Annotated in this window: 49 protein-coding genes (2 of these 49 only partly in view); 18 read left to right on the plus strand and 31 right to left on the minus strand. The window is 45.7% G+C overall.

Annotation, left to right across the window (positions count from 1 at the left end; all coding sequences use genetic code 11):
• The 4 genes from JV36_RS0106590 to JV36_RS0106605 form a co-directional block, all read right to left on the minus strand.
• On the minus strand, window positions 1–345 hold the 5' portion of the coding sequence (locus JV36_RS0106590) for a nucleotidyltransferase family protein (protein ID WP_032095696.1). Its footprint begins 300 nt before the window's first position; 345 of the gene's 645 nt are visible here — the first part of the coding sequence; its start codon is at window positions 343–345; its stop codon lies off the left edge, out of view.
• Window positions 346–350: 5 nt separating this feature from the next.
• Window positions 351–1049: a phosphatase PAP2 family protein gene (locus tag JV36_RS0106595; RefSeq protein WP_032095695.1), complete on the minus strand. Its 699-nt coding sequence runs from the start codon at window positions 1047–1049 to the stop codon at window positions 351–353.
• Window positions 1050–1114: 65 nt separating this feature from the next.
• The gene (locus JV36_RS0106600) at window positions 1115–1432 is read right to left on the minus strand and encodes a BolA family protein (RefSeq protein WP_032095753.1); all 318 of its coding nucleotides are present in this window, start codon (window positions 1430–1432) and stop codon (window positions 1115–1117) included.
• Window positions 1433–1500: 68 nt separating this feature from the next.
• A complete protein-coding gene (locus tag JV36_RS0106605; protein ID WP_032095694.1) occupies window positions 1501–2130 on the minus strand; it encodes an alpha-ketoglutarate-dependent dioxygenase AlkB family protein in 630 nt (209 codons plus the stop codon).
• Between the two features lie 195 nt (window positions 2131–2325).
• Between JV36_RS0106605 and JV36_RS0106610 the strand changes: the two genes are divergently transcribed.
• Complete coding sequence (locus JV36_RS0106610) at window positions 2326–3537, plus strand: methyltransferase (RefSeq protein WP_032095693.1); 1212 nt, start codon at window positions 2326–2328, stop codon at window positions 3535–3537.
• 59 nt (window positions 3538–3596) lie between these two features.
• Window positions 3597–4178, plus strand: coding sequence for a peptidylprolyl isomerase (locus JV36_RS0106615; RefSeq protein WP_052010138.1), 582 nt, complete (start codon window positions 3597–3599; stop codon window positions 4176–4178).
• A gap of 152 nt (window positions 4179–4330) precedes the next feature.
• Here the strand turns inward: JV36_RS0106615 and JV36_RS19695 are convergent, their stop codons facing one another.
• Window positions 4331–4468 (minus strand): hypothetical protein, encoded by a 138-nt coding sequence (locus tag JV36_RS19695; protein WP_160173351.1) that lies wholly within the window; start codon window positions 4466–4468, stop codon window positions 4331–4333.
• 472 nt (window positions 4469–4940) lie between these two features.
• Here JV36_RS19695 and JV36_RS0106620 point away from each other — a divergent pair, with 472 nt between their 5' ends.
• Window positions 4941–5648: a rhomboid family intramembrane serine protease gene (locus JV36_RS0106620; RefSeq protein ID WP_032095692.1), complete on the plus strand. Its 708-nt coding sequence runs from the start codon at window positions 4941–4943 to the stop codon at window positions 5646–5648.
• The gene (locus JV36_RS0106625; protein ID WP_032095691.1) at window positions 5635–6093 is read left to right on the plus strand and encodes an acyl-CoA thioesterase; all 459 of its coding nucleotides are present in this window, start codon (window positions 5635–5637) and stop codon (window positions 6091–6093) included. The genes JV36_RS0106620 and JV36_RS0106625 overlap by 14 nt, the downstream gene beginning before the upstream one ends.
• 143 nt (window positions 6094–6236) lie before the next feature.
• Here JV36_RS0106625 and JV36_RS0106630 read toward each other — a convergent pair whose 3' ends face one another.
• The 6 genes from JV36_RS0106630 to efp all read right to left on the minus strand — a co-directional run bounded on the left by JV36_RS0106630 (window position 6237) and on the right by efp (window position 13818).
• Complete coding sequence (locus tag JV36_RS0106630) at window positions 6237–7541, minus strand: hypothetical protein (protein ID WP_032095690.1); 1305 nt, start codon at window positions 7539–7541, stop codon at window positions 6237–6239.
• A gap of 210 nt (window positions 7542–7751) precedes the next feature.
• The gene (locus tag JV36_RS0106635) at window positions 7752–8255 is read right to left on the minus strand and encodes a GNAT family N-acetyltransferase (protein ID WP_032095689.1); all 504 of its coding nucleotides are present in this window, start codon (window positions 8253–8255) and stop codon (window positions 7752–7754) included.
• Between the two features lie 37 nt (window positions 8256–8292).
• Window positions 8293–8952, minus strand: a complete 660-nt coding sequence (locus JV36_RS0106640) for a hypothetical protein (protein WP_032095688.1) — start codon at window positions 8950–8952, stop codon at window positions 8293–8295.
• Between the two features lie 246 nt (window positions 8953–9198).
• Entirely contained in the window at window positions 9199–11715 is a 2517-nt protein-coding gene (locus JV36_RS0106645) for a TonB-dependent receptor (RefSeq protein ID WP_032095687.1), read from the minus strand.
• Between the two features lie 395 nt (window positions 11716–12110).
• Window positions 12111–13091 (minus strand): elongation factor P--(R)-beta-lysine ligase, encoded by a 981-nt coding sequence (epmA, locus tag JV36_RS0106650; RefSeq protein WP_032095686.1) that lies wholly within the window; start codon window positions 13089–13091, stop codon window positions 12111–12113.
• Window positions 13092–13248: 157 nt separating this feature from the next.
• Window positions 13249–13818: an elongation factor P gene (gene efp / locus JV36_RS0106655; RefSeq protein ID WP_032095685.1), complete on the minus strand. Its 570-nt coding sequence runs from the start codon at window positions 13816–13818 to the stop codon at window positions 13249–13251.
• A gap of 36 nt (window positions 13819–13854) precedes the next feature.
• Between efp and epmB the strand changes: the two genes are divergently transcribed.
• Window positions 13855–14880: an EF-P beta-lysylation protein EpmB gene (gene epmB, locus JV36_RS0106660; RefSeq protein ID WP_032095684.1), complete on the plus strand. Its 1026-nt coding sequence runs from the start codon at window positions 13855–13857 to the stop codon at window positions 14878–14880.
• Window position 14881: 1 nt separating this feature from the next.
• Here the strand turns inward: epmB and JV36_RS0106665 are convergent, their stop codons facing one another.
• A complete protein-coding gene (locus JV36_RS0106665; protein WP_032095683.1) occupies window positions 14882–15073 on the minus strand; it encodes a hypothetical protein in 192 nt (63 codons plus the stop codon).
• Between the two features lie 156 nt (window positions 15074–15229).
• On the opposite strand from JV36_RS0106665, the gene JV36_RS0106670 reads away from it, so the two are divergent.
• The gene (locus tag JV36_RS0106670) at window positions 15230–15553 is read left to right on the plus strand and encodes a hypothetical protein (RefSeq protein ID WP_032095751.1); all 324 of its coding nucleotides are present in this window, start codon (window positions 15230–15232) and stop codon (window positions 15551–15553) included.
• Window positions 15554–15649: 96 nt separating this feature from the next.
• Here JV36_RS0106670 and JV36_RS0106675 read toward each other — a convergent pair whose 3' ends face one another.
• The 7 genes from JV36_RS0106675 to nudF form a co-directional block, all read right to left on the minus strand.
• A complete protein-coding gene (locus tag JV36_RS0106675; protein WP_032095682.1) occupies window positions 15650–16945 on the minus strand; it encodes a hypothetical protein in 1296 nt (431 codons plus the stop codon).
• A gap of 544 nt (window positions 16946–17489) precedes the next feature.
• Entirely contained in the window at window positions 17490–19556 is a 2067-nt protein-coding gene (locus JV36_RS0106680; protein ID WP_032095681.1) for a YncE family protein, read from the minus strand.
• A 230-nt stretch (window positions 19557–19786) separates the two neighbouring features.
• Complete coding sequence (gene parE, locus JV36_RS0106685; RefSeq protein WP_032095680.1) at window positions 19787–21682, minus strand: DNA topoisomerase IV subunit B; 1896 nt, start codon at window positions 21680–21682, stop codon at window positions 19787–19789.
• A 144-nt stretch (window positions 21683–21826) separates the two neighbouring features.
• Window positions 21827–22408: a YqiA/YcfP family alpha/beta fold hydrolase gene (locus JV36_RS0106690; RefSeq protein ID WP_032095679.1), complete on the minus strand. Its 582-nt coding sequence runs from the start codon at window positions 22406–22408 to the stop codon at window positions 21827–21829.
• Window positions 22409–22514: 106 nt separating this feature from the next.
• A complete protein-coding gene (locus JV36_RS0106695) occupies window positions 22515–23297 on the minus strand; it encodes a metallophosphoesterase (RefSeq protein WP_032095678.1) in 783 nt (260 codons plus the stop codon).
• A complete protein-coding gene (locus tag JV36_RS0106700; protein WP_152561526.1) occupies window positions 23294–23689 on the minus strand; it encodes a DUF1249 domain-containing protein in 396 nt (131 codons plus the stop codon). The genes JV36_RS0106695 and JV36_RS0106700 overlap by 4 nt, the downstream gene beginning before the upstream one ends.
• Window positions 23690–23730: 41 nt before the next feature.
• Complete coding sequence (nudF, locus tag JV36_RS0106705) at window positions 23731–24357, minus strand: ADP-ribose diphosphatase (RefSeq protein WP_032095676.1); 627 nt, start codon at window positions 24355–24357, stop codon at window positions 23731–23733.
• A gap of 309 nt (window positions 24358–24666) precedes the next feature.
• Here nudF and tolC point away from each other — a divergent pair, with 309 nt between their 5' ends.
• On the plus strand, window positions 24667–26040 hold the full coding sequence (tolC, locus tag JV36_RS0106710; RefSeq protein ID WP_032095675.1) for an outer membrane channel protein TolC: 1374 nt from the start codon (window positions 24667–24669) through the stop codon (window positions 26038–26040).
• A gap of 398 nt (window positions 26041–26438) precedes the next feature.
• On the plus strand, window positions 26439–27272 hold the full coding sequence (locus JV36_RS0106715) for an ion transporter (RefSeq protein ID WP_032095674.1): 834 nt from the start codon (window positions 26439–26441) through the stop codon (window positions 27270–27272).
• A gap of 111 nt (window positions 27273–27383) precedes the next feature.
• Here JV36_RS0106715 and prsT read toward each other — a convergent pair whose 3' ends face one another.
• Window positions 27384–30170, minus strand: coding sequence for an XrtA/PEP-CTERM system TPR-repeat protein PrsT (gene prsT / locus JV36_RS0106720; protein ID WP_032095673.1), 2787 nt, complete (start codon window positions 30168–30170; stop codon window positions 27384–27386).
• A 226-nt stretch (window positions 30171–30396) separates the two neighbouring features.
• Between prsT and JV36_RS0106725 the strand changes: the two genes are divergently transcribed.
• The 3 genes from JV36_RS0106725 to JV36_RS0106735 all read left to right on the plus strand — a co-directional run bounded on the left by JV36_RS0106725 (window position 30397) and on the right by JV36_RS0106735 (window position 34779).
• Complete coding sequence (locus JV36_RS0106725; protein ID WP_032095672.1) at window positions 30397–32154, plus strand: DEAD/DEAH box helicase; 1758 nt, start codon at window positions 30397–30399, stop codon at window positions 32152–32154.
• Between the two features lie 125 nt (window positions 32155–32279).
• On the plus strand, window positions 32280–33665 hold the full coding sequence (gene cysG / locus JV36_RS0106730; protein ID WP_032095671.1) for a siroheme synthase CysG: 1386 nt from the start codon (window positions 32280–32282) through the stop codon (window positions 33663–33665).
• 112 nt (window positions 33666–33777) lie between these two features.
• Entirely contained in the window at window positions 33778–34779 is a 1002-nt protein-coding gene (locus tag JV36_RS0106735; RefSeq protein ID WP_152561525.1) for a hypothetical protein, read from the plus strand.
• 108 nt (window positions 34780–34887) lie between these two features.
• Here JV36_RS0106735 and JV36_RS0106740 read toward each other — a convergent pair whose 3' ends face one another.
• The gene (locus tag JV36_RS0106740) at window positions 34888–36285 is read right to left on the minus strand and encodes a PhoH family protein (RefSeq protein WP_032095670.1); all 1398 of its coding nucleotides are present in this window, start codon (window positions 36283–36285) and stop codon (window positions 34888–34890) included.
• Between the two features lie 429 nt (window positions 36286–36714).
• Here JV36_RS0106740 and rapA point away from each other — a divergent pair, with 429 nt between their 5' ends.
• The 5 genes from rapA (at window position 36715) to JV36_RS0106765 (ending at window position 43424) form a co-directional block, all read left to right on the plus strand.
• Window positions 36715–39540 carry an RNA polymerase-associated protein RapA gene (gene rapA / locus JV36_RS0106745; protein WP_032095669.1) on the plus strand — a complete coding sequence of 942 codons (2826 nt, stop codon included), beginning with the start codon at window positions 36715–36717 and terminating at the stop codon, window positions 39538–39540.
• Complete coding sequence (locus JV36_RS0106750; RefSeq protein WP_032095668.1) at window positions 39540–40271, plus strand: pseudouridine synthase; 732 nt, start codon at window positions 39540–39542, stop codon at window positions 40269–40271. Before rapA ends, JV36_RS0106750 begins: the two co-directional genes overlap by 1 nt.
• 189 nt (window positions 40272–40460) lie before the next feature.
• On the plus strand, window positions 40461–41384 hold the full coding sequence (locus JV36_RS0106755; RefSeq protein ID WP_032095667.1) for a DUF3530 family protein: 924 nt from the start codon (window positions 40461–40463) through the stop codon (window positions 41382–41384).
• 142 nt (window positions 41385–41526) lie between these two features.
• Window positions 41527–41850 (plus strand): hypothetical protein, encoded by a 324-nt coding sequence (locus JV36_RS0106760; RefSeq protein ID WP_032095666.1) that lies wholly within the window; start codon window positions 41527–41529, stop codon window positions 41848–41850.
• Window positions 41851–42074: 224 nt separating this feature from the next.
• Window positions 42075–43424, plus strand: a complete 1350-nt coding sequence (locus JV36_RS0106765; RefSeq protein ID WP_032139768.1) for an AmpG family muropeptide MFS transporter — start codon at window positions 42075–42077, stop codon at window positions 43422–43424.
• A 155-nt stretch (window positions 43425–43579) separates the two neighbouring features.
• Here the strand turns inward: JV36_RS0106765 and JV36_RS0106770 are convergent, their stop codons facing one another.
• From JV36_RS0106770 to rppH, 7 genes are all read right to left on the minus strand, one after another.
• Window positions 43580–44545 carry a sensor domain-containing diguanylate cyclase gene (locus JV36_RS0106770; RefSeq protein ID WP_052010129.1) on the minus strand — a complete coding sequence of 322 codons (966 nt, stop codon included), beginning with the start codon at window positions 44543–44545 and terminating at the stop codon, window positions 43580–43582.
• Window positions 44546–44547: 2 nt separating this feature from the next.
• The gene (locus JV36_RS0106775; RefSeq protein ID WP_032095663.1) at window positions 44548–45600 is read right to left on the minus strand and encodes a response regulator; all 1053 of its coding nucleotides are present in this window, start codon (window positions 45598–45600) and stop codon (window positions 44548–44550) included.
• 9 nt (window positions 45601–45609) lie between these two features.
• Window positions 45610–46443, minus strand: a complete 834-nt coding sequence (locus JV36_RS0106780; protein WP_032095662.1) for a thymidylate synthase — start codon at window positions 46441–46443, stop codon at window positions 45610–45612.
• Window positions 46444–46449: 6 nt separating this feature from the next.
• A complete protein-coding gene (gene lgt / locus JV36_RS0106785; RefSeq protein ID WP_032095661.1) occupies window positions 46450–47262 on the minus strand; it encodes a prolipoprotein diacylglyceryl transferase in 813 nt (270 codons plus the stop codon).
• Window positions 47263–47266: 4 nt separating this feature from the next.
• Window positions 47267–48073, minus strand: coding sequence for a sulfite exporter TauE/SafE family protein (locus JV36_RS0106790; protein WP_032095660.1), 807 nt, complete (start codon window positions 48071–48073; stop codon window positions 47267–47269).
• A 258-nt stretch (window positions 48074–48331) separates the two neighbouring features.
• Complete coding sequence (gene ptsP / locus JV36_RS0106795) at window positions 48332–50623, minus strand: phosphoenolpyruvate--protein phosphotransferase (protein WP_032095749.1); 2292 nt, start codon at window positions 50621–50623, stop codon at window positions 48332–48334.
• 60 nt (window positions 50624–50683) lie between these two features.
• Window positions 50684–51226, minus strand: coding sequence for an RNA pyrophosphohydrolase (rppH, locus tag JV36_RS0106800; RefSeq protein WP_032095659.1), 543 nt, complete (start codon window positions 51224–51226; stop codon window positions 50684–50686).
• A 114-nt stretch (window positions 51227–51340) separates the two neighbouring features.
• On the opposite strand from rppH, the gene mutH reads away from it, so the two are divergent.
• A complete protein-coding gene (mutH, locus tag JV36_RS0106805; protein WP_032095658.1) occupies window positions 51341–52018 on the plus strand; it encodes a DNA mismatch repair endonuclease MutH in 678 nt (225 codons plus the stop codon).
• A gap of 44 nt (window positions 52019–52062) precedes the next feature.
• Here the strand turns inward: mutH and JV36_RS0106810 are convergent, their stop codons facing one another.
• The gene (locus JV36_RS0106810) at window positions 52063–53145 is read right to left on the minus strand and encodes a helix-turn-helix domain-containing protein (protein ID WP_032095657.1); all 1083 of its coding nucleotides are present in this window, start codon (window positions 53143–53145) and stop codon (window positions 52063–52065) included.
• 75 nt (window positions 53146–53220) lie between these two features.
• Entirely contained in the window at window positions 53221–54726 is a 1506-nt protein-coding gene (locus tag JV36_RS0106815; RefSeq protein ID WP_032095656.1) for a CYTH domain-containing protein, read from the minus strand.
• 293 nt (window positions 54727–55019) lie between these two features.
• On the opposite strand from JV36_RS0106815, the gene JV36_RS0106820 reads away from it, so the two are divergent.
• Window positions 55020–55622: a TIGR04211 family SH3 domain-containing protein gene (locus JV36_RS0106820; protein ID WP_032095655.1), complete on the plus strand. Its 603-nt coding sequence runs from the start codon at window positions 55020–55022 to the stop codon at window positions 55620–55622.
• 114 nt (window positions 55623–55736) lie between these two features.
• On the opposite strand, the gene putA is transcribed toward JV36_RS0106820, so the two are convergent.
• Window positions 55737–57671, minus strand: the 3' portion of a protein-coding gene (gene putA / locus JV36_RS0106825; protein WP_032095654.1) for a bifunctional proline dehydrogenase/L-glutamate gamma-semialdehyde dehydrogenase PutA. It continues 1863 nt past the right edge of the window; 1935 of the gene's 3798 nt are visible here — the last part of the coding sequence; its start codon lies off the right edge, out of view; it ends in the stop codon at window positions 55737–55739.

Raw genomic sequence — 57671 nt, forward strand, 5'->3', positions numbered from 1 at the left:
CGCATGTCCGTGCAGTACATGCATACGCGCCTGATTTTTTACCTGCCACTTAACCTGCGGTAATACCTCATTTAACTGCATTTCATAAAAGGTGTCTTTGGCGCGCTGTGTGTCGTTTGCATCAAAATAGATAACGTCAACGTCTTTTAACGGCGTAGGTGTGCTCTTTTGGTGTAAAAAATCCCAAATAGCGTTACGAAGAAAGCCTGCACCTAGGTAACCTTGTGGCAACGCGAGTTGTTGAAGCGCATGTAAGCACGACATGCGCTGAGAGTCTGCCTGTATAATTTCGCAAACGCGCTGATCAAGTTTAAGGCGTTCGACATTGCGCAAAGGATCTTGCATTGACCTTACTGGCGTTTTGATTGCTGTGGCTCACTATTGTGAATATGCAGCTTTTGCTTCCATTTAATAGTGTAAAGGCAAAGCGCCACAACACTGCCACCAGCAAACCAACCTCCAATCACGTCGCTTGGCCAATGAACCCCTAGCAACACTCGAGATAACCCTATGCAAAACACCAATAATGCCGCAGTTGAGTATATCCATGTGCTGACCGCCCTTTGGCCAGAGAAATGGCAAATAAGGTAAGCGAGGTAGAAGTACACCAAGGTAGACAGGGTTGCATGAGCAGACGGGAAACTGTGGGTATACACATCCACATCGTGCTGACTAACCGGTGGACGAGGTCTCGCGATCCCCGCTTTAAGGGCAAAGGCAACAAATAGCCCCAACGCTACTGCCAACACAAAAGTATACGCCTTATTGCGCTGGTTGTGCATGGCGAGGCCGACCGTAACGGTAATAGCCACAAAAAGCAGCACAATATTACTGCCAAGCGCGGTAACATCTCTTAATGCATCTGATACCCATTTAGGCGTGGAATCATCGAGTTTGAGGGCTTGAAATAATGCTTCGTCCATCGGCTGCGCAACACCTAAATGCACAAATAGCATAACCAATACAAAGCAAGTGCCAAGAAGCAGAACCTGAACTGAAGGGGGTTTAAGCATATTAATATAGTGACCAACTTCACTGTTTTGTTTCATGACTAACATCCATTTGTTGCATTTTATTTCACTAGCTGTGTTTTATATCACAAGGAAGTGTCGACCTAGTCGTGCTTACTTCCGCCAAGGCACTTAGGTGATGACAAAGGCTCCCCTCCCCTTTTTACCCACTCTTCAGGGGTATAAGTGTGAAGCGCCAGCGCGTGAACAGGCCCCTCTAAGGCCGGTGCTGCCAATGCGTTTATTTGTCTATGTCTGCCAATTAAACGCTGACCTTCAAAGGCTTCACTCACTACCGTTACTTTGAAATGACTTTGCGCTCCGTCGGGCACATTATGCATAAAGCTTTCGTCCACGACCTCTAAATAGATTGGCGCAATAGCATCTGTGATGGCTGTTTCTAGGAAATCTTTTACTTGCATATCGTCTACCTGCATATCTTTTACCTCAATCTCTTTTATTCGCGTGACTGGCGAACCCATTGAAATTTTTAAGGTGAATTCGCGACTATTAATCGTCTGAAAGTGAGGTTTATTCTACCACCTATCGGTTTAACCGTCTTCGAAATGCCGTGTAAATAATGGCTTTGTGTAGCGCCAGCCATAACCAGTAGACTGCCGTGTTCTAGCAAGTGCGTATAGCGCGCCTTCGTCTCTTTATGCTTAAACACAAAAGGACGCGCCTCTCCCAACGTTACAGAACCAATAACGGGGTTTGGCCCAAGCTCGGGTTCATCATCAGCGTGCAGGCTCATGCTGTCTTGACCGTGTCGGTACCAATTGGCAAGGACACTATTAAAGCGGCTGCCGCATGCTGCGCCACAACAATCCCGTATTTCAGCTAAGGTTGATGTCCACGAGTTAGGCACCATGGTCAGCCCTGAATAGGTATAGGTGCACGTTGGGTCGCCATGCCAGCTCTGTAACCGTGGAATGGGAATAGATTTACCAAACATGCGCAATGAGTCTTGTCTCCACGGCAGTTCGCTTTGCAGGCTGTCGAAATACGTATCGGCGGTAGATTGATTGAAAAAGCGAGGATAATACACAACATCCCCCTCAGGCAGCGGCAGGCGCTGAGGCTTTGGCTTATCAGGTTGATTAAAAAGTGAATATTGCATGTCTTCGCCTAAGTCGCTCTTTTATCCAGTTCGATTGAATATGATTTTTCTCTACCGCCAAGGTTATTTACGGGCATTGTACCAATCTGATCATGCTCTTTTTGCTCGCGAAATGTTACCCTACGCCCATTGCTAACTCCAAAGCACGCCAAGGCATGACACACGTCATCGCTGTTGCCGTCAGAATTTTCGCTAATGAATACAGAATTTATCTTTGCAGACCGAAACTTGTCTCTAATTCGCTATCCTGAAAAGCATCAACATGTGAGCTTACAGGCATGGGACAGCGCCGATGAGTTGCTCATCGACCATGTAGAATCACTGCTCAACGACAATGTGGTCTCTACAGATACTGCCCAGTCTCAGCTTATGATTTTTAATGATGACTTTGGTGCATTGGGGTGCTGGTTTGAGCATTTGAATCCACTTTGGGTATCAGACTCTTACATATCTCGACGCTCTTTGCTGGAAAACTTAGGGCGTAATGCAATAAGCGCAGAGGCGTCGGTAACAGAAACGGCTCCCGTCAATACTATGACCAGCGTTGACAGCTTAACGTTTTCTCCGCAATCAGCCCCGGCTATTGTGGTACTTAAGGTACCAAGAGCACTTGCGCTTTTAGAGCAGCAGCTTATTGATTTGAAGCGTTATATATCTGCTGACACACAAGTGATTGCCGGCGGTAAAGCAAAAGCCATTACCAAATCGGTACTGGCATTGTTTGAAAAGTACATTGGCCCCACCACCACCTCTCTGGCAAAGAAAAAGTCGCGACTGGTATTTTCTCGTCCCGACCTTACCCTTCCATCATATCCGTCGCCCTACCCAACTCGATGGGAATGCAAGGGAACCACAGGCGCGAAAATGACGTTAGACAACGAAGCTAATGTGTTTTCACGTCAGTCCTTAGATATCGGTGCGCGTATTATGATGAAACACATGACGGTGAGCAGCAATGATACGGTTGTCGATGTGGGGTGTGGTAACGGCGTTTTAGGTATTAACGCGCTAACACTTGCCCCAGACTGCAAGGTCATTTTTACCGATGAGTCTTACATGGCATTGGAAAGCGCACGTTTAAACGTGTTGACTAACCACCCAGATAAAATAGACCAATGCACCTTTATTGCTACCAACTGCTTGGAAGGCCTTCTTAACGAGCCGAACACGCCTGCGGTCACTAAGGTGTTGTGTAATCCTCCTTTTCATCAACAAAATGTGATCACCGACCACATTGCATGGCAAATGTTTACCGACTCTCGCGATTTATTAGTACGAGGCGGACATCTTGTTGTGGTAGGGAATCGTCACTTGGATTACCACATAAAATTGAAAAAACTGTTTGGTGGTGTTGATATACTGTCAAACGATAAAAAGTTCGTTATTTTTAGCGTCGCTAAACAGTAAGATTATTTAAAGGATTTACTATGCTAAAGAAGATAAACAACATTCTTTCTAGCCTATTAATGGTGTGTGTTTTTTTGAGTGTAAGCCCCCTTGCGGCTGCGAAAAAAGACGATGGCTCTCAAATACAGCCTGACAACTATTACCCTCGCGTAAAAATGGAAACCACCATGGGTGATATTGTGGTGGAGTTAGATAGAAGACGCGCTCCTATTACCGCGAATAACTTTTTGCGTTATGTAGATAAACAGGCTTACAACGACACTATTTTTCACCGCATTGTACCGGGGTTTGTAGTGCAAGGTGGCGGATACACTTCTGATTTCAACGGTAAGTCGAACTTTCCCGATATTTTTAACGAATCGGGCAATGGGCTCACTAACGACTTACATACCATTGCACTGGCACGTCAAAACGGTCCTCATACCGCTAACCGTCAGTTCTTTTTTAACGTCAATGACAATGAAAGCCTGAACCCTGGACGAGACTGGGGCTATGCGGTATTTGGCTTAATCGTAGAAGGGTCAGATGCCGTTGATGCAATGTCTGAAGTGGAAACCGAGTATTCAATTCGCTTAAACGCGAACAACGTTCCCATTGAGCCCATCGTAATCAAAAAAGTGACCGTGCTTCCGCCGCTATAGTCACACTTTTGCATTAAATGCCCTGCATCAAACGCTGCTTTAACCGTGTCTATAATCGGTTTGCGGTAGCCTATAAAAAACATATGCCACCGCCTTGATGATTCAACTTTCAAAGGCTAGTGGCGTATGAAGCGTTCATTATCAACGTCCGGTCAAATTCCCGTAAAGACGGTATTCATTAGATACATGCCAATTGATAGACACACCAAGCCTAACGTGACCATGGGTATCATCATTGTCGCAACCACTTTTGCCGTTTCTTTACTCGTATCGTTTTTCTGCTTAGTCATGTCTTAGCCCTCAAGAATTAAGCCTTAATTATACGTGATCACCACCTGTAGCCTTAAGCGCTAAACCGCTGATTTTGAGACAATAATTTTTAACTTTTGTTTATGAAATGTTAAAGGTAATCAGCTTGTTTTTCTGACAAGCGCTCATTACTGCCATTAAGCCTACAGGAAAGTTTCTATTTTATTAGGGCGTGTTGATCTTTGCTGTACATTTTTGCAGCGGTCTGTGAGCTATTTAGACAAGGCGAATGGTTGAAGGTCTAGTGGGCTAAATCGAAACCATTTAACGTAGAATAAATAGCTCACAGGTGCTGCCCGAAGGGGGCTAAATGGAAGCATTTTACTCTTTGTCACAGCCCTTTGACTTAGCCCACTAGGCCTACAGGACTTTTTCGCGATTAAAATGCTTCCATTTAGCCCAAAACTCGTACAACAAAGATCAACACGCCCTAATTGCCCATAAATCTGACAGATGAAAACGACGTCACTCAAAAACAGCATATTAATCACCGCATTCGCCGTGGGGTTTATTTGGTGCTTTAAAGCTTTTGAACTCAACTTCAACGTCGACCTAAGTTGGCTCGGAGTTTATCCTTTAGCGCTGCACGGTTTGGTTGGAATTATAACAGCGCCCCTCATACACGGCTCATTAGAGCACATTTTCAACAATACATTGCCCATGTTAGTTCTTGGCTCATTTCTTATCTACGGTTACCCCAAAACACGGTGGCGTGTGTTAATAGCAGTGTGGTTACTATCTGGTATTGGTGTATGGTTGTTTGGACGCGAAAGCTATCATATTGGCGCTAGCGGTTTAACTCATGGTGTATTTTTTTATTTATTCGTGGTGAGTATATTCCGTAGAGATAAACGTTCAGTCGTGCTTATGATGGTTGCTTTTTTCATGTACGGTGGAATGACGATGAGCATATTTCCCCGCCAAGAAGGGATTTCGTTCGAATACCATTTATTCGGTGCTTTGGCTGGTGTTCTTTGTGCCTGTTTATGGCATTCGCTAGATCCAAAACCGACAGTTAAGGCATATTCTTGGGAAGTAGAACCTAAATCGGAAGACCCTATTATCGGTGATCAGTGGCGTCTTGATGGACAAACTGAAGAAAATGAGGGGAATATAAAAACTGTGCCGAATGAAAAGGAAAACATCAATGACCAACGTTAAGCCTAATGCATTTGAATTACTGCTAAGAGTTCGATATGCCGAATGCGACACTCAAAATGTTGTATTTAACGCACGATATGCTGACTACGCAGACTTAGCCGCCACTGAGTTTATGCGAGCGCTAATAGGTGGGTATCAAGCATTAACAAACCAAGGCTTAGATAATCAAGTCGTCAATCTCAATATATCATGGCAAAACTCAGCGAAATTCGACGACATTTTGTGCTTGTCGGTGCATGTAAGCAAAGTTGGCAATACATCTTTTACGATGCAAATTGATATGCTGAATTGGCAAACTAACCACGCTGTAGCATCGGCTGAAATTGTCTATGTGATGGTCGATTCACTGACATTTGAAAAGAAACCCGTACCCCATGAATTTAAAGCAACGTTATTGAAAGGGGCCCCAGGAAAAACGATGAACCTAGCAGGCATTGAGCTTTAGTTTTGACGCTTCAACAGTAACCAATCTCACAACGTGTTAAAAGCTCTAGTGAGCGAGTTACAATAAAACGCCAAAATATTCTTTATCAATTTATTAGTGCGCGAAATGTCTGAGTGCTTGAAAAGAACCCATGCTATGTTTATTTACAGTGATTCTAATTGTTCAATATAACTCGCTGGCGAGGTTATTTTATCCGTCGTTAACCTTTTAAGCTTTTTTAGCATGTCAGATGGGATATACGGCTCCGCAGCTGACCAAAACCCTTCTGCGCCATTAGTACCCGTTCGCAGACTTTGCTGTTTAAAATTGTTCCAGACGTGAAATATGGAATATTTACCCTGTGATAGCTCGCGAGCTTTTAAATCCATCAATGAGTGAATGAACATTCCGCACTGATAGTAAGCTCGATATTGCCCATGCTTGGCAGCATCTATTAATGGGTAACTGACTAAAGCTTTAGCGCAGCCTTTTTTAGCTTCATTCATCTTGTTCTCAATAAATGGCTCGATAGTTTCTGGGTAAAACTCTCGCAACGCTAAGGCTGCCAACCACTCAGCATTACCTTCGTGTAGCCAGCTAGCAGATTTATTAATTACGAGAGATTTACTGTCTTGAAAAAAGTGAGCAGCCTCGTGAGCAAACATCCATAAAGTGGTGGGAATAAAATTTTTACTTTGTAACCGCTCATCAAGATTGTCCATATCCCAGTGTATGAAAACTTGATTGGGAAGCACTCCTCCTTGAATGTCCGTTCCTGGTGCATTCAAATATGAAGTAAACAGCATGGGTTTGACGTCATTATTGTGCTGCCCCAACTTAGATTCAAAAAATGCCATTAGCTTTGGGAGTGTGTGGTTAAGTTCAACCTTAATGACGTGAGGTAGTTCCGTGTCAATCAAGGCCATAAATGCTGGCTCATCAATAGGCATTTGTTCTCCTATATAGACATACTGACCGTCGTTATATCCCAGCCAACTTGCTGCCTGATAATTAATTTTCCCGTTGGCGATAAAGTGACTGTTCTCTTCCACTTCTACGGTGATTTTCCAACCATTGGCATCATCAGAACAAAAATCGAGACACGCAAATAATCGCCCGGTGTGGATAAGCGCACCGCCATCTGAAAATGGTGCAAATGGCGCGTAAGCTTTTGGTAAATGCGTGTAAGTCGGGGTAAGACTAAGTTGAACATAATCAAAGGCCAGTCCATCTTTGCGTCGAATCAATTCTTGATGATCTTCAAAGACAACTTCGAATGCCGTGTTTACGGGCCGCCACCTTGTGGTACGTGCTTCAATTGGTGTGCTTAAAAAAGCTATTTTTTGTGTGGGAGTATTTGCAGAATATGCAATCAACCATTCATCTGAGGTCTTGTTGAGATGAATATTGACCCCAGCTTTAGCAAATGCATTTGTTGAAATGTATAAATAAAGGGCAACAATAAACACTGATAGACATGCTGTTCTCACTATATTTAATTCCTTTTATATAACTCTTCGGTTGAGAGTACATCGTCTTGAATACCTAAGCGATGCAATGCGCTTATGAAACGAATAACAATAAGACCACTCAAATACTCTTTGCCATTTTATTAATAAGCAAAGAGCGAATGCTTTGCAAGCCTAGGTTTGTAAGCCCAGGTTTTTAAGCCCAACTGCCTAAAGCGACAGCCAGTAAAGCGCCTGGACAGGGAATGACTTATCAAAATACCATCCTTGTTTTTCATACCCTAATTTCGTCAGCAGCGCCTGAGAGCGCGTATTATCTGGGTGAGTCATTCCCGTGAGAAAGCGATAACCTTGATTTCTCGCCCAGTGAATCACGAGTTCACAAGCTTCTTGGCAAATGCCTCGTCCTCGCGCTTCTGGCAACAGGGCAAAACCTAAATCCGGGCAGGTGAATGCAAAGCGATTAAACAGCCCGCAGACCCCTAATGGAAGCCCAGTCTCGCTGTGCTCAATAGCAAGCAGTCCGTAGCCCCATTCTTTGCATTGGGCATTAGTACGGGCAATATAGTCGCAGGCATCTTCAAGTGAATCGACTCCGCGACTTCCAATGAACTTTACCCACTGAGGGTCTTGCTGCAGTGCTAACACCCATTCTTTGTCTTCAAAGCTGAGCGCCCGCAGCCGAACTCGTGTTCCCTGAAACCCTATATTCATCTTAATGACACCCTAACCGTTTATTATAGGAAAGAAGTTAAGATAGTAGATTATTCGATAAGATGGTGTCTATTTTGTCTTGTATGGTCTTATCTACGTTGGCAGCCCGTGGATATTTAGGCAACACTCTGTCGTTGACTCGTGGGTGATCCCACAGTGAGGTATGCGTCACAAAATCCGTGGCGGCCTTTTTGCCTGCGTGCTCTAAGCATCCGGCTAAACAAGTATCAACATAAGTTTGGCTTACCGGGAACTGATCATTCGCAGGGCTACAGTGCAATGTCTCACATACCCATAATGTCCGACCGCTGAGGGCTTCATAAAGGGCTGTTTCGCTATGTATGTCCATTGTAGCGTCGAAGGCAATTTGCTCTGGCGACACTTGCGTAAATCGATAGTCTTTTTCTCGTTCTTGCAGCGCAGGATTGAGCTGAGCGGGGATCAGTTGCGCATTCAGCTTTTTAGCGGCGTTTTTGATTGCCCCAACGTAGGTTTGCTGCTCTTGAATACTTCTTGTTACCCAGGCACGCTCGAACCCATCTACCATTACAGGAATGCCGTAGGTTTTTATACCCGAAAAGCGCTCTCTGCTGTCGCGGCTTAACAAACTTCCATAGCCAAGAACGATATGAGACTCATCGAGCCCGTTTAAATAATTAACAATATCATGTGCAGAGGGTGCATCAGCGTTGTTCACACTATCTCCTGTATGGTTTTATGATGTGACTATTAATAACAGAACTTACTCCTTCGCAATTTAAGTTTACAGCCTCATAGCCCAACATGCTTGCTCAGATTCATTAAAACGAGGTCATAAAAAAAGGCGGTACCTTTTGAGTTTACCTTAATGCGATAACCTCAAAAAGTACCGCCTTTACAGCGTCTACCTTATGGCATGTTGCTGTTATTTAGCGATAAACTAAAAACAGCCCATCATTAATGATTAGAACAAGGCTCTTACACCCACGCTGATATTTCTACCTGGTAGCGGCGCTTGGTCTTTAAGGAAAGACGTGTGCACTCGCGCTTCTTCATCAGTCAAGTTATCACCTCGAGCAAACACAACCCAATCGATGCCTTGACTCGCAAACTCATACTGAACGCTGGCGTTTAACAGGGTGTATCCGTCTGTAGCCGTTTCAAAAGACGCGGTATCAGTTTGGTCGTCAACCCAAGTAAAACCAGCATCTGCGCTAAGCCCGCCGTTAACGTAACTTAGCTCACCACCAATTCGCATTGGCGGAGTACGTGGCAAATTGTCGTCTTCTATTTCCGCGCGAATATAATCGGTAAACACGGTCAAACGGAACGCATCATTAAGGTCGAAGTACGCTTGCGCTTCAAGCCCCCAAATGTCCGCATCGGCTTGCTGGAAGTAGTAAACAGGCAAGCCTTCATCGCTGTGCGACTCATGGCCTTCTTCATGTTCACCTTCGTGCTCACCTTCAAGTTCTCCCTCGTGCTCTTCGTCGTGTTCATCACCATGTTCTTCATGCTCAGATAACGCGATTAGGCCCGTGTTAGTTTGGAAAACATAGTTGTCGGCTTGGTTATAAAACAAAGAAACGCTATAGCCCCAATCGCCAGTAAACTTACGGAAGGTCACGTCTAAATTAGTGCTAACTTCTTCAGTCACCCCTTTTAAGTTTTCTTCAATATGGCCTTCTTCGTCTAGGTCGAATACAAGCCCAACTTCATAACTTTCTGTTGCCAAATGCTGACCGGCAGAAAATAGCTCCTGCTGACTCGGAGCACGTTCGCTTCTAGAAAGCGTAATCGCTACTGACTGGCCGTCGGTGTACTCCCAGTTCGCACCTGCAGAAAGGGATACTGCTGTGAAGTCATATTCTGGGAACGTAAACTCTGTGCCGTGAGCTTCATGCTCTTCGCCTTCATGTTCCTCACCTTCGTGCTCTTCACCCTCGTGATCTTCGTCATGATACACATCAAGCTCTACTTCACTGTCTGCAACATCAATAGAGGTTGATTCTAAACGACCACCAATTTCAAACGTTACATCACCCACTTTCTTTTGCTCGATGAGGTACAGCGAGAAGCTGTCTGTCACGTTAGCTGGCGTAAACGCCTCTTCACCCACAGCGGTGTAATCGCTTGATGTAAACTGCAGACCAAACACACCGTGCCAGCCTGCCACTTCTTCATGATAAGCCGATAGGCGAATATCAGTAGATTCGTTGGTAAACACAGTTCCCGGCATGCCGTCTTCTATTTCAGCGTGCTCGTAATCGGTGTAGGCAGCGGCGAATTTCAGGTTAGTTAGCCCTTTAATTGGCGAGTGCCACTCACCTGCGGCTTGGTAACGAGTCATATCGACATCGAGCAGCACACCTTCTTCTTCGTGCATGTGCTCTTCATCATGATCATCGTCTAAGCCTTCATCATGGTCCTCGTCATGGTCTTCATCGTGTTCGTCGCCATGACCGTGACTGTGGCCTGGAACACCATATTCGTTGTCGAGTTTTTCAACGGCGAAACCGAAATAGCCTTCCTCGGCAACGTAAGACAGCCCAGCAACAATGTTAGTTGTCTCCATGGCACTACTTTCTAATTCGCCGCTTTCCTCGTCATCATCTGGCTCAAGAGATGCAAAACCCGGAATGTCTGCGTTTTCTGTATCACGGATAAAACCGTCAACATGCCAAACAAAGTTACCTTGCCCGCCAGTCACATCACCGCGGGTATATTTACCTTCGTTTACTGTGCTGTAGCTTGCTTCTACTTCACCCTCAACACCGTCTACTTGGTATTGCGGTATGCGCTTATCAACAACGTTAACTACGCCGCCAATTGCACCACTTCCATACTGAAGTGTTGCCGGACCGCGAAGCACTTCAACCTGAGTCGCACTTGCCAACGTGGTGGCCACATTATGATCTGGACCAACGCGAGACACGTCAGAGACATCCAAGCCGTTTTGTACAATTTTTACGCGCGGGCCATCGTTGCCGCGAATGATAGGGCTGCTTGAAACAGGGCCAAAATAGGTACTGTGTACCCCTGGGGTATTCTTAAGCGTTTCACCCAGAGTAGGCGCTTCAATTTTGCGAAGTTTTTCAGCACCAATAACAGTAACAGGCGTTACTGACTCAAGCACAGATGACTGCAGCGCTGTTGCCGTCACTACAATGTTTTCTACCGACGCAGGCTGTAACACAAAGTCAGCTTTTTGATCGCTACTCACATCACCAAGGTCGTTATCACCATGAATGTAGTTGCTTGAATAAACATGTAAATGGATATGAGGTTGCTTTACATCGTTAAAACGATAGATGCCGTTTTCATCGGTAATTGCTATGCGGCGCGTGCCTTCAATTTTAACTTCCGCGCCTTCTACTGGCTTACCTGAAGTATCTGTGACAGTTCCCGTCACTGTGGTTGCTAAAACCGGAGCGCTGAGTAATCCCGCTATCGTAATGCTTAGTAACGAACGCATTTTCATTATTTTCCTCTACTGAGTGTCTTTAGCTGTGATTTTACCGTTTCTACGGCATTGTCAATGTGTGTGCTTGAGCAATATGTGATGTTATAACATTTTTCAGCATGCGGGATATAAAGTCAACAGCAAATAATCGCAGCAAAGCAGCCATTAGCCGATGAAGCGTGTTGAAGTGTTTACGCATAGGCGAGGTTTATTAATAGTGATTTCGAAAGAAGCAGCACTAGAGACGTCCGTAGCGGAGGCAATGGACGCAATAAGGAGAGCACCTCAACAAGACCAACTTATGCTTGAGTAGGAGAATGAATGACCAAGGATTGGCCTTTCCTTCATTGGAATAGAAGCCTTTATTGGAATAGAAGACTGTAGTGTGTAAGCCTGTGCTTTACTTTATTTTGCTAGGCACGGCTAACGGGAAAGTTAATGACTTCTTGAATGTGTGAGGCGCCGATTTTCAGCATCAACAGTCTGTCTATGCCAAGGGCAACGCCTGCGCACTCTGGCAGCCCCGACTCTAGCGCCTGCAAGAAGTGCTCATCGATAGGTTTTTCTGGCAACCCTGACAACGCGCGCATTTTATTATCTTGATTAAACCTCTCTCGCTGCTCAGCGGGTTCACTCAGTTCATTGAACCCGTTAGCTAGTTCAATACCTTTAAAATACACTTCAAAGCGCTCGGCAACGCGACTGTCATAAGGACTTATTTTCGCCAATGCTGCTTGTGAGGCAGGAAAGTTATAAACAAAACACGGCGCTTTCAGACCTATCTTAGGTTCAATGCAATAGGAAAACAGAAGCTGCAGCTGGCTATCTCTTGATAGACTCTCTATGCCATCGATATCAATACCGCATTCGAGCATTTTTTGATGAATTGAGCTTGTTGGGCTGGTGAGCGGGTCTATGTCAAGATGAGCGATAAACGCATTTTGGTAAGTGATCATTTCACTACCAGTTGTTGCGCCTAACACCTCATGTAAAAGGGCATCCACTTCTTTCATAAGCATTAAGTGGTCAAAACCTGGTCGATACCATTCCAGCATGGTGAACTCAGGGTTGTGCCACCGCCCTTCCCCTTCGTGACGAAATGCTTTGCCAATTTGGTAAATGGCACCGCTCTGTGCACACAACAGTCGCTTCATTGCATATTCAGGCGATGTTTGAAGAAACAAAGAAACGGGCTTTCCCGTATTAGCGTACAAAAATTCAGTGTTAAACCCGTCAATGTGCTCATCGGTAACGGTTCCGGCAGATAGCACTGGGGTTTCTACTTCAAGAACGTCACGGCTATGGAAAAACGCCCTTACTTGACGAAGTAATTCAGCTCTCGCCACTCTGGTTTTATGGGTGGTGGTAGGTTGCCAAGATTGCTCATGTTTCATAGTCGCGCCAACGCTTTTAAGAAGAAGATGAAAGCCATAAATTAAAAAACCGGTACGTGAACATACCGGTTTTTGAACCTTGCTAGTAACACGCTTTTTGGCAATGTTACTGATTATTAAGCGATGCTTTTTTAAGCATGACTTATTTAAACGCTACTTATTTTTGAACTCGTGACACGTATTCGCCAGAGCGTGTATCTACACGGATAACTTCGCCCGTTTGAACGAACAAAGGTACACGTACAACGGCACCCGTAGTCAAGGTTGCAGGCTTACCACCGGTTCCAGCAGTATCACCCTTAAGACCTGGGTCAGTTTCGGTAATTTCTAACTCGACAAAGTTAGGTGGCGCTACCGTAATTGGGGCACCGTTCCACAACGTAATAGTACAAACGTCATTTTCTACCAACCACTTAATATTCTCACCCACTGCTTTTTCATCAGCCGCAATTTGTTCGAATGTATCATTGTTCATAAAGTGGTAGAATTCGCCGTCGGTGTATAGATAGGCCAGCTCAGTATCCATAACGTCTGCGCCTTCTACGGATTCACCAGAGCGGAACGTTTTTTCTAAAACTTTACCTGAAATAAGCTTGCGAATTTTTACGCGGTTAAACGCTTGGCCCTTACCAGGCTTTACGTATTCGTTTTCTAAAATGTTGCAAGGTTCGCCATCCAGCATGATTTTCAGGCCGCCTTTGAACTCGTTAGTGCTGTAATTAGCCATAATTCCTCTGTCTAAACATAAGGTGCAAAAAGTTTCGTGGAACAAATAATACCTAAAAAAGCGATTTCTGTAGAGCATAACTGGCAAAAAGAATTATCAAGAAGCTTTACGGACCCCTCGAAGCTGCTAAGTCATTTGCATTTAGATGAGAAAAAATACGTACAGCACATAAAAGCACGGCGCTTATTTCCTATGCGTGTTCCCCGTCATTTTGTGGAATTAATAGAAAAAGGGAATCCAAGCGATCCACTGCTCCTGCAAGTTATGCCGCTGAGCGATGAATTTTTAACGTCGCCTCACTACAATGAAGACCCATTGGAAGAACATGACACAGCAGGCAAAGGACTGTTGCACAAGTACGACTCTCGCGTGCTGCTGATGGTTCGCACCGGGTGCGCAGTAAACTGTCGATATTGTTTTAGACGTCATTTCCCTTACGCAGAAAATGCCGTTAGCAAAGCGCAGTGGATAGACACATTATCGTACATTGCCAATAACCCAGACATTAACGAAGTCATTTTTTCTGGTGGCGATCCATTAATGGCAAAAGACGATCACCTAGCGTGGTTGGCGTCAGAAATTGCAGCAATCGACCACGTAAAGCGCCTTCGAATCCACACGCGATTGCCTGTGGTATTACCTGAGCGAATTTGCAGTGCCTTTAAAGATTGGTTTACCGAGCTACCCATTCAAAAGGTATTAGTGCTTCACGCGAATCATGAAAATGAAATCTCCGACGAGTTAGTCGATGCACTGGCACCGCTTAAAAGCAAAGGAGTAACCCTGTTGAATCAGTCTGTATTGTTGAAAGGAATTAATGACAGTGCTGATGCCATTTGCGCGCTGAACGAGCGGCTTTTTGAAGCAGGCGTATTGCCTTATTACTTGCATGTACTCGACAAAGTGCAGGGGGCGAGTCATTTCTATGTGAGTGATGACGATGGAAGGGCTATTATGGAGCAAGCGATAAAGCGCCTGCCGGGATTCTTAGTGCCCAAACTCGTGAGAGAAATTGGGGGACAACCCGGCAAAACGCCTATCGACTTACATTTGCATCCCTGACCTACGCGAAAGTATCAATATTAGCGCCTAACGCGGGGTTTGAAGAGGATGCTTTTGGTACGTCAGCGGCTGATTCCAGCAACTGAAGCGACGCTTTTCCCTCTTGTTCTTGTTGGCCTTTTGCCAACTTAAGAGAAGCCAATTCAAGCGAAGCACCGGACGCTGCAGAGGCGTTTGCACCTTGTAGTTCCATACCGTTTTCCTTTGTTGCTTGTAGCAAAGTGAAAAAATGGGCAAAATTGCCCACCTTAGGGTGTATCGGCAAAAACCGTCGAAACTTTAATCAGTTTTTGAATCAATTTCAAAATCAAATTTACATCAAGCAATTAAAGGCGTTTTCATGCAAGAAATGCAAACCGTAAACCAACAACTTCAAGAGACCATGCAAACGCTTTACCGAAAAGCCGTGGATGCCGACCAAGCATTAGACGTGTTGCAGCAGGATAAGAAAGGTAAATTTTCAGCCGTATTTGCCTCTGACAGTGGATTTACAACGTCGTCGAAGCGCTTTGTTCCCTATGTAGAAGAAATAGCGTTAGATTGGCAAGCCATGAAAGACATGAACGAAGAGCAAACAAAGGCAGCACTTGCTCCGCTAGTGAAGAAAATAGAGTTAGCGCTTATCACCGTTACCCAGTTTCAACAAAGCCTAGCCAGTAAGCCTCAGAACTAACGCTTAGCCGAGTCAGCTCGGCCTAAAGCTTATTCCACGTCTATCTTACGCTAGCCTTGTGGTTCTCTTATACTTCTCTAGTGTAAGAAGTGAGCGCTAATTAGCATAAAGCGGGATACGCTTTATGCGCTGCTTTAGCCTTTGTACTTCACGTAAATACGCGTCGCTGTCCACACGACCATATTGCTCGGTAAAAGCTTGTTTACTGAGCCCCTCTGGCACATCGTCAATCGCGGGGATAATGTCACTCTCACTGCGAATACGGGCAAGGGCATTTTGAACCTTTTCAGCGTGCGCTGGCGATGCGGCGGTTTGGGCAAAGGCCGTGCCGGACATATCAGCAACTAAATCAACAAAGCTGTATCCAGAACCGCCAGCCCCGCGGTCCATCAACTCTTTAAACTCCCCGATAGCAAAGGACATACTTTGCTCTGATAGCAGCTCTAATGCTGCAGAAATAATAAAGTGTCGCGCCAAATCATTGCGATTATGCAAAACTGCGCCAGAACGAGGACGAAGGGCTTTGTCTTTATCCGGCTGAATGTCACCCACAAGATGCCCAACTCGGTGGTGCCCCACATAGGCGGCCAGTGCGAGTATTACAGCCTTATTGTGCAATACCGCTTGTGCTGATGATGTACTTTGTTCACGGGCTCTGGCCATGCCTTCACGCAAGTATTCAGTCAGCGATACAGGACTTGCAGATAAAGCGATTTCCCTACCCGAAATATACCTGAGGTAGTAGGCGGTAAGTGTTTGCAGCTCGGTTTCTTCGTCTACGGATAAGTTAGATGCTACTGTGTTTAGCTCTACGAGCAGCGTGTCTAAACGCCCTACCTCTAACGTGAGTTCACCCTGCTGCATAGATACTTTTTCTACGCGGCTAAGGGCTATAGAGGCAATTTCTGTATCGGTGTAGCTATTGACAGCATATTCAATCACGTCGAGTAAGAATCTTCCGGGAATACTCAAACTCCCCACCTGCACATGTTCTATGCGCAGGCTATCGCCGGGCAACACTAAGGCAGAGGCGTTAAAAAAGTAGCCAGTATCTTTTAGTGCGTAGGTGACGCTTACCGTTCCGCCCATTGAGGTTATATTAACTTGCCCTTTAAACTCTGGCAGCGCGCGCTGCAACACGCCTACCAGGCTCTCTACCTGTGTTTCGCTTAAGGTCAATTGATGGCCTTCTTCTCGGCGGGAAAAAGCGCGTTGTAGCTGGCTGAGCAATGCATTCACACTGTCGGCACCATCAAGTTGGCTTGATGCACTACTTGAAACCAGCGGTGTAGTTTGAACGGCCATTACAGTGAGCGTTGTCGCGCCTACAAGCGCAAGAAAAACAACTACAGCTAAACCAATAAAAAACCATTTTAAAAATCGCAAGATCATATTCGTGGTAGTAAACCTTTACTAATCGTGACACGGGGAGCTGACATGTAATGCATCTGAATCAATGGAGTAGAGCTTGCTTCATTGCAGGCAGCAGTTGATTGCTATACGTTACCATACAAGCGTTTTTTACACGCGGTGATAAATTCCTTTTTTCTGATAATATCAAAAATTATCGCATCATTTTATTTGCGCGCCTCTTTATTTGCGAGCTGCTCTATTTACGCACTAGTGAATTCGCGCACTACTTTGCCCATTATTAAAACCTATTTTGAGCGCTGTGTATCAACAAATAACGAGCTAATTCGTAACGCAATGTTACCAGTTTGCTGTAATAGTGGTATGGCCCTGTAAATCGCTCCCGTTAATAGTTTTGTTAGTAACCCACCTTGATAGAAGAGGCAGCTCGGTGAGCGATAAAAAACCTTCGCCGAAGCGCAAACTGAGTAGCAATGCCTTTAGCAGCGTGGCGTCGCAATTAACAAAAAGGCCCAACGCGTTAGCGTCAGGCCTTTTACTCAGTATATCTATGTGAGTTTTAGTCTTAGTAAATAGGCAGTACCGAAACCGATTCAGGTGCAGTGAAAGACGCACTGTAACTAGGCGCGATATCGCCTGAGTCTGCGTTCAAGATATTATCGAATCGCAAGATAGCGCCGTTCGATTTTTCTGCCACATACACATGTCCGTTGCTTAGCATTAAATCAACGGGGTTCCCAAGCATTGACGATGGGCCAGCGATATTTACCGAAACGTCGGTAATGCCGTCTGCCGATTGCGCACCTGAAATAACATAAAGCTTGCCATCGGTAGCGTCGGCCGCACTGCCAACATCGGAGATGACCAAGCTATCGCTTTGGCTGTCATAGTCGATGCCATGAATGTTAGTAGGCGCTGAAAACGCAGTACCACTACTTGCCGGTACAATGAGTCTGTCTTCACCTGTTAGTACAGATTCACCACTGTTCAAGCGTCGTACTACTTCTTCAAACACAGCAACCGTACCGTTTGTTAGCGCTAGGTAAGCGCTGTCAGTTGCTGGGTCATAATCTACATCCCATGGGCGAGCGCCATTTGATGCTTCAAGGGTTAACAGTGGCGCTACATCACCGGATGCGCAGGGTGAAAACACGCGTACAGCAGGTGTTGTCTCATTCACATCGGCAACAAATACAAGGCCCTCTGTTGATGCAATATCAAGTCCTTTAGGGGCAATAAGCCCGGTATTCGCGCCCGCTATCATATGATCATAGCTGTCGCTGTACATCATGCCATCACGACTTGAGGCAAGTCGATTTACCACTAATAGCCCGCCTGTTGATGTATCTGGGTTGTCGAAGGTAATAACGCCATCGCCTTGCGATGTATATGACGCACTTTCTATGCTCATGCCGCTATCAAAGCTGCGTAATTCGCTGCCTAAAAGTGCACTAAGTTGTGCAACCTGCCCAGTGGTATCGCCTTCTGCAGATGGATTACTTGATACAGAAAGCCCTGAGATTGGCATTGTGGTTATACCGTCATCCGATGCATCCCACTTCACTATTGCGTCAGTAAACTCAACAAGAGACTCTGGCTTAACAGATGGTGTAGAAAGCGTTGGCGCAACATCGCCACTCGCACCGGTGAAGATATTTGAAAATACTAAAATTGCGTCATTCGATTTTTCGGCAACACGAAGGTCAGAGCCCGATAAAATGATATCAACAGGGTTACCTAATTGCGTGCTAGCGCCGCCCACTACTCGTGTGGGTACTATCATGCCATCAGCAGATGCTGCACTTTCAATGACAAACAACTGCCCATCGTCAGCCACACTTGCATCACCCACATCTGACACCACGAGTCGATTAGACATTGCTTCATACACAATACCGTGAAGATTGATTGAGATTTGATTGCCGTCGGCGTCTGATGGAACAATCGTTCTGGTTACCGTTGGCGCAAAACCAGAAGAAGTGACATCGTCATACACGGCAACTGTGCCGTCAGTTAACGCCACAAACAAGCGATCAGCGTCTTCGTCAAACGCTAAATCCCAAGGTCGAGCAGAGGTCATAATTTCGGCAATAGGCTCTACGTTTCCTGCAGCTTGACCACCGAAAACACTAATTCGTTGACCATTAAAGTCGGCAGCCATGACAAGGCCGGCTTCTTCAGCAAATACGATACCTTTAGGGTTTACTAGGCCAGTTTCTGCCCCGGTGATGTCATGACCAAAGTTTGCATCAAAGTCGCTGTTTCCTGTAAATGAACAGAATGAGCGAATAAGAGGAAGGTCGCTATCTCCTGCTTGGAACAGCGTATTACTTTGGGATAACGCAACGCCTTCATTGGCGCCGGTTGATACTGTGTTAATAACACTGGCGTTTTGATCTACCGTTGATACGGTATTGCGATTGCTATCGCCATTATTAGCCACTAAAAAGGTCGCAGCTGCAAAACCTGGGCTTCCGTCTTGTCCTGGCGCGCCGTCTTGACCATCGGCGCCATTTACGCCGTCAACGCCATCTGCACCATCATCGCCGTTACAAGCTGATAGAGAAAACACAACTGCCGCTGCAAGAAGTGAAAGTTTGATATTGCGCTGTGAAGTATTTGATAAATCCATAACCGTCTCCGTTGTCTTTTTGATGTAGTGACGTTGTACAACTCACGTCCTGTTCAAAAAGCCAAACGACCGAAAATAACGATTGGATGCAACAGATATTAAAAAAAAATAAAAAAGATAAAAAAAAGAAAGCACATCACTGTACTTTCTTTTTTTAATGCACGGAAACAAGGGCGTGTTGATCTTTGCTGTACAAGTTTTGGGCAGCAAAAATCAACACGCCCTAGAATCTACAACACTACTTCAGCCATATTCCCCTTGCTTTCAAGCCATGTTTTTCTATCGCCTGAGCGCTTTTTCGCTAACAGCATATCCATCAATTCCATCATGTCTTCAGCGTCATCAATAGTGAGCTGAACGAGGCGACGGGTATTAGGGTCCATGGTGGTTTCGCGAAGCTGGAGCGGATTCATCTCCCCTAGCCCTTTAAAACGCTGTACGTTTACTTTGCCGCGCTTTTTCTCTGCTTCAATACGATCTAATATGCCCTGCTTTTCACTTTCATCCAGCGCATAAAACACCTCTTTGCCCACATCTATTCGAAACAAAGGAGGCATAGCAACGTAAACGTGACCTTGGTTTACTAGCGTTCTAAAGTGCATTACAAAAAGCGCACATAGCAAGGTGGCAATGTGCAGTCCATCTGAGTCGGCATCTGCCAGAATACAAATTTTACCGTAACGCAACCCAGACAAATCTGTTGAATCTGGGTCGATACCCAAAGCCACCGATATGTCGTGAATTTCTTGAGACGCCAACACCTGAGAAGAGTCGACTTCCCAACTGTTAAGAATTTTACCTCGAAGGGGCATAATTGCCTGGAACTCACGATCGCGAGCTTGCTTGGCAGAGCCTCCCGCAGAGTCCCCTTCCACCAAAAACAATTCTGAATGGTTAATATCTTGTGATGAACAGTCGGTAAGCTTTCCGGGTAATGCGGGGCCCTGAGTCACTTTTTTGCGTGCGACTTTTTTGGTTTGACGCAACCGACGCTGAGCATTATTAATACACATTTCAGCAAGGGCTTCGGCAACGTCCGTATGCTGGTTTAGCCATAAGCTAAACGAGTCTTTCACTACGCCAGACACAAAAGCACTAGACTGGCGAGAAGATAACCGCTCTTTCGTTTGTCCTGCAAACTGAGGGTCCTGCATTTTTGTGGATAAAATATAGGCACAGCGGTCCCAAATATCATCAGGGGATAGCTTTACGCCACGTGGCATCAGGTTTCTGAATTCACAAAATTCGCGCATCGACTCCAGCAGACCTTGGCGCATTCCGTTGACGTGAGTACCACCTTGCGCTGTAGGAATAAGATTCACATAGCTTTCTGTAATAAGGTCACCGCCTTCTGGCAGCCACATCACAGCCCAGTCAGCCCCTTCAGTGTTGCCTTTAAAGCTACCGACAAACGGCGTATCAGAGGGTAGCGTTTCGAATGCTTCAACCGCTTGATAAAGATAATCTTTTAAGCCATCCTCGTAGTACCACTCTTGGCTTTCTTTTGATATTTTGTTGTCAAAACGAATGCGAAGACCTGGGCTTAATACGGCTTTAGCCCGCAGGTTGTGCAGCAATCGACTGACAGAAAACTTGGCAGAATCAAAGTATTGGGAGTCTGGCCAGAAATGCACCCGCGTACCTGTGTTGCGCTTACCGCAGGTGTCGATAATCTGAAGGTCTTCTACCTTGTCGCCATTTTCAAAGGCAATTTGATACACGTTGCTATCACGGCGAATAGTGACCTCTACGCGATGGGACAATGCATTGACTACCGAAATACCAACACCGTGTAACCCGCCCGAAAAGGCATAGTTTTTATTTGAAAACTTACCACCGGCATGCAGCTTACACAAAATAAGCTCTACCCCAGACACACCTTCTTCAGGGTGAATGTCTACAGGCATGCCGCGACCGTCATCAATCACTTCTAAAGACTGATCTTCATGCAAGATAACTTTGATATTAGACGCATGACCAGCAAGCGCTTCATCCACACTGTTATCGATAACCTCTTGCCCTAAATGGTTAGGACGTGAAGTATCGGTGTACATACCAGGGCGGCGTTTAACCGGGTCGAGGCCATTTAAAACTTCAATAGCATCTGAATTATATTGATTTGACATAGTTATGGTTATTATTTAAGCCAGAAACATGAGTAAACGTACGCAGAGTTCATCTGCAACGCAAGGTAAAAAGATGGTAGCAGGGCGATTTAATCCTGGCAACGACGTTGACCTGTTGCCGCCCCTACCCTCTATTCATATATCTTAATCGAGAAGAAAATCTGCAATGCCAGGTAAATGATTTTCATAACCCACAAAGCTGTGATCTCCCCCTTCCTCTATGACTAATTCGCTTAGGGCGTACTTTGCGGCTGCCAATCTATAGTCGAGGGTTTCATCATTGGTTTGCAGCAACACCTTATACGCTTTTTGCTCGCTCAGTGTGTTGGCATCTAGTGCTCTAATCACATCAATATCGGATGCTTCAATAGTAAACTTTTCACCGCTGTAAGGATTAACATGAGGGCCGATAAATTGCTGAAGCAGTTCGTAAGGTCGCACTGCAGGGTTAATCAACACAGCTTTTCCTGAATATTTTTCAATTAGAAACGTGGACAAATAGCCGCCCATTGAACTGCCAATGACTTTAAGGCCATTGGTTAAAAGCGCTGGCGTTTGCTCAATTAACGCGGTGAGCTGTGCTTCTACCTTACTCGGAAAATTAGACAGCGCAGGAATATGAACCTGAACGTCTGGATGATGGGCAGCAAAATAGTCTTTGGTTGCCTGCGCCTTAACCGATGATGGAGAACTTAGAAATCCATGAAGATACAATATGTGCTGCATGTTGCGTCCCTGTTTGTACAATAAAGTGGTGTTTTTGAATGTTATTTTTAAAATATGCTTTGGTAAAAGGCCGTCTTATGTAAAAGACATACTCTTTTGTATTCGATTAACTCAGTCTTTTAATACTCACCGAGGCCTCGCCATCGTCATAAAGACAGATGTGATGATACCCAGGCTGCTCGTTACTCACGCCGAAATCAGCTTGCATTGCCCATTGCCAGCAGCTTGAGGGGCACCCGAAACTATTAATGTTGTCTCTGCCTACTTGCTGCCTAAGTGGAGAGTGCACGTGCCCGTGAATAATATGGTTTATCACCTTCACGCTATCTAGCCACTCAATTAAACGTTCTGCATTCACTAAGTTATGCTTATCCATCCAGCTATTTGACGGCAAAATATGATGATGAAGGGCAAGCAAATGATGTTGATGCGTGTGAGCGCTAAGCGCGCGTTCAATACATGTGAGCTCAAGAGTGTCTATTTCTCCCTGCGCTCCTTTGGCCATTTGCTTTGGCCGAGTATCTAGGCCGTGAATACACCAGTTTCCAATGTGAAGTGGAGAATCAGCTAACAGCATGTGTGGGGCTAAATATTCGTCATAATGGGGGTTTGCGTCGTGGTTACCAGCAATGACATACCAAGGTACATCCACAAAGCGTTCCATTAAATCGAGAAAATGGGTATAGCTTGCAGGGGAATCATCGCCACTAATATCACCGGTAATTAACACCACATCAGCCACATCAGGTGACACTTTTTCCGTATTGCCGCTTTGGGCTAACTGCCTAAGAAGGCGTTCTAGCGAATGATAGGGAGAAATACCGCAATAGCCCTTTCTTGAAGTGTCTTGCAATAAATGGCAGTCGCTAAACTGTATTACTGTTTTCACGCTTCAGAGGTTACCTTTGGAGTGTGTTTTAAACAAAAATCTAACCACTCAGCCAGAAAGATGTTCACCATCTGCTTCTCGTTTCGCTGGCGCATCTTCAAATTAGGATACTCATAAGAAGGCTCCAGCGCGCCCGTATTTTGGCTATTAATCACTTCAGCCAGTCTGGCGTCGTGGTACAAACGCACTGTCATCGACGGAGTTAAGTAATCCGGCATGTCTTTTGTGGTTTGCTTGATACTTAACGAGCTGGTGTAGCGAGATGACTCAACTATTTTAATTTCGTACGCCAAATGCTTACCAATCGAGAAACGATAGCTCAAATCTTCCGTGTCGCAATCGGGCAAAATACGCAGAATGTGCGCATAGTTCACCTCGCATACTGCCTGCATGGTAGGAAGATGAGGAATGTATTTTCGTTGTGTACGATAAGTCACGGTGTTTTCCACTGCTCTAGAAGTTGAGTTTTATGCATGAAGAACCATTGTAGCGCAATTAACGCCGCAGCGTTGTCTATACGACCAGTTTCCAGCCATTCAAGTGCGGTATTTTCTTTGACTCGATGCACCTTGATATCTTCAGACTCAGTCTCTAAGCCGTGTATACCCTGTGCCTTAGTGGCATCGGTCTTCGCTATAAAAATATGTAACCTTTCTGTTGTGCCGCCCGGGCTCGATAAATAACTTAATGCTTTAGTGAGGTTATCGAGCTCTATTCCCGCTTCTTCCATCGATTCCCGATGGCAAACATTTTCTTCAGTTTCCCCTTCGTCAATCATGCCGGCAATAATTTCTATTAACCAAGGGCTTGAAGACGTTGGCAATGCCCCAATCCTCACTTGTTCAATGAGTACAAACTCTTGGGTTATTGGATCATAAGGCAGTACACCCACGGCATGACCACGCTCAAAAATCTCGCGGCTGACCAAATCGCTCCATTCGCCGTTGAAGCATTTGTGCCTAAAAATGTATCGATTCATGGTGAAAAAACCGCGGTAAACAGGGCTAACTTCGGTAATTTCAACGTCATTTGAGGTAAACGAAAGGATTTCCTTGCTCATTTGCTGACACTTATGGTTCAAATAGATTTATCATGTAGTCTACATTTGCACACCACACATGTATACGCGTGAAAAACGCGACAATTTAAATGTTTAAATAACAGAAAACTCAAGTTACAAGTCGTTTATATAAAAATAATGAGCGTGGGTAGATCACATATTCTGTTACAGTTAAAGCAATACTGTTACGAGTTTGGACTTTTGGTTTGTGGTTGAATTTTCATACACTTGGTTTTAACTAGTCGGCACTATCGGGTACAGTAGGTAGGGTGAGCCGACACAACTCGAACACTACAGGAAAACGTAAGCATGAAACGAACACTTCTATCGCTGGTAATCGGCATGTCGATAACCACGGGCGCGATCGCTGATGACCTAATGCAGGTTTATCAACAAGCACTCGCCAACGACCCGCTGGTAAACCAAGCGAAAGCGCAACGCAATGCAGCGTTCGAAGGGATAAGCATTAGCAGAGCTAATCTTCTTCCTCAAATTTCAGGCTCAGTAGCCTACAACACCTCAACGTCTGAGCGCGCTCAAACCTTAGGTTCGAACGCTGATAATTTACAAATTGTTGTGTTTGAAACCGACGTTGATAGCTACAGCTATGGGTTACAAATGTCGATGTCGCTGTATGATCATGCGAATTGGCTTGGTTTAAACCGCGCTGAGAAAGTTGCGGAACAAAGCGATGCACAGCTTGCATCCAGCATTCAAGACGTTATTGTTCGTACCGTTACCTCTTATTTTGGCGTGCTGCGCGCCAGAGACAACGTTGAATTTGTTGGTGCAGAAAAGCGCGCTATTGAGCGTCAGTTAGAGCAAACTCGCCAGCGCTTTGAAGTTGGATTAACGGCAATTACCGATGTTCACGAAGCACAGGCAAACTTTGATCGCACAGTAGCGCAGGAAATTCAGGCTAAAAACGAACTTGAATTTGCATTAGAAGCTCTTCGCGTCATCACCGGTAAATACCACGATAAGCTGTTTGGCCTAAACACAGAGAATTTCTCTGCGACTATGCCAACGCCAGCTAATGTGACGAACTGGCTAGAAACTGCTGAAGAGAAAAACCTTGCGTTGCTTGTAAATCGCTTCGCAATGGATATCGCAAAAGAAGATATTTCCATTGCTCGCTCAGGACACCTTCCAACGCTTTCGTTATCTGCGAATGCCACAAGAAGCAAAGATGAGATTGAAAACCCGGTATTGCAGTTTGAAACGCCATACCTAGACAGCCAGTCAATCAATGTGTCGCTTAACGTACCTATTTACCAGGGCTCAAGAGTAACCTCTCAGACAGACCAGGCTAAATTCAACTACGTTGCAGCTAGTCAGGCAACAGAGCAGACTTATCGTCAGACCGTACAATCAGTTCGTAGCTCGTTTAACAACGTAAAAGCGTCTATTTCGACCATACGCGCGCTAGAACAATCTGTTGTGTCTGCAGACAGTGCCTTGAAAGCTACCGAAGCAGGATTCGATGTGGGTACACGTACTGTTGTTGACGTACTCGATAGTACTCGTAACTTATTTGATGCACAGCGTAACTTGGCTGGCGCTCGCTACGACTTTGTACAGTCAGTGATTACGCTTAAACAGGCAGCGGGAACGTTAACAGCAGAAGATGTTGAAATGATTAACCGCGGCCTTAAGCCTATGGACATGTCATCAGACAGCTAAAGTACTTGTGCTTGTCGGGTTTGAAATAGTCAATCGCGGTAACAAGAGCCCCCGGTCAGCAATAGGACTGGGCGGTTAGCAAGACAATCAAGGGTAGCGATATGCTACCCTTTTTAATGCCTTAAAAAGCGCCGTGTCATTTCAAACCTAATATCAGTGCTACAAAGACGACCTAGCAATGTTAAGCCATCCTAGCAATTTTTCTTGCAACACGGGTCTCACATCATCCATGATAATGCCCGCCTTATTTTCGATGGATAGATAAAGCGACTAATATAGTGCTCCCGTGATTGGCTCGCCCAAGCTGGCTCATTGCGTAACATTGAGCGGTGAATATAAGCACTAAAACTAGCCACTAATTAACTTTAACTTTGTTTTACTTCGAGTGATTTTTAAAGATGCAAGCCTCTGTACTACAGAATAAATTTGAACGCATAAGAGCCAATAAGTGGTTCGAAATATTTGTTGTTAGCGTCATTGTGGTTTCGGCCCTTTTGGTAGGCGCTAAAACCTACGAGCTGCCCAACGGCATGGCCTCAGTCACGGTTTTTCTCGACTGGTTTATTAGTGCGTTTTTTCTTACTGAAATTACCATTCGCTTTCTTGCAGAGAAGCGAAAAATGCATTTTTTCAAAAGCTTTTGGAATTGGTTCGACACCCTAATTGTCATCATTAGCTTAATACCTGCCGATGACGCAGAGCTTGCGCTTATCGCACGTTTAGTCAGAGTATTTAGGGTGCTTAGGATGATATCCATCATTCCAGAGCTGCGTATTCTTCTTGTGTCGTTAGTTAAAGCGCTGCCCCAGCTTGGTTACGTTATGCTGCTGATGTTTATTATCTTTTATATCTATGCAGCCATCGGCAGTACCTTGTTCGAAAATATTAACCCCGTGTTGTGGGGCGATATCACCATATCCATGCTCACCTTATTTCGGATAATGACCTTCGAGGATTGGACCGATGTCATGTACGAAACCCAAGAAGTGTATCCACTAAGCTGGATATTTTACCTCACGTTTATCTTCTTCACGGCCTTCGCTTTTCTCAACATGGTCATTGGTATTGTGGTGAACGTCATGGAGCGAGAAAACGAAAAGGCCCGAGCAGAAAAACAAGCCGAGTTACTCGCCGAGCTAGAAGCACAAGGTAATGTTGAGCCAACCTTAAAAGACGTCATGGCCGAACTTAACGAGATTAAGGCACAGCTCAAACAGGGTGATAAATCGTAAAGGTTGGTTGTAAGCGGGTTATTACTTGTGATTTTCACCGTTAGCCTTACTTATTAGTAAGAGACAAAAAAGCCACGTTTATTACGTGGCTTTGTTAACTAGCGCATTTAATTATTCGTCAAGGTTAATACCAAGCTGGGCTCTTAGTGCCTTTGCGCGTTGCTTTGACGCTTCACCCTTAAACTCTCTTGCTAGCAAACGACGCTTCGCCAGTGTCGTTTTATCAAGTTCTGTAAGAAGTTCGACGTGGTTCAAGTACACCTCTTCATTGGCAATCGGTCGCGTTGCTATTTCCTCATACAAAGAAAGCGCAGCGTCATTGTCGCCTTTAGCGATGTAAATCTGGGCAAGCGTGTCTACGGCATCAGCGTTGTCACTGCGTAAGGCCACGGCTCTTTTCGCTAAGGTTTCTGCTCGAGACAAATCATTATCTTCAAACGCTAGGTAGGCAAGGTTATTCAATACCACAAAATTATCGGGGGTTTGCGCTAAAATGGCTTCATAGGTTGCAAGCGCACTTTTTCTGTCTTGCCTAATTTGGCGTTCTGCCAACAGCATACTGCTTGAAATATCATTCGCATTTTCTGCTACATGCTTTTCTAAAAGGCTAAGAGCTTGCTCGCCTTTACCTGACATTTCGTAAGACGCCACTAGCAACATGGCATTGTCAGAGTTTGGCGTGGCGTCGTAGGCAGCTTCAGCATGACTAACGGCTTGCTCTGGCGCTTTATCAATAAGGTGTAAGCGCGCAATAATTCCCCGTACAAACGGCAGCTCTTTCACACCGTCAGCGCTTGCATTGATAATATTCCACGCGGGCTTACTTTGGCCTATGCGACTGTGAAAATAGGCTTTTAACAAACTAATCTGTGCATCAGGTCGCTTTTCTAACACTCGACTTGATAACGCCAATCCTTCGGTAAACTGTCGTTGCGAGTCTAAGATTAACAACTTGCCTAATACAGCACTTTTATCCTGCGGATAGAATGACAACCATCGGTCGAAAAAGGTGTCTGCGGCTTTCACATCGTTAGCAGCAATGAGCGCCTGCCCTTTTATATTCCAAAACGCCATAGGCGTTTCTTTATTTCCTTCAACGTTAGCAAGCAGCGCTACCGTTTTTTCTATGGCGTTATTGAACGCATAAAGCCGTGCAAGTAGTAAACGCATTTCAATAAAGTTTGGCGCCTTATCAAGCTCACTCTTTACATGATTAATGACCGGCTGCACTGCTTTTTGCTCGGCGGCCAATGCGTACCACATCGTTAACGCCCTTAAATCTGCCGGATTGTCATCTATAAAAGCGCGAATAAACGCCGTTGCAGATTCATTGTCGCCTTGTGCAATAAGTAGTTGAGTGCGCGCGTAAACGAGCTGTTCTTTAGCCCCTTCCCGAGTGCTTGCATCATCAAAATAAGACGCTGCTTTAGTGAAGTCGCCTTCTACCGTTGCTATTCCACCTAAGTAAACTAGCGGAAGCGCTTCATCTGGGGATTGCTCTACCCATTTTGTTGCCGCTTCTTTTGCTTTATCTAACTGCTGGGTAGCAATGTAAGCCCGCACTAGCGTGCTTTGTGTAGTGGCCGACTCTGGCGCTTGATTTACCGCTTCTTCCAAATTAACTAGCCCAGCCACGTCATTCAGCGATAGTTGTAAAACGCCTAAACGAGCGAGGTCTTCAGCTGAGGTACTAATTTCTTGTGAGCGCTCAACCATTTGTTTCGCGCCCACCATGTTGCCGTCGATAAGTAGCTGATAGCTTGCCTTAGAAAAAAGCGCTGCGTCTGAGTTTTGCTCACCCTCAACGCGCTCTAAAATTTCTAACGCATTATCGTTTTCACCTAATTGCAGCATGCTGTCTGCCAGCATACGAAGGCCAGGATGGTTATCAGGTAAGCTAGAGGCAATCATGGTGAGGTGGCGCTGAGCTGATTCAAAATCTTGTATTTGATATGCACTGAAACCTGCTATCAAGCGCACAACCTGATCGCTTCTGCCGTTTTGCACGGCAATTTCCAAGCGCTCTAACGCTTGTGCATAGTTCCCCTTAGCAGATTCAATAATACCTTTAAACGTATTTAGCAGCGGGTGACTATCGTTAAGCGCGAGCAATTCTTCTACTACGGGCTCTGCGGTATCAAGCGCTCGCAATTCAATCAACAGTGCTGCATAGGCAAATTTGCTTGCCGTATCGTCTGGGTAGCTTTTGAGGTAGTCCCCATACACTACGGCAGCTTTCTCAGGCGCACCGCTTTGTAAATAAAGCTTCGCAAGTTGCTGCAACACGTCTTTATTGGTGGGAGCCTGTTCTCGTAATGCTTCTGTAGAAGCAATGGCAGCTTCTACATCATTGTTGAGTACAAATACGTAGCTATCGACAAGCCCTTTGTACACTGAGCTAGTATCGATAGTAGATAGGTCGGCAATTAACGCTTCTGCCTCTTCTCGTTTATTAAGCTGCAGCAACGCCTGTAGCTTATAAAAACCCACTTCGACAGACTCAACCGCCGTCATGCCCTCTGCGCGATAATCCACCTCTGAAAGGGCATTTTCTGCCCCCGACTGCTGATAGGCAACCGAAAGCAATGGAATGACTTCGCTGGCGGCATAACCAAGCTCCATGGCTTTGTTGAGTTCTTTTTCAGCTGCGACAAAATTATTGGTTTGTAGATACAGTTTACCGAGTTCGAAACGAGGAGCGGCCGCATTAGGAGATTTCTGAATTGCATTTTTATATTCGACTATGGCGGCATCTGGCTGCTGCTCGGATACATAGTTGCGGGCGTCAGCCAAATGGCTTTCCATGGATTTTTCACTGCACCCTGACAATAGAGCTGTTAGCAGAAGCACTGCTACAGAAGAGCGTTTAAATATTTTATTTGAATTGTTTTTACTCATGGTAATTCCTTGCCCTATTTCGAAAATTCTTCAAAAACTTTATTGTTTTTCTGCCGCCATCCGCAAAACTTGGTCATTATTTCAGCATTATTGTGCAATTTCATGGCAACCTGACCATTATTCGAATATAATATGTTTTTTTGCAACACTGCAGGCACACTTCAACGTTTTTCAGGCGTTACTCTCGTATGCCGCACCCTCCTTACTAATAACATCAGGACCCTTAATGACAACAACTGTCGACATGACATTTAAAGACCTAAATTTACCAGAACCTCTCTTACAAGCCATTGAAAAAGTTGGCTACGAGAAACCGTCACCTATCCAAGCTGAGAGTATTCCACTTTTGCTTGAAGGTCACGATTTACTCGGTCAGGCACAGACAGGGACAGGAAAAACCGCTGCGTTTGCCCTGCCCATGTTGGCAAATATCGATCCTGAGCAACGTAAGCCGCAATTACTGGTATTAGCCCCAACTCGTGAATTAGCTATTCAAGTTGCAGAGGCATTTCAGGTTTATGCGAGCTTTAGTCAAAAAATTAAAGTACTTCCAGTATACGGCGGTCAGTCTTACGACAACCAAATTCGTCAGCTTAAGCGCGGCGTTCAGGTTGTAGTAGGTACTCCAGGTCGTATCATTGACCATATTAAGCGCAAAACATTGGATTTAAGCGAACTTAAATTCCTTGTGCTTGACGAAGCTGATGAAATGCTTCGCATGGGCTTTATTGATGATGTAGAGCTTATTCTAAGCCATGCACCTGCCGAGCGGCAGACGGCGTTATTCTCAGCAACCATGCCTGGACCAATCAAGAAGATAACACAGCGTTATCTCAAGGATCCAAAACACGTAAAAATTGCGTCAAAAGTTAGCACCGCGAGCACCATTCGTCAGCGCTTTTGCCAAGTTGCTCCTCATCATAAACTTGAGGCGCTTACGCGTATTATGGAAGTCGAAAAATTCGACGGCATGATTATCTTTGTTCGCACCAAAACAGCCACTGTTGAATTAGCAGATAAGCTTTCAGCACGCGGTTTTGATGTAGAGCCACTGAACGGCGATATTCCACAGTCTGCCCGTGAGCGAACTGTTGATAAGCTAAAACAAGGCCAGATCGATATTTTAGTAGCCACTGATGTTGTTGCACGTGGTCTTGACGTTGAACGTGTTAGTCACGTTATTAACTACGATATTCCGTATGACAGTGAATCTTATGTTCACCGTATTGGTCGTACAGGTCGTGCTGGTCGTCAGGGTGATGCGATTCTGTTTATCTCTCACCGTGAAAAACGCTTGTTGTTCTCTATTGAGAAAACGACGAAGCAGGCTATTGAAGCAATGCCTATTCCTTCAATTAGCGAAATCAACCAGACCCGTCTTACGCGCTTTAAGCAGTCGGTAATGGAAGCAACGCAAGACGATAGCATTGAATCGTTGATGCCAATTGTTGAGATGATCAAAGAAGAAAATGAAGCTTCTCCGGAAGTGCTTCTTGCTGCAATGATCAAAATAGCTCAAGGCGATGAGCCACTGGTGCTTAAAGAATCTGATCGTCCAGACCTTAACAGCAAGCCACCTCGCGATAGTCGTGAGCGCAATGACCGTGGTGGACGTGAAAGTCGCGACAGAAAGCCAAGAGCCCCTCGTGGCAATCGCAAGCCAGATGAAGGTATGCAGCGTTTTCGCATAGAAGTAGGCCATGTACACGGTGCTAAGCCGGGTAATATTGTTGGCGCTATTGCGAACGAAGCTAACATTGACTCGAAGAACATTGGTGCTATCGAGATATATGACAACTTCAGTACGGTTGACTTGCCAGGCGGCATGCCTAAAGAAACCCATTCTACGCTTCAAGCGACAAGAGTGGCGGGGCAACGACTCAACCTTCGCGAGTGGTCGGATACACCGCCACCAAAGCGTGAGCGTGGCGACAACCGTGGTGAAAACCGCAGTCGTGATAACCGCGCACGTCGCAAGTCGTAAGATCGAAATAAAAGCAACTTCCGCCTTTATATAACGTTGTGGAATATAAAGGCTGATTTCGTTGTTTCTAATTAAAAAGAATTAGCGCAAAATAGCGTTAGTTCTTTTTTTTTATGTGCCCCTTGATGGATTACTTTCCCCTATTTTTAGATGCTCGTTCGCTAAACTGCCTTATTGTTGGTGCAGGTGAAGTGGCTGCTCGCAAACTTGAACTGATCATGAAAACGCCGGCAACCATTACCGTGGTGGCGCCGTGGGTATGCGATACGGTAAAAGCCCTTGCAAAGAGTGACAAGGTGACTTTAATAGAACGTGAATTTATCGATAGTGACCTAGCGCATAAAGACATGGTGTTTATTGCTACCGATAAACCCGATGTAAACCAATACATTCACGACCTAGGTCGCGAGCAGAAGGTACTGGTGAATGTGGTTGATAACACCCCCTTGTGCCAATTTATTACACCTTCCATCGTAGACCGTTCACCTATCATTATTGCTATGAGTAGCGGTGGCGTTGCCCCGGTCTTGTTACGCTATTTACGTCAGAAGTTAGAAACCGTTTTGCCCGCCAATCTCAGCAGACTTGGTTCATTTTCTGAGAAGTTCAGAGACAAAGTGAAACAGGCCCTAGATGGCGTCACTGCCCGTCGGTATTTCTGGGAAGATGTGCTAGATGGCGACATTGCCGAGATGGTTGAAAAAGGGCAAGACGAAAAAGCAGACAAGGCCTTTGAAATAGCCTTGCAAGCAGCCGCAGAGAATAAGGAAGTGACTGGGCAAGTGTACCTTGTGGGAGCAGGCCCTGGCGATCCGGACCTACTCACCTTTCGCGCACTGCGCTTAATGCAAAAGGCCGACGTGGTGGTTTATGACCGCTTAGTATCACCTCAGATTTTAGAACTGGTACGCAGAGACGCTGAAAAAATCTATGTGGGAAAAGCCATGAGCAATCATACCCTCCCACAAGATGACATTAATCAGTTGATGGTGGATGAAGCGAAAAAAGGCAATCGTGTTGTCAGATTAAAAGGCGGCGATCCGTTCATATTCGGGCGCGGCGGTGAAGAAATTCAAACTCTTATTGAACACGGCATTGAGTTTCAGGTAGTACCGGGTATTACCGCGGCAAGTGGCGCTTCAAGTTATGCAGGCATACCACTTACCCACCGAGATCACGCTCAGTCGGTGGTGTTTGCTACAGGTCACTTAAGAAACGGTACCATCGACTTGAATTGGTCTGCATTAGCGCACAAAAATCAAACCGCAGTATTTTACATGGGGCTAACCGGGCTACCTATTATTTGCGAAAAACTTATAAAGCATGGCTTACCTGCTACTACGCCTATCGCTTTGGTACAGCAGGCAACAACCGATGACCAACGTGTGCTTATTGGTACACTAACCGACATATGCGCTAGGCAAAAAGAAGCGCAGTTAAAGCCGCCGACGCTGGTTATTGTGGGTACCGTAGTAAACCTGCATAACGAGCTTAACTGGTTTCAACAATGATCCTAACGGGCGGCTGCTCATTTAAATAGGCTTGTATTTTCTGGCATGAACGACATACTCAGTAAACGAGAGTAATACTCTGTTTCTTGAATGTGTCGGTTATGGCGGAGCAATGACAAATTTATATGGCTTTTTATCTGTGTCTGTTTACCCCCGCGTGTTAGTCACGCTAAAGCTGCTCTTGCTGTTTGTTGCTTCGGTTACCGTCAGTGTGAAAGCCAACGCCGAGCAACTTGATTTTAGCATCACAAATAAACAAGACAGCGTGCGTTTTGACTACACATGGACAGACAGACAGCAAACTATTCACTCAATTAGCTTTGCACTTCCTCGAGAAACGATTAAACAAAACCCCACGCTGCAACCAAATTATAAGCCCAAAATAGCCCAGCGCTACGTAATGGTGGCGCTTCTAAAAGAAACCCAAAAATTAAACCCTAAAGAGGCCCGCGTTAACCTTAAGCGCCAGCAAGATGCCATCAACATTGAAGTCAAATCATCAAACCCAGAAAAAGCTGCTGAGGTACTCGATAACTTAAAAACCGTGCAGCAAACGGCGTTTGATGACTACCTTGCCGCTCACTACTTTACTCGCTTCACTACCATGTTTAATCAAAGGGCGGTTAAACCCGACCATTTGCGCTATATCAACGAATCGGTGAAGCCAATGGTGCCCGTATCTCAAGCGTTTTATGAAAAGCTAGCACCGCAATCTAATTCACGAGACTACTTTGCGCTTCTGCTCAGTTGGATCCAAAGTATTCCTTATAACGCCATGGACGACAGAGTGGCCAGTAATGGTTCAGGCTTTGCGCCCCCCATCGGTTTATTGATGCAAAACCAAGGCGATTGCGACAGCAAAGCTGTGCTGGCATCGTCTATGGTAAGAGCATTTTTACCCACAACGAAAATGATCATGGTGCTTTTGCCTGAACATGCTCTTCTTGGCGTGGCACTGACTCCCATGGCTGATGACGAAACCATTGAGTTTGAGGGAAAAGAATATGTGCTTTACGACCCCACAGGACCCGCGCAGATCCCTTTTGGTGAAGTGTCTGACAGCACTAAACAGTTTATTGATACCGGCCGATTTCAAATAGAATTAGTGGAATAGCGCATCGGTATTTCCGGTGCGCTCTTTAGCTATAAGTAAAGGTTTAGACAAGGTGACGGGCACGCTTGTCTCTAAGAAGCCTGGCAATGTAAGCAGACTGGTATAATACTACAAGTTCTCTTCCGCAAAGCTTGCAAGGCGGCTTCGTACCACACCATCAAGGTTAATGGTGGCGCTACCTGAGAAGTCTTTAAATTTTTCGACTAAATAAGTTAAGCCTGACGTCACAGCGCTAAGGTAGTTACTGTCTATTTGCGCAAGGTTGCCACCTACAATCAGTTTTGTACCCTCACCACAACGGGTAATAATGGTTTTAAGCTGCGATGCCGTTAAGTTTTGCGATTCATCTAGAATAACGATGGCGTTTTGAATACTGCGACCACGCATAAAGTTCACCGATTTATACTGAATATTCGCCTTCTCCATAATGTAATTCATAGAGCCTTTCGTATTTTCATCATGCTTGTGCAGCACTTCTAATGAATCGGTAATAGCGGCTAGCCAAGGCAGCATTTTCTCTTCTTCCGTTCCCGGTAAAAACCCAATCGATTCGGCAATTTCAGGGGTACTGCGAGTGACAATAATCTTGTCATACATGTTGCGCTCAACCACCATTTCAAGGGCGGCAGCCAGGGCTAAAAGGGTTTTACCACTGCCCGCAGGCCCGGTGAGAATACACATATCAATATGAGGGTCTAGCAAGGCATGCAGCGCCATACCCTGACCTATATTCTTCGGCGTTATGCCCCATGCATTACGGCTCATCAAGCGTTCGTAACCAAGGTCGAGTACCTCTAAATGATCATCAGAGATCTCTTCTACAAGGCCAGCAAACTCTTTACTGTCATCAAGAAGGAATTCATTAATATAAGCTTCTGGCAGTATCGACTTTGGCACGGTGTGAATGGTGTCCCGCCCCTCGGTTCGGCTATCCACACTTTTTACGTTATCCCAAAAATTACCTTCAAAGGCGTGAAAGCCTCGAGACAAGTACTTAATATCAGTAATAAGTTGATCGGTGCGATAGTCTTCAACATGCGCTAAACCGGCCCCTTTCGCCTTTAAGCGCATATTCAAATCTTTTGTCACTAACACCACTTTTTGCGGTGCGTAAGCCTTTTGAATATGAAGGGCAACGTTAATAATGCGATTGTCGTTTTCGTTGCTCGTGAAAACCTGCTGCGCTTCAGCCATATTCAAATCGGCAAATATCGATAGCTTTCCAGTAGGTGCGGTATCGCCCGCTCCTAGCCCCTCCATTGAAACACCCACAAGCATTTCTTCAGGCGTGGCCTCATGCAGCAAGTCTTCCATTGAACGAATGGAGACACGTGCGTCCCGTGCAACGTCTTTTTTACTGTCTTTGATGTAATCGAGTTCTTCAAGAACCGTCATAGGAATAACAACATCGTGTTCTTTAAAGGAAAGAAAAGCGTGGGGTTCGTGGAGCAAAATGTTGGTATCGAGGACGTATATTTTCGTTTCGGTAGAGTTTCTTCTTGGCATCCTTTACTCCGTAAAATAAAGCCAAGCTAGCCGTCAATTGGTAATGGCTAGCGAGCTACAGCTGGGCAACTACAGGGATGCCGCTCGAAACAGGACATCTCCCCTACTCGCGTCGACTGAGAAGCAGCAATAACCCACTGCTTCAAGCGTTTGATAACGATTTCCTAAACGCTAATTCCACCATAATCCAGAAATACAGATTTCGCACTGTTTTTATCGTTTTATTTTTTCAAAGAGTGCGACCAAGCACCCCACACTTTCTCGGAGAATCTCTGCCCTCGCAACGCATAGTAAATTGAAAGCGTTGCTGCTCATTAACAAGTGCCATTCTTGCTGAATAAACAGAAAAGTGTGCCAAATAAGCTAGTATTAATGACTTATTAGCATGCAATGCGTACAATACCGCCCCCGCAAAAAGGTGAGTGATTTATGAGTTCAGACAGTCAATTTTCTATTGGTCAGCGTTGGTTAAGCAATACAGAAACCGAATTGGGATTAGGCGCCATTGTTGGCATTGATTTCCGTTCAGTTGAGGTGCTGTATCCTGCCACTGGCGAAGCGCGTATCTATACAAAAACAGAAGCGCCGCTAACGCGACTCACCTTTGAAATTGGCGACACCGTAAAAAGCCAAGACGGCTGGGAAATGACGGTGACTGAATCAGAAGAAAGCCAAGGGGTGTTCATCTATCACGGTCTACGGGAAGATACGAAGGCGCAGGCAAGACTACCTGAAACAATGCTAGACCATCACATTCGCTTGAACCAACCTGAAAAGCGTTTGTTTAGCCAACAGCTCGACCACCCTAAATGGTTTGATTTGCGAGAAAGCGCGTTGCGCTATCATTACGAGTATCAGCGCTCTAATACGATTGGCGTTGCCGGGGCACGAATTTCACTTATTCCCCACCAATTGCACATTGCTTCTGAAGTAGGTGGCCGCCACGCACCGCGGGTACTTCTTGCCGATGAAGTTGGTTTGGGAAAAACCATTGAAGCAGCGCTAATCATTCACCAACAGATAAAGACTGGCCGAGCGTCTCGCATTCTCATTTTAGTTCCAGATTCACTCATGCATCAGTGGTTGGTAGAAATGCTGCGTCGCGTTAACCTGCCTTTTGCTATTTTCGATGAGAGCCGCTGCGAAGCGCTGGACGAAGAAGATATAAACCCGTTTGACAGTGAGCAGCTAGTTCTGTGCAGCATCGATTTCTTAAGCAGCAGTGAAAAACGACAGCAGCAGGTTCAGGCCGCAGATTGGGATTTAATGGTAGTGGATGAAGCACATCACCTGTCTTGGTCGCAAGAAGCGCCGTCGCAAGAATACCTCTGTGTTGAGGGGCTTGCCCAAAACACGCCTGGGGTGTTACTCCTAACGGCAACCCCCGATCAGTTAGGTCACGAAAGTCACTTTGCTCGCCTGCGTTTACTCGACCCGGCACGCTTTCACAGTTACGAAGAGTTTCTAACCGAAGAATCGCAATACAGTCAGCTTGCCGATGCGGTTGCTCCATTATTGTCAGACGCAGAACCGAACGAAAAACAGCGCGCTACCCTTTGCAACTTTGCACCTGACGTTATGGAACACGCTGGCGACCTCACCAGCTCTAAAAATAGACACGAACTTTTACACCAACTCATAGACTGCCACGGTACAGGCCGTATGCTGTTTAGAAACCGTCGCGCCAATATTGAAGGCTTCCCCGAGCGCAAACTGTCTGCCTACGAGCTTGCCATGCCACAAGAGTATGAAGCGGCCGTGAACAGCGACGACTTGCTCAACGCGCTTTATCCTGAACGTGTGCCAAGCGTGGTAAACAGTTGGACTAAACTAGACCCCCGCGTTAGCTGGCTGGTCGATTTCATGCAAGACGTTAAACCAGAGAAAATATTGCTTATTTGCGCCAGCGCCCGCACGGCGCAAGAACTCGGTGAAGTTATCCGCACGCAAACGGGCATTAGACACAGTGTGTTTCACGAGGGCATGAGTATTGTTGAGCGCGACAAAGCCGCTCATTATTTTGCTGATGAAGAAGATGGCGCACAAATTTTGCTGTGTAGTGAAATAGGCAGTGAAGGGCGTAACTTCCAGTTTGCCCACCACTTAGTGCTGTTTGATTTACCTATTACTCCTGATTTATTAGAGCAGCGTATTGGTCGCTTAGACCGAATAGGTCAAACGCAAACTGTGAACATTCACGTTCCCTATCTTGCCAAAAGCGCACAGCATGTATTGCTCGACTGGTATCACGAAGGCTTGAACGCCTTTGAAAAGACCTGTCCCACGGGGTCTGGCGTTTTTGAAGACGTTAAGCCATTGTTGATGAGTGCGTGCTTGAACCCCAGCGATATGACGGCAAGAGACGAACTGATTAACTTAAGTGTTAAACTGAACAGTCAGCTAGTTGCTCAGCTAGAAGCAGGTAGAGACCGTTTGCTTGAGCTTAATGCCTCGGGTGAAGGCCGGGTTGAAGCGCTATTAGAGGACATTATTACCCTTGATAGTGAACAAGACCTATCCCGCTTTATGGGCCGTGTTTTTGATGCCATTGGTGTTCAGCAGGATGAGAAAGGCAACGACTGCTTTATTCTTATGCCAACAGAGCAAATGGTGAGTCAGCTACCTGGGCTAGATCCTGAGGGAATGACGGTAACCTACAAGCGCCGCGTAGCGACGACGTTAGAAAATGTGCAGTTTTTAAGTTGGGACCACCCTCTTGTTCACACCGCAATTGACGTTGTCCTTACTGATGTACACGGTAAAAGCAGCATGGGCTTTATTGCCGACCCAGATTTACCTAAGGGTGCTTATTGGATAGAAGCATTATTTGTGCTTCATGCTCAAGCACCGAAAGCCCTTCAGCTAGGCCGTTTTCTACCGCAAACGCCAGTACGCATATGCCTTGACGCCCAAGGTAACCCTGTGGATTTAAGCTTCGATGTAAAACGAAAAGTAGGGCGAAAAATATCGTCACAATTGCTAAAAGCATTACAGCAGCCCCTTAGCATTGCGATAGAAAATACGCGCAAGCTTGCACACCAGGCCGCGAACCAAAAGCTACACGACACGCTTAACACTATGCACACCACGCTTAACAGTGAAATACAGCGATTAAAAGACTTACAGAAGCGCAACCCTGCCGTACGCGACAGTGAGATTGTGTTTATTGAGCAGCAAATGAGTGCGCTAGACAAAGTTATTCAAGGTGCCGATGTGCAGTTTGATGCCATTCGTATCATAGTGAATAATCCCTAATGGCCAATCCACCGTTTGTTTACAACCCGCCTTATACGCCGTATCTCAACTTCCTGTACCGAGATGACTTTATGGTGGTTGCCCTTAAGCCAAGCGGGTTGTTGAGTGTACCTGGCAGAATAGAAGCACATAAAGATGCGCTTATTACCCGCGTTAACAAAGTGTTGCCTACCGCTACTGTGGTACACAGGTTAGATATGGCGACATCTGGCATTATGGTGATGGCGCTGACTAAATTTAGTCATCGCGCCATCAGCAAGCAGTTCGAGCTTAGAGAAACGAAAAAGCGCTATTTCGCCAGGGTATACGGCCATGTTGACGCCGACAGCGGAGAGATAGATTTACCGCTTATCGTCGATTACCCCAACCGACCAAAGCAAATGGTTGACCACGAACGGGGAAAGCCATCGGTAACACACTTTGATGTGATAACCCGTGCATATGATAGCGAAAACAGGCCTTACTCTCTGGTTGCGCTACGCCCCATTACCGGGCGTTCTCATCAGCTACGCGTGCACATGCTCTCACTCGGCCACCCCATTTTAGGTGATAGGCTGTATGCTCACGACGCCGCATTAGCCATGGCCACCCGCCTGCAGCTGCACGCCGAAAGCTTGAGTTTAAAACACCCAAAATCGAACAACTGGCTCAACTTTCAAAGCACTATTCCATTTAGTGACTACAAGCCAACGCCATTAACCACGTTTTCATCGGTAAAGCTTTTCGGGTAGAAGGCTTGTCAGGTAAGAAGCTTTTTAGGAAGTAGGCTTTGTAGATAGATAACGTATCCAAAAGAGGCTTACTGAGTAAACGAGACGATAAACTTGCTGGTTAAAATACGCTTTGGTATTTAGATTTTTATGATTTTGCCGATACATTGCTATCTAACTACTATTGTGAGCCGAAAGGTTTTTTGAAACATGCGTAAATGTATTGCCTCCATACTGTGCCTGCTTGCACTGGGCTTTTCGCCTAAAGCGGCCTTTGGCGATTACTTTACCGATATCAGTCACGGGTTTGCGCTGGGCGAAGTTCAAGAGCTTTTGGTGGGCGAACGCGTAGTACCTATTATCGAAGTTGAACCTCAAACCCCGTTATCACAAGGGGTTGCCGTTATACTGGTTGAGCCTTTTCTCTCCAGCTTTTCACTCTCTCAAAGCAAGGAGCTTGCGGGTTATCTCTCAGCGAAAGGATGGCGCGTTGTTATAAGCCCTTTTAACCTCAATATGATGCCAACAGAATCTGGCATAGAATCAGCCTACACTTCTGGGCAAGGGGCTGATACTCAGGCGGCAGCAGATCCATCGGCAGAGGAACAAGCGCCGGGCAGTAGCGGACAAGGTAATAGCGTTATTCATCCGCGAAGTACAAACCTCACTCAATACTTTGATTTTGAACAAACATCAGACAAGTTAACTGAGCAGCTTATTGCCTTAAACAACCGTTTGCAAAACGTGCAAGGCTATCGGCTAGTGGTTGCGCAAGGTATGCTGGCTGCTACATTTTTGGACGCCACCAGCAATAATTTGGCATTTGAGCCAGATAGCTTAGTCACGATTTCCCCCTATTGGCCAGAGGCCGATGTGAATAAAAGTATTAGCGACTTAGTGGCTAATTCTTCGTTTCCCGTACTCGACCTTTCTATAGACGGATTGAGCGATTGGGAAAATAGTACGGTTGTGATGCGCCGAAATCGCGCCAAAACCAGTTTAAAACTGCATTACCGACAGGTGCTACTCCCCTCCTCAAATTCAGTCTTTAGTCTAAACCAAAATCAGAAAACCCCGTATATACAACTAGTTGCAAATAACACCATTGGATGGACTCGTTATTTGGGCTGGTAATTTTCAGAATCTACTATTAGTCTAAAAAAATCCGCATATCAGTTACATATCGATAACATCGTAAAAAATAACTCCTAACCTAGAGCAGTAGTAATGTAATGGACTATAATACGCTGAGTAGTAAAAAAACGGTTGGGGCATTATGACTGTCAAAGATTTTGTTGATACCAAGTCAAAACAACTGTGTTTTTACCTAAATGCTTTTTGGAATGAAGGCTTACCGGTTGAAGAGATCGAACTCTTTTTTTGGGACTGCATGGAAGAATGGGGTCAGGTCAATTGCACACTTACGCAGCCTTACACGCAAAAAGAACGAGTATTCTGGCATGTGCTGCACCAAATTCACTATTGGAACGAAGAAAAACTAAAAGACGACACTATTTTAGTTGATGAGTTACGCACCTGTGTCAAATTTCTCGAGGACGCAGGCACGTGTCCCATAGACTGTGTAGGCATAAGGCCCTAGCAAGGCCTTCCCTCCTGTAATTCTTTTAGTTCTGTAAAAAGCCTGCACACATCAATCACAAAACTATTTCGACCGTACTGCTCAACATCTTCTCTTCCATAAGCACATGCACATTTTTAAAAAATCCATGTCGAAATAAGGCACCTGCAAACACCACTCATATGTTGCCATTTCATTGATTACATGGCTCAATACCAAGCCTTGGAGCATCACTAGGCAGTATTTTGTTAAGCGCGATAAAAACATATAAAGACAAACGCTTTTTGAGTATTTTCTGTTTCGGGATAGCCAGTGGCTTTCCTTGGATAATGATTGGCTCAGTGCTGTCTGCCTGGTTGAAAGATGACGGGTTATCACGCTCAGCAATCGGCTTGTTTGGCATTATCTTCGCCACCTATTCAATCAATTTTCTTTGGTCTCCGTTGGTGGATAAAGTAAAGCCACCGAGATTAGGTCAGCGCAAGGGATGGATTTTTTCCATGCAAATAGGCATCGTCTTGTGCTGCCTTGCGATGTCTCAACTAACCACAACGTCTCACCTTTTCTATATTGCATTAGTCGGTTTACTCACCGCTATTTTCTCTGCTACGCAAGACATAGCCATTGATGGTTTTCGCATAGACTGTATTGCTGAAAACGATAAAGACGGGATGTCAGCTGCGTCTTCGGTAGCAACCGCAGGTTGGTGGACAGGCTATGGGGGCTTAGGTGCTATTCCTTTCTTTCTCGCCGACCTTACCGATTGGAGCTGGGCGAATATCTATCTATTGCTGGGCGTATTAATGGCCCTACTTACTATAGCCACGTTACTTGCCAAAGAGCCGGATATCGACAGAAGTGCGCTGTTTGACCGCATAGATTCTGAGGGCACTGGCACTGGCGATGCTAATGCTAACGCCAGCACTAAAGACAAGATTTCACGCTGGTTAAAGAGCACGTTAGTAAGCCCATTTTCTGAGTTTTTTGCGCGAAACGGAGTGAAGCTTGCGCTTTCCTTCTTGTTGTTTATTTTTCTATTTAAAATAGGCGAAGCATTTCTCGGGCGCATGAGCATTGTCTTTTATAAAGAAATTGGCTTTACCAACAGTGATATTGCTACCTACTCAAAGCTGCTGAATTGGTGGGTAACTATTGTATTTTCGCTGTTGGGGGGAATTGTAAACATACGCTATGGCATTTATCGCGGCTTAATGGTAGCGGGCATCGCTATGGCGGCGTCTAACCTTTTATTTGCAGTAATAGCACAAACAGGGCCTTCTACTTCTTTACTGGCCTTTACCGTGGTTGTAGACGGTTTTACAGGCGCTTGGAGCACGGTAGCCATGGTTGCGTTCATATCGCTACTGTGTAACCGCGCCTTTAGCGCCACACAATATGCGCTAATGGCATCTTTAAGTGTGGCAGGAAGGACATTTGTCGCCTCTAGTAGCGGAATTGTTGTGGATAGTTTGAATGGAAATTGGAGTCTTTTCTTCATACTCACTGCGGTGATGGTAATACCAAGCCTAGTGTTCCTCTACAGCATTCGCGAGCACATTAAAAACGTGCAGAATCCGCTAGCGCCGAAAACGTAAAGCTTCTACTAACAAGGCGAATGCTAGCACGACAGATACTGACACAATAGATACGAACATTGTCGATATAACCGATACCGCACACGTTATGCAGAGTCAGGCCTACGCTGCATTTTCAGCTAGAGTTCTGGCTAGGCCTCTGGCTGCGACTCTAGCTAAGACTCAACTGCGTGAACGCAATACTGGTTACGTCCGCTTTCTTTCGCGCGATAAAGTGCTTGGTCGGCCTGCTCTAGCCATACCATAGGACTTTTCACATTCTGCTCAAATTGTGCAAGGCCTAAGCTCACGGTGAATGTAATGGTTTGCCCATCGTGCTCCACTTCAAGACGCTCGGCTAGGGCTCGTATTCTCTCGGCAACATGAGTAGCACTTTCTAAAGTGGAATCGGTAAGTATAATGGCAAATTCTTCGCCGCCGTAACGCCCTGCCAGGTCAGTTTCCCTTACGCAACGCTTGATAAGCGCGGCCAGCATCTTAATAACCTTATCACCCGCTTGGTGACCATAGGTATCGTTGACCCGTTTGAAATGGTCGATATCTAACATCATTGCGGTACTGGGTTTGTTTCTGCGTTTTGAGAGCTTATAAAGCTCTTCAAACCGCTCTTGCCAATAACGTCTATTGTACAACCCGGTTAAACCATCTACCCGACTTGTAATTTTAAGCTCTTCATTGAGCTTTGCCATGCCTCGTTTACCAAGAGCTTGCTCTGTCACGTCGTAAACCAAAATACAGAACTTTTCTACACTGCCGTTATCGCCAACAAGGGGAAACATAGTGACGTTTTGATACATGTGCGACGCCGCACTTGTTACTGGCCTGCTACAACCGAACTTAAATAAATACGGGCGCTGTTCCCAAATAATAAATACGGGGCTTTTAAGACTGAAGACCGGATCTACTTTTGCCGTTAGCCACTGCTTATCTATTTCAGGAAAGTGTTCAAATAATGAGGTGCCCAACAGCGACGATTCTCGTTTGCCGCTGTGGTTTGCCATAAATTTATTCCACACTTCAACTTCGAATTGCTTGTTGAGAATAACAATACCCACTTCGATAGAGTCTAGTAGTTCATCAACAACATTAGGCGTGGAAGAAAGAGTCACACTGCTATGCATCGCTATTGACGCTCCCTGTCGGTGTTCATTAATCGCGCATAAATTTGATTCATTGCATCACCGGGAAACAGCAATAATAAATCAAAAGAAATATCCTTGGCTTTTATGGCATAGCCAATTTCAACGGCCATGACTTTGCCCCATTGATGCACATTGTCACTTAAAAGCGTAGAGAGGCCTTGGTGCTGTCCTAGCAACACGGGATGAGTGTGACTAAATGCCACTGCCAACTGTTCTGACAAACCGTTTAAACAGGCACCAATAAGAATATTTGACACATCCATGAGTGCCTCAAGCTCTAGGTTTTCAGATGATGCAGAGGGAGCGTACTTCAGTAATTCAACGATATTCTGCGACTTCGTGTCGTTAAATATCACCAAGGCTTCACCACTTATTCCCTCGCTAACAAACCCTTTGGACACAGCAGAAACGCGATCGCTTCGGTTAATATCTGCAACGGCCATAGAGAGTTCGTTGCTCTCTATTAAGTTAACATTGGGAATAGGTAAATCAATAAATTCACCAAGCAGCTTAGCAAGGTCTTCACCTGCTCGTCCCATGGCAACGTTCACCATCTCGCGATAGGCGTCTAATTTCTCTTCTTCAGTAACTACCGCTTCGCTTTTCGCTGTCGCACTTGCTTTCTCGGTATTATTTTGGCTTGCGCGACCTGTGGCAAGGCTGTCGCCGCTATAAATACCGTAGGAGGTAAGAATGTGCATAAGCTTAGCGTTATCAATGGGCTTACGGATAAAATCGATAGCGCCCAAAGCCAACATTCGCTCTCGTGCTTTTTCTTGAACATCCCCTGACACCACAATGACCAAACAAGGTAGATCTTCTTTGCGAATGATCTCCATCGTCTCGTAACCGTCCATCACCGGCATATTCAAATCTAAAAAAAGCACATCGCCTTTTCCCTCTCGAATTTGGGTTAAGGCATCTTGTCCATGTTCGGCAAACGACACCTCTACATCCCAACTGTCGGGAATACTGCGGGCCATCTGACGCCTTGCGAAACCGGAGTCGTCGCAAATCAATATGGGAGTACTCATTGTATCTCCTCAGATAGCGACGGGGGCTTTTATGTGCGGATGAGATTGATAGTTTTTAAGTTCAAAGTCTTCGTATTTGAATCCAAAAATATCCTTAACGTCTGGATTGATTGCCATAGTAGGCCGTTCAAACGGTTCGCGACTTAACTGCAATTCCACCTGCTCTAGGTGGTTTGAATAAAGGTGCGCATCGCCTAATGTATGAATGAAATCACCAGGCTCTAGGTCACACACTTGTGCAATCATCATCGTTAACAACGCATAGCTTGCAATGTTAAACGGCACGCCAAGAAAGATATCGCCACTGCGCTGATACAGCTGACAGCTTAGCTTGCCATCAAGTACATAAAACTGAAACATAGTGTGACAAGGCGGAAGCGCCTGTTTGCCCATTTCGGCATTTTCTTTTGGCGAATACTGCGTATCAGGCAGAGCGGCTGGGTTCCAACCACTTACAATAAGACGTCTTGAGTCGGGGTTATGTTTAATTTGTTCGACCACATCGGCAATTTGGTCGATAGATGTGCCATCACCACAATCCCAGCTTCGCCATTGCTTGCCGTATACCGGTCCAAGCTCGCCCTCATCCGTTGCCCACTCATCCCATATGCGAACGCCGTGTTCTTTGAGGTAGGCAATATTGGTTTCGCCTTTAAGGAACCACAACAATTCGTGAATAATAGACTTTAAATGACACTTTTTGGTCGTTACAAGAGGAAAGCCCTCTTGTAAATTAAAACGCATTTGATAACCAAAAACGCTGAGCGTTCCCGTGCCTGTGCGGTCTTCCTTTTTCACACCTGTATCGCGTACATGGCGCATGAGAGCGAGATATTCTTTCATCGTTTCTTATATCTTCTTAGTTTTATCTTTATTTTTGGTGCCCATATAAGCACGTACAATCAATCCTAATCCTAAAGCAATCATAGGTAAACAGAGAAGTTGGCCTTGGCTCAGCCCCATTTGATATAGACCAATGTGTGCATCGGGCTCTCTGAAAAACTCCACAATAAAACGGAAACTGCCATAGCCTAATAAAAACAGTCCGCTGACGGCGCCAACCGGTCGTTTTTTCGCTGAGAAAAGCCATAAAATAATAAACAGCAGTACCCCTTCAAGGGCAAATTCATAAAGCTGAGAAGGGTGACGAGGCACATTGCCAGCGCTGGGGAAAATAACAGCCCACGGCACATCAGTGGTTCTTCCCCATAATTCGGCATTAAGGAAATTTCCAATGCGTCCGGCGCCAAGACCAATAGGAACAAGTGGCGCTACAAAATCGCCAAGTTCCAAGAACGTGGCCTTCATACGCTTGGCCTGCCACGCAAGAGCAGCTAATACACCGATGAGACCGCCATGGAATGACATTCCACCTGCCCAAATTTTAAATAGATAGAGAGGGTCGTCTAGGAACAGATTAAACTGATAGAAGAATACGTAGCCAATACGCCCACCAAGAATAACGCCGACAAAGCTCCAAAACAGCAAGTCGCTTAGCTGATCTCTATTCCAAGGCGTTTGCGATAAACGCTTTTGTGCCAGTAAAAACGCGGCGATAAATCCAACGAGATACATTAAGCCATACCAGCGTACGCTTAGTGGTCCCAAGCTAAAAATAATGGGGTCGATACTGGGGAAAACCAGATAACTGCTCTGTTCCATTTTATTATTCAATTCCTAAAATCATTCTAATACTTACCAGCACTAGCAGGCAGGCTAGCATGGCTTTCAATACGCGAACATTCACTTTTTGGCCGAGTTTAGCACCGATGTTCGCGGTAATCATCGACGTTGTTACAATTCCAGCCATTGCGGGCAAATATACGTAACCTAAGCTGTATTGAGGTACATCGGGCGCATCCCATCCGGTAATGACAAAGCTTGCAGTACCAAACAAGGCAATAACCAGCCCGCATAACGCCGCACAGCCAATGGCTGAACGCACGTTTACCCTAAACCACACCAATGCAGGCACGAGTAAAGCGCCGCCCCCAATACCCATCAAGGCGCTTATCAAACCGGTCCCACTGCCCACCGCGGCAAGAGAAAAACGAGTAGCGGTGTTATCAGACGTCTTCTGTTTGCCGAAGATCATTTGCGCCGCAATCAGTATGACAAGCACCGCAAAGATGTCTTTTAGCAGCTCACCCGATATACGGCTGGCTATCTGCGCGCCCAATATGGCCCCAACGGCAATACCAATGCCGGTGAACAACACGATGTTTTTTTGGATATTGCCCAGCCGGTAGTGTGCAAATGCAGATGACATGCTGGTAAATATAATGGTGGAGAGTGATGTGGCAATTGCCACCGGCATCACTGTCTCTGTCGTCATTCCAAGTGTATGCACCAATAAGTAAGACAACACAGGTACAATGATTAAGCCGCCACCAATGCCCAACATACCCGCTAGCAAGCCCACTATTGCCCCTAATAGTACGCAGCAAATTATGATGATAACGACGGGTTCCATTCAGTGTCCTTCACTTTTTTAACGTTGATGAGGGTAGCATAATTGCCCCCTCCTTGAGCAGGTAAGCCAAAGCCCAATTATGTGACTTCATGGAAAATGATTTTACAGTTGCAGTGCTGCTCTACCTAAGTAGCTGACAATCACAAGACATAGCTGTCGAAACACTCGCTGTAGGCGTGCTAGTGACAAGCATCTTAGCTTTAGGTTTCATAAGGCACAGGTTTCAAAAGGCACAGGTTTCAAAAGCTTAAAGGCCTGCTAGGCGCCCGCGCGAATGAGCCCAGCCAATTCTTTTGTTTCTAGGTATTCATTAATGTGCGTGAATACCTCTTGCTGCGAGGACGACGTTAACGCGAGAGAAAGCAGCTGCTTACACTCTGATAGCGTTACTTTTCGCAACAGCCAATTGATTTTACGTAAATTAAACCCGTTCATACTTAAACGGCGGTACCCCATTCCCATCAGCAATAAAGCACCTGCTGGCTCACCGGCAATTTCTCCACAAATAGTGACCGGCGTTTGACTGGCATTGGCTTTTTGCACTATGTCGTAAAGCGCACCAAGCACCGATGGATGATAGCTATTATACAGGCTTGCTACCCGTGTGTTATTTCTATCAACGGCCAACAGGTATTGGGTAAGATCGTTACTTCCCACTGAGAAAAAGTCGACGTACTTAGCTAGCTGCGGCAACTGATAAAGTACCGACGGCACCTCTAGCATAATGCCCAATTTAGGCCGACTGATCACGTTGTCAGTGCCTGAGGCTTCGTCAGATACCTCTAGAAACGCTTGGTTGATTAACCGCTTTGCTTCAACAACTTCCGATACCGTTGAGATCATGGGCAGCATAATTTGCAAGTTATTAAGCCCAATATTGGCTCGCAGCATGGCACGTATTTGAACTAAGAAAATCTCTGGGTGATCAAGAGTAAGGCGAATGCCCCTCCAACCCAGAAACGGGTTTTCTTCGTTAATTGGAAAGTAAGGCAACGGCTTATCGCCGCCCACATCGAGAGTACGCATGGTAATGGGTAGCTCAGGCGCGGCTTCGAGTATTTGTCGGTATAAGGTAACTTGCTCTTGTTCTGACGGAAAACGCTCGCGAAGCATAAAAGGAATTTCAGTACGATAAAGCCCTACGCCCGCACCTATTTGCCCGGCATCAAGTTCAACCTCTGCAGATAACCCCGCATTAATATACAAAGACATTCTACAGCCATCGATACTTTCACACGGTTTATCGGCTTCAGCCTCAATTTTTTCTGTGATTGCTGACTCTTCTTCAATCAGCTGTATAAAGTCAGCTTTTACCTCGCGTGCTGGCGAAATAATGACTTCACCAGAGTAGCCATCGAGCAAGATTTCTTTATCTTCAAGCAGCGCTGGCGATACGCTCTGACACCCCATTACCGCCGGGACGCCCATGGCTCTGGCTAAAATAGCGGCATGGGAATTATTCGAGCCGCGAACAGAAATAATGCCCTGTAATTTATCTCGAGGGCACTCGGCTAACATGGTAGCTGACACTTCGTCTGCCACTAAAATGCACGGCCCCGCAATGGCTTTTTCCGTTATTTTATGACCGTTTTGCTCTTGAAGAATGTTAACCAGAATTCGGTCTGACAAATCAATAATATCAATGGCCCGCTCCTGCATGTACGGGTCTTCCATCGCGCGAAAGCGAGCAGCATAATCTTCTACCACCATTTTCAGTGAAGAGGCGGCATCCCACCCTTGGCGTATTTTTTCTTCTACTTCGCGGCCAAGACTGTTGGCATCTAAAAGATGGTGATAAAGCTGGAATATTGATTTTACGTCTTCAGGTAGCCCATCATCTAAACGCTGAGAAAGCGTATCGACATGTCCACGGGTTACCTCAACACCTTTTCGATACAGGGCTATTTGCTCGGCCGGCGAGCGAGTTTGCTTTACTACCCAGTTTTTTAAGTTTATTGATTTGTCAGGCGAAAAGCCTGTGCCGATAGCAAGCCCGGGCGAGCCTGCTATACCGCGAACATTCTTTTGCTGAGCAATATTCCCCGCAGTATGGGATAAAGTGAGTGCGCCTCGAATATCTGCATTTGTGATTTCAAGAGCAAGCTGGGCCGCTAGCGTAACTAGGAATGCTTCTTCGTCTTCGCTGAAGCGTCGCAGGTCGGTTTGCTGGAGCGTAATAACGCCAAGCACTCGTCGCTGATTGGTAATTGGTGTGCCGAGAAACGCGTTGTAGTTGTCTTCTTTAACTTCAGGATAGTGCTTAAAGCGAGGGTGGTGCTGCGCATTAGCGATGTTAAGGGGTTCTTCGCGCTGCCCCACTAGGCCAATTAGGCCTTCGGTAAAACCAATGCGAACATTTTCAACCGCGTCTGGATGTAAACCATCAGTGGCTTTGAGAACGAAAACTTTCGCTTCGTTGTCGGCGAGATAGATAGAACAGGAGTCGACATTTAATGTCTGCTTCACCCTGGATGCAAGTCGAAACAACGCGGTATCAAGTGCAGGAATTTGATTCATTTCCTGCACGATACGCTTAAGCGTGGTTAGCATTGCACCTGAGTTACTAGGGGTATTCACCGGTTACTCCTGTTTGTTTACCCACGCCTTCGTTTATCCACGTCTTCGTTTCTTGCCGCGTTTAGTCGAGACGTTGCCCGGACGCTGGGGAGCACGCTGTTGTGCAGACATAACAACAGGAGAAAACTCCTTCATTACTCTGCGATATACATCACGCTTGAACGACACAACATTTCTTATGGGGTACCAATAACTTACCCACCTCCAGTCATCAAATTCTGGGTGACCAGTCTTTAATACGTTTACATCACGATCCTGACAATCGAGTTGCAGTAAAAACCATTTTTGTTTTTGTCCTATACAAACAGGATTACTACCTTGTCGAATTAATCGCTTTGGCAGCTTATATCTAAGCCAATTACGGGTAACACTTAAAATAGTCACGTCTTTAGACGTTAATCCTACTTCTTCGTGCAGCTCGCGGAACATGGCTTGCTCGGCAGTTTCCCCTTCATCAATTCCGCCTTGAGGGAACTGCCATGAATGTTGGCCATAACGTCTTGCCCAAAATATTTGACCCATTTTGTTGCAAATCACTATACCCACATTCGCACGGAATCCATCGGCATCTATCACATAGACTCCCGGGTACGCAATACTGGTAATATGTTTTCATTCTTCCACAAACTATGCTCCAATCATAGTGTTAATATTCAATGACTCAGCTCAACCAAGGAATTTCTGATAACAATGCTGCCTCCTAAGTCGCCGCCTAACACTCCCGACGAATTACTCACTCGATGTCAGGCTATAGCGGGTCTTACCTTAGGTGAACTTGCTCGCATGGCAAATGTCGCTATTCCAGCCAATCTTCAGCGCCATAAAGGCTGGCCAGGAATGCTGATAGAGAAATGGCTAGGGGCAAGTGCAGGCTCTAAACCGCAGCAGGATTTTCCAGAGCTTGGCATTGAGCTAAAAACCATTCCCATTGATGCCGCCTTTGCGCCTCTTGAAACCACGTACGTGTGCTTTGCTCCTTTACTAATGCAGCCGGGCATCACGTGGGAAACCTGTAATGTGCGCAACAAATTGCAGCAAGTTTTGTGGCTTCCTATCGAAGGAGACAGACGAATCCCTCTTGCAGATAGACGGGTCGCCACGGGGTTTTATTGGCGACCTAGCGAAAAAGAAGACGAGATACTTAGGCAAGACTGGGAAGAGTTAACAGAAAAAATAGTCACCGGGCATGTGGAATCGATAACGTCAAAGCAAGGCACGGCACTGCATATACGCCCAAAGGCAGCGAATGGTAGCGTACTCACCGAGGCCAGAGGAGTAGAGGGAGAGAAAATTAAAACTCGACCGCGGGGGTTTTATTTACGCAAAACCTTCACTCACCACATTCTTGCTTCGGCGTTTGGGTACTAGAAGGCCAATTTACGCCGTTAATAGGACAGCGCCTACCGCGCCCCTTATTGTCCGCTGCCGTTTTTGGTTAGATGTTTAACTAAGTAATCGCTTAAGAACTTTTCTGAATTCAAACCTAAGCGTTTCGCTACTGCTGCTACCTTGGTATCGGTTCGCAATAACACCTTCTTGGCGTACTCTAAGCGAAAATGATAAATAAACCGTCTAAAGCTTTTTTTATCAGACACCCGTAACGCAATCGCAAGAGTCGTTGCATCTAACCCCGCCTCCGCACAAAAACGAGCGATAGTGAGCCGCCTAGCCTTATAGGCTTTGCTGTCGATAGTATGACGTTCAGCCTTAGAGATTATACTGCTCATTTCGTAAGGCGTTGCCTTTCCCTCGTCCAAACGCTCATGGTCGAACGGGGATGGCGACGTATTGCGAGCAAACAGTAACGACACCAATATCGATAGCAGTGCCGCTCCCAACATGAGATGGTAATAACTCTCCCACGCCGCAAGCTGAAAAAAGCCAAAGGTGGCTGCAGTTACCAGTAAAATACTCATGAAAGCAATGCCCACCGTAATGCCCATCACGCTGGCAAGACCTGTTACTTTAAATTCGCCAATATCCACCGCTTGCTCAGGTAGGTGTCGGTGGTAGGTTTGCATATGTTCAGTAATCAATATCCCAATTAACAACACGCTAAAGCCTGCTACTAATGGTGCCGCATACGCTGGCCATAACACTAACGGGTCGCCAATGGGTGATGCCATCAACCACCTTTGTTTTTCTGTTGCGGGTATGAGTAATGCCGCTACCTGAAGTAGTGCAGTAATACCCGCAGGCAACCACAGCCGTTTTTTTGCAGAAGGTTGAAGGTACAGCATTGGCTTTATAGCTCGATAACAACACGTAATAGCAATAACGGCGAAAATATCAGACAAACCATACAGCACAGCAAGCTCGTTGAGCCCGCTTATCCTTAACCATTCATCGGTCATAAATAGCGGCCAGCACAATAGCGCTGCCAACAGCCATCCGGCGCCCTTATTTTGCCTTTGCTGGCGTAAAAATAAGCCCAGGCTTAGCAGGTAAATAACCAGCAGCAAAAGTACACAATAATCTTGAATCGAAAAAGTCATCACTATCACCTATCCGTGTGAATTAAAGAAAAAAAGATCTGTGGATTGCACACAGAGAGCTTACTAATGCACGCATTACCAATACACGTCTCGTTGCATTGCTACTTTTCGCGTACGCTCCATAATAATGATAAGCGTAGTCAGTTTCTGCGCCGTCCATTTACGCAACTCATCCTGAGACTCAACATCGGCATCATCGATAGATTTATGTAACATTAATAAGGCGTTTAACTCGTCAATACCAGTGAGTAAATCAAGCCACGGCGCTCTGAAATTGCCCCGCTCTTCTACAAATAAGTCGCCAAGTAAGAAACCACTCCACAGGGTTTGACGAAGCATGACTTCCACCGCGGAATAATTGGCCGGCCCCATGGTTTTATTTAGCGGCATGCTTTGCTGAACAGTCTGCCACCCTTGAGATAACCACCCTTTAGCGTGATCTAGTACTCTATGGTCGTAACCGGTAGAGCGTCCCTGCCAAGGCTTTTGCTGCACCAAACGAATAGCTTCAATTTTAATATCGGTAGCATCGTTATCGAAGAAAAGTTGCTTTGGCTGATGGGCATGCATTAGGCCTGTTTTTCGCCCATGTAAATAACTCACAATGGCAGGATGTTTACTTAGGGTTTTGCTGAACAGACTTTTTTTAGATAGCAAGTAACGAAGGCTTTGCAGGTCGTCCTGCCAGCTCCATTGTTGCGCATAAGCAATAAGCTTTTTGTGCAGGGCTAGCAGTTCTGGGCATTGCAATATTGGCAAATACAGCGATACGCTTTGCAGTAATAAGTGAATGCTTTTCGCTACCTCAGCCAGCATCTTAATAGAGCCGCTTTCGCAAAACACATGTTCGTGATGTTGCCAATGTGATAGGGCTATTTGTACAGCAAGACAGAACGCGTCTTCGGTGGAAGTTGCATCTTCTAGCGCAAGAAAATCGGGTAATGGTCGAATTTTCGCATTGAATCCATGCAGCAACTGATACCCCTGAGCGGCCTTAGACACATCGCTTAGCCGCACTTCCATATTACTGTTTATCAATAGCGCTAGCGTGAAAAGGCTGTCCACATCACCATCGAGCAATTCCAACTCTATCTCGTTAATGGGAGAGCTGTTTTTGTCAGTCATTGCCTCACCGCAATCGAGCACAACCTCTACCCTGCTGCCATCAACCTCAACTTCATAGGCATGGCGAGTGAAGTGCGTACTAAACTGGCGTGAAAGACTGGCATTCTTGCTAGCAACATCCCAGTTTTGCGGCCAAACCGAGGCATCAAACAGACTTAAATCTGGCTTCGGGTTTTGCAAGTCGACGTTATATTCCGAGCGGGTATGAAGCCCTCCACTCACTACGCCGTTAGTTTTTAGGGTTTGTTCGTAGCGACCGTTGTTTCCTCGTACGCGAAATCCCATTTTCTTTTGCTGAAAATCAAATTTCTCAGTGTCGTAGTAGTCGTTTTCCAATCGCATTTCTTTGTGCGAGATTACCGTGACCTGATGCTTGTCAAAAAGCGGGAGTACGCGCTCAGAAAACTGGTGGTGCGCATGTGCACCGGTTACAAATTTCAATTCTATTTCGGACATTGTTTTTTATCGGTCACTTTTTCGGTCATGTTATTTCAAGTTTGGCTTATTTTTGGAAATCTCTGGTTTCCATTATCAGTGGCTCTACTTTTAAAAAACCACGCTACATGGAAACGTTATGCGTTTGAAAATACAGGTATGCAGGTACATCTGAAGATACAACACCTTACCCTTGTCACTACTTTTTGGCAATATTTGCAGGCGGTATTCAACACTCAATGCATGAACAAACTTGCCTTTATGTCAGTCAACCAATACCATCTTTAGGATTTAAACGAGCAATTGGACTTCATATGATTCGAAAGTGGTTAGCCGTAGCCCTCTTCACGTGTTCTTTTCAAGCCTTAGCGCTGCAAGATACCCCTGAATTGGAAGCATCATCATCTCACTACATCAAAGATGATTTGTTCATTTTTATGCATACGGGACCGAGCAGAAATTACCGTATTCTTGGCTCAATAGAGGCAGGGACACCAATAACGGTAGTATCAACAGATAGCGATGCTGAATTTACTGAAATTACCGACGACGATGGTCGCGAGGGATGGGTAGAAAGCAAGTTTGTATCAAATACAATGTCGCGAGCAGAAAAACTACCTATTATCAGCGAGCAATTGGCTGAGAACCAGGCTGAACTGCAAGCATCTCAATCGGACAATGCGCGCCTTCGCCAGCAGTTAAACGATGCTCGCCAGCAAATTTCTCAACTCTCTACAGAGAATGAAGCTCAGGCTAGTGAAATTGTTAACTTGGCCGACAAGGTAGAAAGTGCCAACAAAGATGAGTTGGTCATGTGGTTCACGCGAGGCGGCTTTGTTGCTGGTGGCGGTATTTTATTAGGCGTACTACTCACCTACTTCCCCAAGCGAAAACGTCGCAGTAGTGAATGGATGTAGTTATCTATGCGGACCGGTATTATCTGATATCACGCTTTATGACATAAAAAAGCCAGCTTACGCTGGCTTTTTTGTCTCTTTAGTATGTGCACATAACATGCTGTAGATTAATGATTACTCGTCATCTTCTACCATTGTCATTAACGATGTATTACCACCTGACGCTGTAGTATCGATACTAATAGCTTTTTCCGTTACCAAGCGCTGAATAAGGTTATCGTTATACTCCGCACTGATTACCGGCAAGATTGCCCCTTCTCTTGAAGAGAGCATTGCAGTGATACGAGCTGTACGCTCTGTGCTTGAGTCAACAACCACACCCGATAAGTCTTCGTCCATCAGTAGCGTGTCTAAGTGTGCAAGACGTGCCACCTGGAAAAGCCCTTTAGGCGCGCCAGTGGCTTCAAACTTGTTCTGAATCTCTACGGCTTCTTCATAGAAGATTTTAGACACTACTGACACAACAGGGTTACCTGTTGATAATGCCGTAACGATAGACAGTAACCAGTACTCAAAGGTCACTTCTTTATCGGCGAAACAGACAAGAATTCCGCGCGGCTCCAGGTATAGTCTATTCGACTCGCCCGTTGGCCCCGGTAACTCCTGCGGCTTAGCTAACTTGCGTTCGATGCTGGTTAACTGTTGACGTGCTGTTGCTAACGTTCTGTTCAAATCGTCAGCTAAGTCATCAACAATATCTACTTTAGCAATTTTGGCTAACAGCTGGCGAACCATAGAAATACGGTCGTTTAGTGCAGTATGACGCCACTGAATTTCCACCGCTTTCGCTTTGTCCATCATCACGTGAGCACGCTCTGCAATTTGCTCATCGCCCACAAGAGCTTCATCGGTACCGTCAACATCGTCGATATGCGATGGTTTAGGTGTTGCACGCTCCATAAGTAGACGGGGCAAATAGTTTGGTCCACCTGCTTTTGGACCCGTACCTGACAGACCGCGACCACCGAAAGGCTGTACGCCAACAATGGCTCCAATCATATTGCGGTTAATATAAACGTTACCCGCACGGCTCTTCGCAGCAAGTTCATGGGCACGCTCTTCAATACGCGAGTGAATACCCATGGTGAGTCCGTAGCCAGTGCCGTTGATTTGCTCTAGTACGTTATCTAAGTTTTTAGACTTGAAGCGCACCATATGTACCACAGGGCCAAATACTTCTTTTTCAAGCACGTCGATATTATCAATTTCGTAAAGCGTTGGCGCGAAATACGTTCCGTTTTCAACTCCTGCTGGAATGTCGTTACGATGCAGAATTTTAGCTTTGCCTTCCATATACGACGCGTGATCGGTAAGACTCTTCAGCGCTTTTTCATCAATAACTGGGCCTACGTCGGTAGACAGCTGAGTTGGCTCACCAACGGTAAGCTCTTTCATTGCGCCCACTAACATTTCAGTTAGCTCATCAGCAATATCTTCTTGTACAAATAACACGCGAAGTGCTGAACAGCGTTGACCCGCACTCTGGAAGCCCGAATGAATAACGTCATCAACCACTTGCTCTGGCAGTGCAGTTGAATCTACAATCATGCAGTTCTGACCGCCGGTTTCGGCAATCAGCGGCACCTGCTCACCACCACGTTCGGCAAGCATTTGCGAAATTAATGTACCGGTCTGAGTAGACCCAGTAAACATCACCGCTTTCACTCGCTCATCAGGAAGCAGGGTGTCACCCACTTCTTTTCCTGGCGAGATGATAAGCTTAAGAGCGTCTTCCGGTAGACCTACAGAGTGCATGATATCTACAGCACGCTTAGCAACCATACTGGTTTGCTCGGCCGGCTTAGCAATAACCGTGTTACCGGTTACCAGTGCAGCAGCAACTTGGCCTAAGAAGATGGCCAGAGGGAAGTTCCACGGGCTAATACACAGTACAACACCACGAGGCACTAAACGCTGATCTTCGGCAAGCTCTCTGCCTCTTACCGCGTAATAGCGACAAAAATCTACCGCTTCTCGCACTTCATCAATGCTGTCTTGGGCAACCTTACCCGCTTCGCGCATACAAATAGCGATGAGTTCCGCCATATG

Origin of the sequence: Alteromonas sp. LOR, assembly GCF_000753865.1 — a bacterium.
Classification (GTDB): domain Bacteria; phylum Pseudomonadota; class Gammaproteobacteria; order Enterobacterales; family Alteromonadaceae; genus Alteromonas.

Coding starts and splice junctions, on each gene's coding strand:
- JV36_RS0106665 (WP_032095683.1), bottom strand. CDS start 15,073: ATGGAACTACAAGGTGCAAACGCCTCTGCAGCGTCCGGTGCTTCGCTT.
- JV36_RS0106635 (WP_032095689.1), bottom strand. CDS start 8,255: ATGAATATAGGGTTTCAGGGAACACGAGTTCGGCTGCGGGCGCTCAGC.
- JV36_RS0106600 (WP_032095753.1), bottom strand. CDS start 1,432: ATGCAAGTAAAAGATTTCCTAGAAACAGCCATCACAGATGCTATTGCG.
- JV36_RS0106620 (WP_032095692.1), top strand. CDS start 4,941: ATGAAAACGACGTCACTCAAAAACAGCATATTAATCACCGCATTCGCC.
- rapA (WP_032095669.1), top strand. CDS start 36,715: ATGAGTTCAGACAGTCAATTTTCTATTGGTCAGCGTTGGTTAAGCAAT.
- JV36_RS0106615 (WP_052010138.1), top strand. CDS start 3,597: ATGGTGTGTGTTTTTTTGAGTGTAAGCCCCCTTGCGGCTGCGAAAAAA.
- parE (WP_032095680.1), bottom strand. CDS start 21,682: ATGTCAAATCAATATAATTCAGATGCTATTGAAGTTTTAAATGGCCTC.
- JV36_RS0106810 (WP_032095657.1), bottom strand. CDS start 53,145: ATGACTTTTTCGATTCAAGATTATTGTGTACTTTTGCTGCTGGTTATT.
- JV36_RS0106725 (WP_032095672.1), top strand. CDS start 30,397: ATGACAACAACTGTCGACATGACATTTAAAGACCTAAATTTACCAGAA.
- JV36_RS0106775 (WP_032095663.1), bottom strand. CDS start 45,600: ATGAGTACTCCCATATTGATTTGCGACGACTCCGGTTTCGCAAGGCGT.
- epmA (WP_032095686.1), bottom strand. CDS start 13,091: ATGAAACATGAGCAATCTTGGCAACCTACCACCACCCATAAAACCAGA.
- ptsP (WP_032095749.1), bottom strand. CDS start 50,623: ATGCTAACCACGCTTAAGCGTATCGTGCAGGAAATGAATCAAATTCCT.
- tolC (WP_032095675.1), top strand. CDS start 24,667: ATGAAACGAACACTTCTATCGCTGGTAATCGGCATGTCGATAACCACG.
- JV36_RS0106645 (WP_032095687.1), bottom strand. CDS start 11,715: ATGAAAATGCGTTCGTTACTAAGCATTACGATAGCGGGATTACTCAGC.
- JV36_RS0106610 (WP_032095693.1), top strand. CDS start 2,326: ATGAATACAGAATTTATCTTTGCAGACCGAAACTTGTCTCTAATTCGC.
- JV36_RS0106625 (WP_032095691.1), top strand. CDS start 5,635: ATGACCAACGTTAAGCCTAATGCATTTGAATTACTGCTAAGAGTTCGA.
- JV36_RS0106680 (WP_032095681.1), bottom strand. CDS start 19,556: ATGGATTTATCAAATACTTCACAGCGCAATATCAAACTTTCACTTCTT.
- lgt (WP_032095661.1), bottom strand. CDS start 47,262: ATGGAACAGAGCAGTTATCTGGTTTTCCCCAGTATCGACCCCATTATT.
- JV36_RS0106595 (WP_032095695.1), bottom strand. CDS start 1,049: ATGAAACAAAACAGTGAAGTTGGTCACTATATTAATATGCTTAAACCC.
- JV36_RS0106790 (WP_032095660.1), bottom strand. CDS start 48,073: ATGGAACCCGTCGTTATCATCATAATTTGCTGCGTACTATTAGGGGCA.
- JV36_RS0106780 (WP_032095662.1), bottom strand. CDS start 46,443: ATGAAAGAATATCTCGCTCTCATGCGCCATGTACGCGATACAGGTGTG.
- JV36_RS0106755 (WP_032095667.1), top strand. CDS start 40,461: ATGCGTAAATGTATTGCCTCCATACTGTGCCTGCTTGCACTGGGCTTT.
- mutH (WP_032095658.1), top strand. CDS start 51,341: ATGCTGCCTCCTAAGTCGCCGCCTAACACTCCCGACGAATTACTCACT.
- JV36_RS0106700 (WP_152561526.1), bottom strand. CDS start 23,689: ATGCAGGCAGTATGCGAGGTGAACTATGCGCACATTCTGCGTATTTTG.
- JV36_RS0106675 (WP_032095682.1), bottom strand. CDS start 16,945: ATGATCTTGCGATTTTTAAAATGGTTTTTTATTGGTTTAGCTGTAGTT.
- JV36_RS0106815 (WP_032095656.1), bottom strand. CDS start 54,726: ATGTCCGAAATAGAATTGAAATTTGTAACCGGTGCACATGCGCACCAC.
- JV36_RS0106740 (WP_032095670.1), bottom strand. CDS start 36,285: ATGCCAAGAAGAAACTCTACCGAAACGAAAATATACGTCCTCGATACC.
- JV36_RS0106750 (WP_032095668.1), top strand. CDS start 39,540: ATGGCCAATCCACCGTTTGTTTACAACCCGCCTTATACGCCGTATCTC.
- nudF (WP_032095676.1), bottom strand. CDS start 24,357: ATGAGCAAGGAAATCCTTTCGTTTACCTCAAATGACGTTGAAATTACC.
- JV36_RS0106605 (WP_032095694.1), bottom strand. CDS start 2,130: ATGCAATATTCACTTTTTAATCAACCTGATAAGCCAAAGCCTCAGCGC.
- JV36_RS0106770 (WP_052010129.1), bottom strand. CDS start 44,545: ATGCATAGCAGTGTGACTCTTTCTTCCACGCCTAATGTTGTTGATGAA.
- JV36_RS0106820 (WP_032095655.1), top strand. CDS start 55,020: ATGATTCGAAAGTGGTTAGCCGTAGCCCTCTTCACGTGTTCTTTTCAA.
- JV36_RS0106735 (WP_152561525.1), top strand. CDS start 33,778: ATGACAAATTTATATGGCTTTTTATCTGTGTCTGTTTACCCCCGCGTG.
- JV36_RS19695 (WP_160173351.1), bottom strand. CDS start 4,468: ATGACTAAGCAGAAAAACGATACGAGTAAAGAAACGGCAAAAGTGGTT.
- efp (WP_032095685.1), bottom strand. CDS start 13,818: ATGGCTAATTACAGCACTAACGAGTTCAAAGGCGGCCTGAAAATCATG.
- prsT (WP_032095673.1), bottom strand. CDS start 30,170: ATGAGTAAAAACAATTCAAATAAAATATTTAAACGCTCTTCTGTAGCA.
- JV36_RS0106670 (WP_032095751.1), top strand. CDS start 15,230: ATGCAAACCGTAAACCAACAACTTCAAGAGACCATGCAAACGCTTTAC.
- JV36_RS0106690 (WP_032095679.1), bottom strand. CDS start 22,408: ATGCAGCACATATTGTATCTTCATGGATTTCTAAGTTCTCCATCATCG.
- JV36_RS0106715 (WP_032095674.1), top strand. CDS start 26,439: ATGCAAGCCTCTGTACTACAGAATAAATTTGAACGCATAAGAGCCAAT.
- JV36_RS0106760 (WP_032095666.1), top strand. CDS start 41,527: ATGACTGTCAAAGATTTTGTTGATACCAAGTCAAAACAACTGTGTTTT.
- cysG (WP_032095671.1), top strand. CDS start 32,280: ATGGATTACTTTCCCCTATTTTTAGATGCTCGTTCGCTAAACTGCCTT.